64 protein-coding genes are annotated in these 56,616 nt (G+C 31.1%); 46 read left to right on the top strand and 18 right to left on the bottom strand.

Going from position 1 to position 56,616, the window contains the following annotated elements; all coding sequences use genetic code 11:
- Positions 1-102 precede the first annotated feature (102 nt).
- Positions 103-1,272 (bottom strand): histidine decarboxylase, encoded by a 1,170-nt coding sequence (locus AQ1689_RS08770; protein ID WP_101955848.1) that lies wholly within the window; start codon positions 1,270-1,272, stop codon positions 103-105.
- A gap of 400 nt (positions 1,273-1,672) precedes the next feature.
- Complete coding sequence (gene gcvP / locus AQ1689_RS08765) at positions 1,673-4,528, bottom strand: aminomethyl-transferring glycine dehydrogenase (RefSeq protein WP_101955847.1); 2,856 nt, start codon at positions 4,526-4,528, stop codon at positions 1,673-1,675.
- 128 nt (positions 4,529-4,656) lie between these two features.
- On the opposite strand from gcvP, the gene AQ1689_RS08760 reads away from it, so the two are divergent.
- The 8 genes from AQ1689_RS08760 to AQ1689_RS08725 all read left to right on the top strand — a co-directional run bounded on the left by AQ1689_RS08760 (position 4,657) and on the right by AQ1689_RS08725 (position 13,183).
- Positions 4,657-5,469, top strand: a complete 813-nt coding sequence (locus tag AQ1689_RS08760; RefSeq protein ID WP_101914860.1) for a UbiA prenyltransferase family protein — start codon at positions 4,657-4,659, stop codon at positions 5,467-5,469.
- A gap of 96 nt (positions 5,470-5,565) precedes the next feature.
- A complete protein-coding gene (serA, locus tag AQ1689_RS08755; protein WP_101955846.1) occupies positions 5,566-7,455 on the top strand; it encodes a phosphoglycerate dehydrogenase in 1,890 nt (629 codons plus the stop codon).
- A gap of 104 nt (positions 7,456-7,559) precedes the next feature.
- A complete protein-coding gene (locus AQ1689_RS08750) occupies positions 7,560-8,183 on the top strand; it encodes a PAS domain-containing protein (RefSeq protein WP_101914862.1) in 624 nt (207 codons plus the stop codon).
- 90 nt (positions 8,184-8,273) lie between these two features.
- On the top strand, positions 8,274-9,554 hold the full coding sequence (kynU, locus tag AQ1689_RS08745) for a kynureninase (RefSeq protein WP_101955845.1): 1,281 nt from the start codon (positions 8,274-8,276) through the stop codon (positions 9,552-9,554).
- A 91-nt stretch (positions 9,555-9,645) separates the two neighbouring features.
- On the top strand, positions 9,646-11,049 hold the full coding sequence (locus AQ1689_RS08740) for an FAD-dependent oxidoreductase (RefSeq protein ID WP_101955844.1): 1,404 nt from the start codon (positions 9,646-9,648) through the stop codon (positions 11,047-11,049).
- A gap of 30 nt (positions 11,050-11,079) precedes the next feature.
- On the top strand, positions 11,080-11,298 hold the full coding sequence (locus AQ1689_RS08735; RefSeq protein WP_101955843.1) for a DUF6500 family protein: 219 nt from the start codon (positions 11,080-11,082) through the stop codon (positions 11,296-11,298).
- A 151-nt stretch (positions 11,299-11,449) separates the two neighbouring features.
- On the top strand, positions 11,450-11,980 hold the full coding sequence (locus AQ1689_RS08730) for a 3-hydroxyanthranilate 3,4-dioxygenase (RefSeq protein ID WP_101955842.1): 531 nt from the start codon (positions 11,450-11,452) through the stop codon (positions 11,978-11,980).
- A gap of 117 nt (positions 11,981-12,097) precedes the next feature.
- Entirely contained in the window at positions 12,098-13,183 is a 1,086-nt protein-coding gene (locus tag AQ1689_RS08725; protein WP_101914867.1) for an amidohydrolase family protein, read from the top strand.
- Positions 13,184-13,222: 39 nt separating this feature from the next.
- Here AQ1689_RS08725 and AQ1689_RS08720 read toward each other — a convergent pair whose 3' ends face one another.
- The 9 genes from AQ1689_RS08720 to trkA form a co-directional block, all read right to left on the bottom strand.
- Entirely contained in the window at positions 13,223-13,879 is a 657-nt protein-coding gene (locus tag AQ1689_RS08720; RefSeq protein ID WP_101955841.1) for an ion channel, read from the bottom strand.
- 14 nt (positions 13,880-13,893) lie between these two features.
- Positions 13,894-15,243, bottom strand: coding sequence for a TolC family protein (locus AQ1689_RS08715; protein ID WP_239781543.1), 1,350 nt, complete (start codon positions 15,241-15,243; stop codon positions 13,894-13,896).
- A 56-nt stretch (positions 15,244-15,299) separates the two neighbouring features.
- Positions 15,300-16,655 carry an HlyD family secretion protein gene (locus tag AQ1689_RS08710; protein ID WP_101955839.1) on the bottom strand — a complete coding sequence of 452 codons (1,356 nt, stop codon included), beginning with the start codon at positions 16,653-16,655 and terminating at the stop codon, positions 15,300-15,302.
- A gap of 13 nt (positions 16,656-16,668) precedes the next feature.
- Positions 16,669-18,333, bottom strand: coding sequence for a peptidase domain-containing ABC transporter (locus AQ1689_RS08705; protein WP_101914871.1), 1,665 nt, complete (start codon positions 18,331-18,333; stop codon positions 16,669-16,671).
- Complete coding sequence (locus AQ1689_RS08700) at positions 18,320-19,003, bottom strand: TetR/AcrR family transcriptional regulator (protein ID WP_101955838.1); 684 nt, start codon at positions 19,001-19,003, stop codon at positions 18,320-18,322. Before AQ1689_RS08700 ends, AQ1689_RS08705 begins: the two co-directional genes overlap by 14 nt.
- Positions 19,004-19,146: 143 nt before the next feature.
- Entirely contained in the window at positions 19,147-19,305 is a 159-nt protein-coding gene (locus AQ1689_RS08695; protein WP_180947563.1) for a hypothetical protein, read from the bottom strand.
- 5 nt (positions 19,306-19,310) lie between these two features.
- Positions 19,311-21,494 (bottom strand): T9SS type A sorting domain-containing protein, encoded by a 2,184-nt coding sequence (locus AQ1689_RS08690; protein WP_101955837.1) that lies wholly within the window; start codon positions 21,492-21,494, stop codon positions 19,311-19,313.
- A 125-nt stretch (positions 21,495-21,619) separates the two neighbouring features.
- The gene (locus AQ1689_RS08685) at positions 21,620-23,119 is read right to left on the bottom strand and encodes a TrkH family potassium uptake protein (protein ID WP_101955836.1); all 1,500 of its coding nucleotides are present in this window, start codon (positions 23,117-23,119) and stop codon (positions 21,620-21,622) included.
- Positions 23,119-24,465 carry a Trk system potassium transporter TrkA gene (gene trkA / locus AQ1689_RS08680; RefSeq protein WP_101914874.1) on the bottom strand — a complete coding sequence of 449 codons (1,347 nt, stop codon included), beginning with the start codon at positions 24,463-24,465 and terminating at the stop codon, positions 23,119-23,121. The genes AQ1689_RS08685 and trkA overlap by 1 nt, the downstream gene beginning before the upstream one ends.
- Before the next feature lie 102 nt (positions 24,466-24,567).
- Between trkA and radC the strand changes: the two genes are divergently transcribed.
- The 3 genes from radC to AQ1689_RS08665 are packed head-to-tail and all read left to right on the top strand — an operon-like array spanning position 24,568 to position 27,354.
- The gene (radC, locus tag AQ1689_RS08675) at positions 24,568-25,254 is read left to right on the top strand and encodes a RadC family protein (protein WP_101955835.1); all 687 of its coding nucleotides are present in this window, start codon (positions 24,568-24,570) and stop codon (positions 25,252-25,254) included.
- A gap of 45 nt (positions 25,255-25,299) precedes the next feature.
- Positions 25,300-26,604, top strand: coding sequence for a polysaccharide deacetylase family protein (locus tag AQ1689_RS08670; protein WP_101955834.1), 1,305 nt, complete (start codon positions 25,300-25,302; stop codon positions 26,602-26,604).
- Positions 26,605-26,640: 36 nt separating this feature from the next.
- Positions 26,641-27,354, top strand: coding sequence for a hypothetical protein (locus AQ1689_RS08665; RefSeq protein ID WP_101914876.1), 714 nt, complete (start codon positions 26,641-26,643; stop codon positions 27,352-27,354).
- 59 nt (positions 27,355-27,413) lie between these two features.
- On the opposite strand, the gene AQ1689_RS08660 is transcribed toward AQ1689_RS08665, so the two are convergent.
- The gene (locus tag AQ1689_RS08660; protein WP_101914877.1) at positions 27,414-28,685 is read right to left on the bottom strand and encodes a replication-associated recombination protein A; all 1,272 of its coding nucleotides are present in this window, start codon (positions 28,683-28,685) and stop codon (positions 27,414-27,416) included.
- 22 nt (positions 28,686-28,707) lie between these two features.
- On the opposite strand from AQ1689_RS08660, the gene AQ1689_RS08655 reads away from it, so the two are divergent.
- The gene (locus AQ1689_RS08655; RefSeq protein WP_232122580.1) at positions 28,708-29,535 is read left to right on the top strand and encodes a rhomboid family intramembrane serine protease; all 828 of its coding nucleotides are present in this window, start codon (positions 28,708-28,710) and stop codon (positions 29,533-29,535) included.
- 481 nt (positions 29,536-30,016) lie between these two features.
- On the opposite strand, the gene rlmB is transcribed toward AQ1689_RS08655, so the two are convergent.
- The 3 genes from rlmB to AQ1689_RS08640 form a co-directional block, all read right to left on the bottom strand.
- Positions 30,017-30,754: a 23S rRNA (guanosine(2251)-2'-O)-methyltransferase RlmB gene (rlmB, locus tag AQ1689_RS08650; protein ID WP_058885443.1), complete on the bottom strand. Its 738-nt coding sequence runs from the start codon at positions 30,752-30,754 to the stop codon at positions 30,017-30,019.
- Between the two features lie 80 nt (positions 30,755-30,834).
- Complete coding sequence (locus AQ1689_RS08645) at positions 30,835-32,295, bottom strand: SusD/RagB family nutrient-binding outer membrane lipoprotein (protein WP_101955833.1); 1,461 nt, start codon at positions 32,293-32,295, stop codon at positions 30,835-30,837.
- Positions 32,296-32,309: 14 nt separating this feature from the next.
- Complete coding sequence (locus AQ1689_RS08640; protein WP_101955832.1) at positions 32,310-35,504, bottom strand: SusC/RagA family TonB-linked outer membrane protein; 3,195 nt, start codon at positions 35,502-35,504, stop codon at positions 32,310-32,312.
- A 397-nt stretch (positions 35,505-35,901) separates the two neighbouring features.
- Between AQ1689_RS08640 and rpsL the strand changes: the two genes are divergently transcribed.
- From rpsL to AQ1689_RS08540, 20 genes are all read left to right on the top strand, one after another.
- Positions 35,902-36,276: a 30S ribosomal protein S12 gene (rpsL, locus tag AQ1689_RS08635; protein ID WP_028887479.1), complete on the top strand. Its 375-nt coding sequence runs from the start codon at positions 35,902-35,904 to the stop codon at positions 36,274-36,276.
- 28 nt (positions 36,277-36,304) lie between these two features.
- Positions 36,305-36,781: a 30S ribosomal protein S7 gene (gene rpsG / locus AQ1689_RS08630; protein ID WP_058885440.1), complete on the top strand. Its 477-nt coding sequence runs from the start codon at positions 36,305-36,307 to the stop codon at positions 36,779-36,781.
- 3 nt (positions 36,782-36,784) lie between these two features.
- Positions 36,785-38,902: an elongation factor G gene (fusA, locus tag AQ1689_RS08625; protein ID WP_101955831.1), complete on the top strand. Its 2,118-nt coding sequence runs from the start codon at positions 36,785-36,787 to the stop codon at positions 38,900-38,902.
- 12 nt (positions 38,903-38,914) lie between these two features.
- Positions 38,915-39,220: a 30S ribosomal protein S10 gene (rpsJ, locus tag AQ1689_RS08620; RefSeq protein ID WP_058885438.1), complete on the top strand. Its 306-nt coding sequence runs from the start codon at positions 38,915-38,917 to the stop codon at positions 39,218-39,220.
- A gap of 285 nt (positions 39,221-39,505) precedes the next feature.
- Positions 39,506-40,123: a 50S ribosomal protein L3 gene (gene rplC, locus AQ1689_RS08615; RefSeq protein WP_058885437.1), complete on the top strand. Its 618-nt coding sequence runs from the start codon at positions 39,506-39,508 to the stop codon at positions 40,121-40,123.
- Positions 40,123-40,752, top strand: a complete 630-nt coding sequence (rplD, locus tag AQ1689_RS08610; protein ID WP_101914882.1) for a 50S ribosomal protein L4 — start codon at positions 40,123-40,125, stop codon at positions 40,750-40,752. Before rplC ends, rplD begins: the two co-directional genes overlap by 1 nt.
- Positions 40,753-40,759: 7 nt before the next feature.
- A complete protein-coding gene (rplW, locus tag AQ1689_RS08605; RefSeq protein ID WP_101914883.1) occupies positions 40,760-41,050 on the top strand; it encodes a 50S ribosomal protein L23 in 291 nt (96 codons plus the stop codon).
- A gap of 11 nt (positions 41,051-41,061) precedes the next feature.
- Positions 41,062-41,886, top strand: coding sequence for a 50S ribosomal protein L2 (gene rplB / locus AQ1689_RS08600; protein WP_101914884.1), 825 nt, complete (start codon positions 41,062-41,064; stop codon positions 41,884-41,886).
- A gap of 3 nt (positions 41,887-41,889) precedes the next feature.
- Positions 41,890-42,168, top strand: a complete 279-nt coding sequence (rpsS, locus tag AQ1689_RS08595) for a 30S ribosomal protein S19 (protein ID WP_101914885.1) — start codon at positions 41,890-41,892, stop codon at positions 42,166-42,168.
- A 9-nt stretch (positions 42,169-42,177) separates the two neighbouring features.
- The gene (gene rplV, locus AQ1689_RS08590; RefSeq protein ID WP_101914886.1) at positions 42,178-42,582 is read left to right on the top strand and encodes a 50S ribosomal protein L22; all 405 of its coding nucleotides are present in this window, start codon (positions 42,178-42,180) and stop codon (positions 42,580-42,582) included.
- 11 nt (positions 42,583-42,593) lie between these two features.
- Positions 42,594-43,319, top strand: a complete 726-nt coding sequence (gene rpsC / locus AQ1689_RS08585; RefSeq protein WP_101914887.1) for a 30S ribosomal protein S3 — start codon at positions 42,594-42,596, stop codon at positions 43,317-43,319.
- A 22-nt stretch (positions 43,320-43,341) separates the two neighbouring features.
- Positions 43,342-43,773, top strand: a complete 432-nt coding sequence (rplP, locus tag AQ1689_RS08580) for a 50S ribosomal protein L16 (RefSeq protein ID WP_101914888.1) — start codon at positions 43,342-43,344, stop codon at positions 43,771-43,773.
- Between the two features lie 11 nt (positions 43,774-43,784).
- Positions 43,785-43,976 carry a 50S ribosomal protein L29 gene (rpmC, locus tag AQ1689_RS08575; protein WP_101902393.1) on the top strand — a complete coding sequence of 64 codons (192 nt, stop codon included), beginning with the start codon at positions 43,785-43,787 and terminating at the stop codon, positions 43,974-43,976.
- Between the two features lie 18 nt (positions 43,977-43,994).
- A complete protein-coding gene (gene rpsQ / locus AQ1689_RS08570; protein WP_058885428.1) occupies positions 43,995-44,252 on the top strand; it encodes a 30S ribosomal protein S17 in 258 nt (85 codons plus the stop codon).
- Between the two features lies 1 nt (position 44,253).
- Complete coding sequence (rplN, locus tag AQ1689_RS08565; RefSeq protein WP_058885427.1) at positions 44,254-44,622, top strand: 50S ribosomal protein L14; 369 nt, start codon at positions 44,254-44,256, stop codon at positions 44,620-44,622.
- Between the two features lie 12 nt (positions 44,623-44,634).
- Positions 44,635-44,943 (top strand): 50S ribosomal protein L24, encoded by a 309-nt coding sequence (rplX, locus tag AQ1689_RS08560; RefSeq protein ID WP_058885426.1) that lies wholly within the window; start codon positions 44,635-44,637, stop codon positions 44,941-44,943.
- A gap of 2 nt (positions 44,944-44,945) precedes the next feature.
- Entirely contained in the window at positions 44,946-45,497 is a 552-nt protein-coding gene (gene rplE / locus AQ1689_RS08555; protein WP_101914889.1) for a 50S ribosomal protein L5, read from the top strand.
- 3 nt (positions 45,498-45,500) lie between these two features.
- Positions 45,501-45,770 (top strand): 30S ribosomal protein S14, encoded by a 270-nt coding sequence (gene rpsN, locus AQ1689_RS08550; RefSeq protein ID WP_101914890.1) that lies wholly within the window; start codon positions 45,501-45,503, stop codon positions 45,768-45,770.
- A gap of 107 nt (positions 45,771-45,877) precedes the next feature.
- The gene (locus tag AQ1689_RS08545; RefSeq protein ID WP_101955830.1) at positions 45,878-46,096 is read left to right on the top strand and encodes a hypothetical protein; all 219 of its coding nucleotides are present in this window, start codon (positions 45,878-45,880) and stop codon (positions 46,094-46,096) included.
- Between the two features lie 4 nt (positions 46,097-46,100).
- Positions 46,101-46,616, top strand: a complete 516-nt coding sequence (locus AQ1689_RS08540) for a hypothetical protein (RefSeq protein ID WP_101955829.1) — start codon at positions 46,101-46,103, stop codon at positions 46,614-46,616.
- Between the two features lie 325 nt (positions 46,617-46,941).
- Here the strand turns inward: AQ1689_RS08540 and uraH are convergent, their stop codons facing one another.
- Together uraH and AQ1689_RS08530 are read right to left on the bottom strand one after the other, a co-directional pair.
- Positions 46,942-47,355: a hydroxyisourate hydrolase gene (gene uraH, locus AQ1689_RS08535; RefSeq protein WP_101914893.1), complete on the bottom strand. Its 414-nt coding sequence runs from the start codon at positions 47,353-47,355 to the stop codon at positions 46,942-46,944.
- 39 nt (positions 47,356-47,394) lie between these two features.
- The gene (locus AQ1689_RS08530) at positions 47,395-47,850 is read right to left on the bottom strand and encodes a GlcG/HbpS family heme-binding protein (protein WP_232113186.1); all 456 of its coding nucleotides are present in this window, start codon (positions 47,848-47,850) and stop codon (positions 47,395-47,397) included.
- Between the two features lie 350 nt (positions 47,851-48,200).
- On the opposite strand from AQ1689_RS08530, the gene AQ1689_RS08525 reads away from it, so the two are divergent.
- The 4 genes from AQ1689_RS08525 (at position 48,201) to AQ1689_RS08510 (ending at position 50,027) form a co-directional block, all read left to right on the top strand.
- On the top strand, positions 48,201-48,989 hold the full coding sequence (locus AQ1689_RS08525; RefSeq protein WP_101914894.1) for a hypothetical protein: 789 nt from the start codon (positions 48,201-48,203) through the stop codon (positions 48,987-48,989).
- An 88-nt stretch (positions 48,990-49,077) separates the two neighbouring features.
- A complete protein-coding gene (locus AQ1689_RS08520; protein ID WP_180947562.1) occupies positions 49,078-49,251 on the top strand; it encodes a hypothetical protein in 174 nt (57 codons plus the stop codon).
- On the top strand, positions 49,226-49,741 hold the full coding sequence (locus AQ1689_RS08515) for a hypothetical protein (RefSeq protein ID WP_101955828.1): 516 nt from the start codon (positions 49,226-49,228) through the stop codon (positions 49,739-49,741). Before AQ1689_RS08520 ends, AQ1689_RS08515 begins: the two co-directional genes overlap by 26 nt.
- Before the next feature lie 7 nt (positions 49,742-49,748).
- Positions 49,749-50,027 carry a hypothetical protein gene (locus AQ1689_RS08510; protein WP_101955827.1) on the top strand — a complete coding sequence of 93 codons (279 nt, stop codon included), beginning with the start codon at positions 49,749-49,751 and terminating at the stop codon, positions 50,025-50,027.
- Here AQ1689_RS08510 and AQ1689_RS08505 read toward each other — a convergent pair.
- Entirely contained in the window at positions 50,013-50,435 is a 423-nt protein-coding gene (locus tag AQ1689_RS08505) for a hypothetical protein (protein WP_101955826.1), read from the bottom strand. The genes AQ1689_RS08510 and AQ1689_RS08505 overlap by 15 nt on opposite strands.
- A 196-nt stretch (positions 50,436-50,631) precedes the next feature.
- On the opposite strand from AQ1689_RS08505, the gene AQ1689_RS08500 reads away from it, so the two are divergent.
- From AQ1689_RS08500 to AQ1689_RS08455, 10 genes are all read left to right on the top strand, one after another.
- Entirely contained in the window at positions 50,632-50,904 is a 273-nt protein-coding gene (locus AQ1689_RS08500) for a hypothetical protein (protein WP_145993747.1), read from the top strand.
- A 408-nt stretch (positions 50,905-51,312) separates the two neighbouring features.
- Positions 51,313-51,600, top strand: coding sequence for a hypothetical protein (locus AQ1689_RS08495; protein ID WP_101955824.1), 288 nt, complete (start codon positions 51,313-51,315; stop codon positions 51,598-51,600).
- A 534-nt stretch (positions 51,601-52,134) separates the two neighbouring features.
- Positions 52,135-53,058, top strand: a complete 924-nt coding sequence (locus tag AQ1689_RS08490) for a hypothetical protein (protein ID WP_101955823.1) — start codon at positions 52,135-52,137, stop codon at positions 53,056-53,058.
- A 130-nt stretch (positions 53,059-53,188) separates the two neighbouring features.
- Positions 53,189-54,034 carry a hypothetical protein gene (locus tag AQ1689_RS08485; protein WP_101955822.1) on the top strand — a complete coding sequence of 282 codons (846 nt, stop codon included), beginning with the start codon at positions 53,189-53,191 and terminating at the stop codon, positions 54,032-54,034.
- A gap of 11 nt (positions 54,035-54,045) precedes the next feature.
- Entirely contained in the window at positions 54,046-54,354 is a 309-nt protein-coding gene (locus tag AQ1689_RS08480; protein WP_101955821.1) for a hypothetical protein, read from the top strand.
- Positions 54,355-54,356: 2 nt separating this feature from the next.
- Positions 54,357-54,692: a hypothetical protein gene (locus AQ1689_RS08475; RefSeq protein WP_101955820.1), complete on the top strand. Its 336-nt coding sequence runs from the start codon at positions 54,357-54,359 to the stop codon at positions 54,690-54,692.
- 41 nt (positions 54,693-54,733) lie between these two features.
- Positions 54,734-55,156, top strand: coding sequence for a hypothetical protein (locus AQ1689_RS08470; RefSeq protein ID WP_145993746.1), 423 nt, complete (start codon positions 54,734-54,736; stop codon positions 55,154-55,156).
- Between the two features lie 13 nt (positions 55,157-55,169).
- On the top strand, positions 55,170-55,883 hold the full coding sequence (locus tag AQ1689_RS08465; RefSeq protein WP_101955818.1) for a hypothetical protein: 714 nt from the start codon (positions 55,170-55,172) through the stop codon (positions 55,881-55,883).
- Between the two features lie 148 nt (positions 55,884-56,031).
- Positions 56,032-56,175 carry a hypothetical protein gene (locus tag AQ1689_RS08460; RefSeq protein WP_180947561.1) on the top strand — a complete coding sequence of 48 codons (144 nt, stop codon included), beginning with the start codon at positions 56,032-56,034 and terminating at the stop codon, positions 56,173-56,175.
- An 86-nt stretch (positions 56,176-56,261) separates the two neighbouring features.
- Positions 56,262-56,528, top strand: coding sequence for a hypothetical protein (locus tag AQ1689_RS08455; RefSeq protein ID WP_101955817.1), 267 nt, complete (start codon positions 56,262-56,264; stop codon positions 56,526-56,528).
- The last annotated feature ends 88 nt before the right edge of the window (positions 56,529-56,616 follow it).

Genomic DNA, 56,616 nt, shown 5'->3' with positions numbered 1-56,616 from the left:
GAAATCATCTGAAAAGAATAGTTTCTAAATGCTTAAAAAATAAGTTTTATAACAAAAAACACGAAGTTAACGCTTCGTGTTTTTTATGTTTATAAGTTGGTTTTATGTTAATGAATAATCAAAAGTAATTTCGGGTTCAGTTGTTGGTTCATCGCAATTTTTTAAATCATCAATAAAGGCATCAATTTGGGTTTTCGTTACATTTGGCATGCAAATTATATGTGAAATATCACCTTCGGTTGCTAATTGCCATTTATCTTTAATTTTTTTAGATGTTTTAGGCAGAACTACGGTAATTGCATTCGGATTTCTCCAGGCTTTAATACCAATATTTTTTAGTGAAGTTTCACAATATTGCGCAACTTCTAAACTCTTTTGATAGCGTTCTTGTAAACCCTCAACACCCAATTGTTTTAAGGCGTACCATAAAAAAAGTGGTGAATGTCCGTTGCGAGAACCTGTTATGGTGGTATCTAACGAGCCGATATATGAAATTCCTTTGGCAATTCGATCTCTATTGGAGCGTTTTGCCATTAATACGCCTGTTGGAATTGGAGATCCTATAAATTTATGTCCGCTAATAGAAATACTATCTGCACCATCCATAAAATCGAAGGGTAGGCGAGGTTGCATAAAAGCTCCAAAGGAACCAGATAAGGCTGCATCACAATGGATGTAATGGTCTTGAATTGCTAGGCTCGCTAAAATATTTTTTATGTTAGAAATATCATCTTTTGCTTCTTTCATAGTAGTACCAAAAGTAGCCAAAACAATAACGGGTTTATGGCGGTTCATACGCACGGTGTTCTTAAAATCTTTATAATCCATTTCACCGTTTTCTTGTGCTTTTATAACAATACTAGGGATGTTTAATAAATGAATATTTTTGCGAATACTATAATGTGTAGATTCGGAATAATAAACAATTGCTTTGGGATATAATTCACGTGCAAGATATAAGCCATACAAGTTACTTTCAGAACCTCCGTTGGTAACATATCCCCAAAAATCTTTCGGATTTGCCCTAAATAATTTGGCGAAAAAAGCAATTACTTCGCGTTCCATTTCGTGAGTTTGTACTTGGTATGTTCCTTTTTCAAAGGGGTCTCCTAAATTGTTAATAGGAAACTGAAAGAACTCATTTAGAGCGGAGTAATCAAAATCTTTTGAAACGGGATACCCTAAAAAACCATCACGAGCGGTGGTTAATTGTTCTTTTAGTGTATTTAATTTTTGTTGATTTTCTTCGGATAAATTTTTAAAACCTGCCATAGTAATGATATTTAGCCATCAAAAGTAGCAGAATCAATAATAATAGTCAGTATTTAGGTTGAAATTTAGATTATTTTTCTGTTTATTTTATTAATGTAGATAAAAAATCTAAAATTATGTTTTTGGAATACTTTTAATAGAAAAAACACAGTTTTATAAAGATATTATTTTCTGATAAAAAAGATGAATTCATGTGCTTTTTTTAAGGTCGTTCTGGTTTTTAGCCCCGATTGAAGCAATTGTTTGAGCTCTTTTTTATTTTTCTTTTAAAAATAAAAAAAGCGAGTGCGCAAAGCGGGAATAGCTTCAAATAAAATTAATATAGAAAAATAATTTCAAAAAAAAACCTCACCATTTCTGATGAGGTTTTCGAATTTATAAAAAATTTATAAAGAAGATTTTAAGCTTCTTCATCAATATAATCTTCAATTGGGTTACAAGAACAAATTAAGTTTCTATCGCCAAAAGCATCATCTACTCTACGAACAGAAGGCCAAAATTTATTATCGGCAACATAACTTAAAGGAAATGCCGCTTGCTGACGCGTATATGGTAAATCCCATTGGTCATCAGTTAGCATCGCTTGTGTATGCGGTGCATTTTTTAACGGGTTATTTGCGTCTTCTTTGGTTACTTCTGAAATTTCTTTACGAATAGCAATCATAGCATCACAAAAACGGTCTAATTCAGCTACATTTTCAGATTCTGTTGGTTCAATCATCATTGTTCCTCCTACTGGGAAAGAAACTGTTGGTGCGTGAAAACCGTAATCCATTAAACGTTTTGCAATATCAACTACTTCAATTCCGTTTTGTTTAAAGTCTCTACAGTCAATAATCATTTCGTGTGCCGCTCTATTCATTTCTCCTGAATATAAGGTTTCGTAATGACCGTGTAAACGTTCTTTAATATAATTGGCGTTTAAAATAGCGTTTTTTGTAGAATCTGTTAATCCTTTAGCACCTAACATGGTGATGTATCCGTAAGAAATTAAACACACTAAAGCAGAACCCCAAGGAGCTGAAGAAATTGCTGTAATTGCATTTTCGCCACCTGTTGGAATTAATGGATTGCTTGGTAAAAATGGTACTAATTGAGGCGCAACACATATTGGTCCAACCCCTGGTCCACCACCTCCATGAGGAATAGCAAATGTTTTATGTAAGTTTAAGTGACAAACATCAGCACCAATCGTTGCAGGGTTTGTTAATCCTACTTGTGCGTTCATATTTGCACCATCCATATAAACTTGCCCACCGTTATCATGAATAATTTGGGTGATTTCTTTAATCGCTTTTTCGTACACTCCATGCGTTGATGGATAGGTAACCATTAAAGCGGCTAAATTATCTTTATGTTTTTCGGCTTTTGCACGTAAATCTTCAACATCGATATTTCCTTTTTCATCGGTTTTGGTAACCACCACTTTCATACCAGCCATAACTGCTGATGCTGGGTTTGTACCGTGTGCCGATGCAGGAATTAAACAGATATTTCTATGAGCATCATCATTTGATTCATGATACGCACGAATAACCATTAATCCTGCAAATTCTCCTTGTGCACCAGAATTTGGCTGTAAAGAAGTTCCTGCAAAACCTGTAATAACATTTAATTGTTCTTCTAGGTTTTTTAATACTGTTTGGTATCCTTCAGCCTGTTCTAATGGTACAAATGGGTGAATATTTCCCCATTGTGCATTACTTAAAGGTAACATTTCAGAAGCAGCATTTAATTTCATGGTACAAGACCCTAAAGAAATCATGGAATGATTTAACGCTAAATCTTTACGTTCTAACTTTTTGATATAACGCATCATTTCAGTTTCTGACTGATAGGTATTAAATACGTCATTATCTAAGAAAGAAGTGTTTCTTAAAACGTTAGGAGCAATTGCGACTGTTGTTGTTAATTGTGTAACAGTAATGTTTTGTACGTTAAATGCTTGTTCAAAACAATCAACAATGGCATTAATTTCTTTTAAACTAACGGTTTCATTTACTGAAATAGAAACGTGGTTGTTATCAATATAATTAAAGTTGATTCCGTTTGCTTGTGCAACAGTGCGTAATTTTTCAGCTTCAACTTCAATTAAAATAGTATCAAAATAGGCGCTATTTTTTTGTTTGAAACCTAGTGTTTCTAAAGCAGTTGCTAAAGTATTTGCTGCAGCATGAGTTCTGTCAGCAATATATTGTAAACCATCTTTACCATGGTAAACGGCATACATTCCTGCCATAACAGCTAATAAAACCTGTGCAGTACAAATATTAGAAGTCGCTTTTTCACGCTTAATATGTTGCTCACGAGTTTGTAACGCCATACGCAATGCACGACCACCGTTAACATCTTTAGTAACACCAATTACACGACCAGGAAGACTACGTTTGTAAGCTTCTTTGGTAGCAAAATAACCAGCATGAGGACCTCCGTAACCTAATGGAATTCCAAAACGTTGTGTAGTTCCTACTACTACGGCAGCACCAAATTCAGCAGGTGCTTTTAATTTTACTAATGATAAAATATCGGCAGCAACAGCTACTTTTATATTTTTTTCGTTACAGTTGGCAACAAATTCAGTATAATCGCAAACCTGCCCATGTTTTCCTGGGTATTGAACAATAGCTCCGAAAAAATCTTCAGAAAAATCAAATTCTTCATGATTTCCTACAACTAATTCAATTCCGATAGGCGTTGAACGTGTTTGTAAAACCGATAATGTTTGAGGTAAAATATCTTCAGAAACAAAAAACTTGGTTACACCTGCTTTTTTCTGAGCACGTTCACGTACATCAAATAATAACGCCATTGCCTCAGCAGCAGCAGTTGATTCGTCTAATAAAGATGCATTTGCAAGTTCCATACCTGTTAAATCGCAAACCATGGTTTGGAAATTTAACAAAGCTTCTAAACGTCCTTGTGCAATTTCTGCTTGATATGGCGTATAAGCGGTGTACCAGCTTGGGTTTTCTAAAATATTACGCTGAATAACGCTAGGCACAATTGCCTGGTGATATCCTAATCCGATGTAACTTTTAAAAACCTTGTTTTTTGCACCTAATTCAGTAATATGATTCAAATATTCATACTCACTCATTGCAGGAGCTAAATCTAATTCGTTTTTAAGGCGAATATCATCAGGAATTGTTTCAAAAATTAATTGGTCTATGCTATCAGATTTAATCGTTTCTAGCATTTTTTCTTGTCCTTTTGAATTAGGACCAATATGTCTTAGTTGAAATGAATTTGTGTTCATTCTGTGTTGTTTTTTTAGTCCATCAAAAATAACAAAAAAGTGTAATTTTTATAGTATGTTTTTGGCTTTAAACTGATATTTTATTAACTAAATGTAATGGTTCTAAACATAAAAACTATTTTTGTGTAATGAATTTGCTAAAAAAACTATTTAATTTTTATATAAATGCTAGTATTCACGTAGCCTTAGCGGTCTGTTCTTTTGTTTGTGTTACGGTGCTATATTTTGGATTGGAATACAATAAATCGTTGTTGTTTTTTATTTTTTACGCTACAATTACGGGTTATAACTTTGTAAAATATGCAGGAGTTGCTAAATTGTATCATAAAAGTTTGACAAGGCATTTAAAAATTATTCAAATTTTTTCGTTGTTTTGCTTTTTAATGATGTGTTTTTATCTTACTAAATTAAATTTACAAACAGTGCTCTTTTTTAGTCCCTTCGGATTGTTAACACTTTTATATACCGTTCCTTTTTTTAGTGGCTTTAAAAAAAACTTACGAAGTATCGGCTATTTAAAAATCATAATTGTTGCGTTGGTTTGGGCGGGAATAACGGTTTTTCTACCTTTTTTTGATACTCGGGCTAGTTTTTCGGGTTCTCTTTATTTATTAGGATTACAGCGTTTTTTGTTTGTGGTGGTTTTAATTTTGCCTTTTGATATAAGAGATGTAAAGTATGACGCTATTTCTTTGCAAACCATTCCTAAAAAAATAGGCGTTCAGCAAACCAAAAAGGTAGGCTATGTTTTGTTAATACTTTGTTTGTTTTTAGAATTTATAATAACGTCAAATACTAATTTTAAACAGGTTTTTTTGGTGATTTTTACGCTTCTTTTGGTTTTATTGATGCGTTGTTCAGAAAAACAATCAACTTATTATAGCTCATTTTTTGTAGAATCAATTCCTGTTATTTGGTGGCTTTTATTGCTAATAACTTGATATTCTATGGATAAAAAAATAAAATCTTTTTAAAATAGTGCATTACTTGTTTAATATCCTTTGTATTTTTGGATACGAACCCTTAAATAAAATGCTATGACACCAAAAAGAAGTTTTGTTTTCGATTTTGATAGTACCCTTACAAAGGTAGAAGCTTTAGATGTTTTAGCAGAAATCAGTCTGCTAGGAAATCCGAAGAAAGAGGCTATTATTAATCAAATTATAACAATAACCAATCAAGGAATTGACGGCGAAATATCGTTTACCGAATCTTTAAAAAAACGGATTGACTTATTAAACGCTACAAAAGCTGATTTACCTTTATTGATAAAAGAATTAGAGCAAAAAGTATCTCGTTCAATTGCTGATAATAAAGATTTTTTTAAAGAGTTTTCTGATGATATCTATGTAATATCCGCAGGTTTTAAAGAGTTTATAATTCCGATTGTTGCCGAGTATAATATTCCTGCTGAAAGAGTTTTTGCCAATACTTTTGAGTTTGATAAAAACGATGCAATAATAGGTTTTGATACTCAAAATTTGTTATCGCAACACAACGGAAAAATTGACTGCTTAAAAAACTTAAATTTAGCTGGTGAAATTCAAGTAATCGGTGACGGTTATAGCGATGCGGTAACCAAAAAAGCAGGAGTTGCCGATACTTTTTTTGCTTATACTGAAAATGTACAAAGAGCAAAAACCATCGCAAATGCCGACCATATTACGCCTAATTTAGACGAATTTTTATACCTAAACGATTTGCCAAGAAATATATCATATCCAAAGAATAGAATTAAAATTTTATTATTAGAAAATGTTCATAATGATGCTTTTACCAACTTAACAGCCGATGGTTTTAGCGTAGAAACGGTGTCAAAAAGTTTATCCGAAGAAGAATTAATTGATAAATTAAAAGATGTTCATGTTTTAGGGATTCGCTCAAAAACACAGGTTACTAAAAAGGTAATCGAATCGGCAGATAAATTAATGGTGGTTTCGGCATTTTGTATCGGAACAAAACAAATAAATTTAGAAGCCTGTAAAGAAAACGGTGTGGTCGTTTTTAACGCTCCTTATAGTAATACTCGTTCGGTGGTCGAATTGGCAATTGGCGAAATTATTATGTTAATGCGTAGTGTTTTTCAGCGAAGCACCGAACTTCATAATGGTCAGTGGAATAAAACAGCCCAAGGTTCGAGAGAAATCCGAGGTAAAAAACTAGGGATTGTCGGCTACGGAAATATTGGTAAACAATTGTCTGTTTTAGCTGAAGCACTAGGGATGGATGTGTATTATTATGATATTGAAGATAAATTAGCGCTAGGAAATGCGAGCAGAATAAGTACTTTAAAAGAGCTATTAAATATTGCTGATGTAATTACCTTACATGTAGATGACAATGTGGCAAACAAAAATTATATCGGCGAAAAAGAAATTGCTCAAATGAAAGATGGCGTTCATTTTGTAAATTTATCGAGAGGTTTTGTGGTTGATATTAAAGCCTTGGTAGCGGGATTAAAATCGGGTAAAATAGCAGGAGCGGCTGTTGATGTATATCCTGAAGAACCTCGAAAAAATGGTGATTTCTACACCGAATTAAAAGGGTTACCAAACGTAATTTTAACGCCTCATGTTGGCGGAAGCACCGAGGAAGCTCAAAAAGATATTGCCGATTTTGTGCCAAGTAAAATAATGGCATACATGAATTCAGGAAATACGGTTGATGCGGTAAATTTCCCCAATATCCGCTTGCCACGTCAAAATAATGCACATCGATTTTTGCATATTCATAAAAATGTACCGGGCGTAATGGCAAAAATAAATAAAGTTTTGGCTAAATACGATTTGAATATTACAGGGCAGTATTTATCGACAGATGAAAAAGTAGGCTATGTAATTACGGATGTAAATAAAATATATGATAAAAAAGTTATCGAAAAATTGCAAGAAATAGACGGAACTATAAAATTTAGAATATTATATTAATATTTAATCTAGATAAGTACTTCATTTAGAGTTGTTTTTTATGATATTTATCATGTAATTTATGTTTGTCCATTTTTATATTTGTCATCAAAAATAATTTTAAAATGAAAGAAGTATCAAGAAAATCACAAATATCTTCGCCAACACCTATTGATAAAAAAGTACTATTAGAGCAAGATACAATTCTGATTAGTATTACCGATAAAAAAGGTGTTATTGAATATTGTAATGAAGATTTTGTTGCTTCATCAGGGTATGAAGAACGTGAATTAGTAGGGGCAAGGCATAATATTATTCGACATCCAGAGATGCCTAGGATTATTTTTAAAATGATGTGGGAGCGTTTAGAACAAGGTAAAAACATGATTGCCGTAGTTAAAAACTTAGCGAAATCAGGTAAATATTATTGGGTAGTTACTGATTTTACGGTTAAAAAAGATGAAAAAGAACAGGTATTAAGTTACAAAGCAATTCGAAGATTAGCTCCTCAAAAAGCAATTGATGAGGTAATTTCTTTATATAAAAAACTTAAAGATATTGAAGATGTAAAGGGAATGGAAGCTTCTCGGAAATTTTTAAATGGTTTTTTAGATACCAAAGAATTAGAGTATGATAGTTATATAGAGGGCTTAGTTTCGTCTGGTATGAATATGTCAAAACCTAAAAAAGACAAAAAAGTAGGGGCATTTTTTAATTGGTTCTTTTTTGCCGAAGAAAGACCGTTTTAAAATGTACGTTAAATCAAAAATAAATATAGGGTATTTAATAAATGAAAAAGGATTGTTTTATATTTGAAAACAATCCTTTTTTTCTATTAGATGAATTATCAAAATACCTTAGACTACGCACAACAACAAGATAAAGAAGATACCTTAGCTTATTTACGCAACCAATTTCATATTCCCAAAGATAAAAATGGAAAAGATTGGTTATATTTTACAGGAAATTCCCTCGGATTACAGCCAAAACAAACTCAAAAATATATTCAAAATGAACTAGACGATTGGGCAAAATATGGCGTAGAAGGTCATTTTGAAGGCGAAACTCCTTGGTTGCCGTATCATGAGTTTTTAACCGAAAACATGGCGAAAATAGTGGGAGCAAAACCGCTAGAAGTTGTTGTTATGAATACCTTAACAACCAATTTGCATTTGTTGATGGTTTCTTTTTATCAGCCTACGAAAAAGAAATATAAAATTGTAATAGAATCTGACGCTTTTCCTTCGGATAGATATGCGGTACAATCGCAATTAAATTTTCATGGTTTTGATGCCGAAGATGGTTTAATTGAATGGAAACCAAGAAAAGGCGAAGAATTATTAAATATTGAAGATTTAGAAACAATTATTGCTGAACAAGGCGATGAAATAGCATTATTATTAATTGGCGGTGTCAATTATTACACAGGACAATATTTAGATTTAAAGCGAATTGCTGAAATCGGACATTCAAAAGATTGTTTTGTCGGAATTGATTTAGCACACGGCGCAGGAAATATTTCTCCAGAATTGCATAATTCAGGCGTAGATTTTGCCGCTTGGTGTACTTATAAATACTTAAATTCAGGACCTGGAAGTTTAGGTGGATTATTTGTTCACGAAAAACACGCCGAAAATAAAGAGTTACCTCGTTTTGCTGGTTGGTGGAATCATAATAAAGATACTCGTTTTAATATGCGTCAACCTTTTGATGTAATGGCTGGTGCTGAGGGTTGGCAATTATCGAATCCTCCAATATTATCAATGGCAGCAATTAAAGCTTCTTTAGATATGTTTGCTGAGGTAGGAATGGAGGCTTTACGAGAAAAATCAGAAAAATTAACAGGATATTTTGAGTTTTTAATTAATAATTTAATTGAAGAGTTAAATTCTGAGGATATTAAAATTATTACGCCTTCAAATCCAAAAGAAAGAGGCTGTCAATTATCTATTCAAGTAAAAAATGCCGATAAAAGTCTGCATAAAAAACTAACAGAAAATAATATTATTACCGATTGGCGTGAGCCAGATGTTATCCGTTGCGCACCAACGCCAATGTATAATTCTTTTGAAGATGTTTATAAAATGGTAGGTATTTTAAAAGGATTGTTGTCAAAATAATTAAAAAATATTGAAGAAATAACACTGGATATGGATGCGGTTCTGAAATAAATTCAGAATGACGAAGCGGAAAATAAAAAGAAGCATAAAAATGAATAAAAAAGACAATATATTAATAATAGGTGCAGGTTTATGCGGAAGTTTATTAGCTTTACGATTGGCACAAAGAGGCTATAAAGTAAATGTTTATGAAAGCAGACCTGATTTAAGAACTATTGATATTTCAGCAGGTCGTTCTATAAATTTAGCCTTATCTGACAGAGGTTTTAAAGCCTTGCGTTTAGCAGGTGTTGCCGAAAAAGCTCGTGAAATTTGTATTCCAATGTACGGAAGATTGATTCATGATATTGAAGGAAACACATTTTCATCAAATTATTCGGGTAGAGATAATGAGTGTATCAATTCAATTTCAAGAGGAGATTTAAACGCTATTTTATTAACAGAAGCCGAAAAACACGAAAATGTAAGCATTCATTTTAATAAAAAATGTACATCTGTAGATATAGAAAATACCATAGCAAACTTTAAAGATTATCATACAAAAGAAGAGTTTTCTGTAGATGCTGAGGTTATTTTCGGTACTGATGGCTCGGGTTCTGTTTTACGTAAAAGTTATTATTTAGAACGAAAATTCTTGTTTAGTTATTCTCAGAATTATTTATCTCACGGATATAAAGAACTTGAAATTCCTGCGGATAAAATAGGGAATCATCAAATAAGTAATGCTCATTTACATATTTGGCCTCGTGGTGCGTATATGTTAATTGCGCTTCCGAATATGGATGGTAGTTTCACCGTTACGCTGTTTTTAAGTTATGATGAAGGAGAATATAATTTTGATAATTTAACATCCGAAGAAAAAATAACTGCCTTTTTTGAAACACAATTTCCAGATGCCTTAAAATTAATTCCGAATATTAAAGAGGAATTTTTAAATAATCCGACAGGAGCATTAGGAACGGTAAAATGTTCGCCTTGGCATTACAAAAATAAAACTATTTTATTAGGAGATGCAGCGCACGCAATCGTACCCTTTTACGGGCAAGGAATGAATGCTTCTTTTGAAGATATTACCATTTTTGATGCTGTTTTAGAAGAAAATTTAGGCGATTGGGAAACGGTGTTTAAAACCTACGAAAAAGCAAGAAAAGAAAATACCGATGCTATTGCTGATTTAGCAATCGATAATTTTCACGAGATGAAAAATCATGTAGCTAATCCGTTATTTAAAGAAAAGAGAAAATTAGAAATGGCTTTAGAAAAAGCGTTTCCAAATGAGTATTTTTCTAAATATTCGATGGTTACTTTTAAAGAAGATATTCCGTATGCTGATGCAATGAAAAAAGGACGTGCGCAAGATAAAGCATTGTTGAATATGGTAGCGGATTCTGATTTTAAACATACAACGGATTTAAAATATTTAAAAGAAATTCTTCAAAAAGTAGTAAAAGAAACCAATGAAATTTTAAAGGAAGATGAAATAGCAGGATTGTAATTTTTTATCAAAAGAAATAAATTACATAATATGAATAAAGAAATAGAACAAAAAATCATTGCCGTTTGTGAGGAGAAAATTGCTAAAAAAGGTGCAAATGTAGGTTTGTCTTTTTATGCGTTTTTTCAAAATAAAAATGATAATCCGAAGTTGTTAATGGATGTGGCTACTTGGTGGATTCAAACACATCAATTAAATCATTTTGAAAAAGCTATCAAAATTAAAGCAATGGTTGAAAACAATAATTAGTTATTTTTCTGATTGTTGGTGTATTCAAAATTATAAATAAAAACGAAATTTGCGTTAGGGATTGAAGCGGCATCCTTTTTATAAAATTTTTCTTTTATAAAAAGATATAGCGGAAAGCCCGACCTTTAGGGAACGCCCAAAATATATAAATATGAATTTAGTACAGCCTTTAAATTTTAAAAAGTGGATTGATGAAAATCGTCATTTATTAAAGCCACCCGTTGGGAATAAACAGGTGTGGGATAATGGCGATTATATCGTAATGGTGGTCGGTGGTCCTAACAATAGAAAGGATTATCATTATAACGAAACGCCAGAATTTTTTTATCAGGTAGAAGGAGATATGATTCTGAAAATTATCGACCAAAATGGTAAAATGATCGATGTTGAAATTAATGAAGGCGATATTTATTTATTGCCTGCTAAAGTGCCGCATTCGCCTCAACGTACCGAAAACACTGTTGGTTTAGTGATTGAATATCCAAGGTCAGAAGGAATGTTAGATGCCCTAGAATGGTATTGCGAAAATTGTGAAAATCAGTTATACCGAGAGGAATTTGCCTTGAAAAATATTGAAACTGATATGCCTATTATTTTTGATAATTATTATTCTGATACCAAAAAATGTACCTGTAATAGTTGTAAAACGGTAATGGGAGCGCCTAATAAAATTAAGAAATAATTACTTTCTAATAAAATATATCCTATTAAATTCTCGATACAATTTTAATTTCTTTTAGTCTTTAAAATCATTCGAATTGACAAAAAAAATCATCACAAAAAATTATTTATATAAAAGATGGAAAAACGTAAACTACGCATAAACGGACATTCTCATTTATTGCCTTATCCTGAACAAATTCCTGATTTTATGAAGGAAAAAGAAATTTTTTGGGTGGATGATGAGCGTAAACACATGTTACAAAAAGGTTGGAAACGCCCGGTAACAGATTCTAGTTTTTTCTTAGATGAGAAATTACGTTGGATGGAAAAAAATAAGTTAGATCATGCGGTGGTTTTAAATTTATCACAATTATATGGTAACGGATTGCGTTTGGAAGAAATGAAAAAAGCTTTGCGTTTTCAAAACGATTTTAACGCAAAAGTACAACACGATCATCCTGATAAATTTACCTGCGGTTTTGTAGTACATCCTGGTTTTATTCAGGGTGCTTTGTGGGAAATGGAGCGTTGTGTGGAAGAATTAGGCTTAAAAGTTTTGTGTTTGCCAACGCATTTTATGGATTCGATAGGGCAGTGGCGTTGCGTTTTTGATAAAGAAAATGATGCAATTTTTGAATTAGCAGATAAATATAAATTAGCCATTGAAATTCATCCGTATGATGGCGATAAAATGATAAAATTAGAAAATACCAATTGGCGTTTTCATTTAATTTGGATGTTGGCGCAATGTGGTGATGCCTATCATTTTTATACGTTAAACGGGATGCAGGAGCGTTTTAAAAATATCAGAACTTGTTTTGCACACGGCGGACAATTGGCACAAATGAATTTAGGAAGACGTATTCAAGGTTTTGACGGTCGTCCTGATTTATTTGAAGGGAAAACGCATCCTAGAAAGGCGGTTGGGCATCCAAATATTTTCTTTGATACTTTGGTACATGATACCGATTCGTTAAAGTTAATGATTGACAGACAGGGTTCTAATCAAATTATTATGGGCTTAGATGACCCGTATCCGTTAGGAGAAATGGAAAGTGATGCGCAGTCTTCTTATCCTGGGAAATTATTAGATTTGGCTATTGATAGAGATATTATCAATCAAAAACAATATAACGAAATTTGGGAAGATAATACCTTGCGTTGGTTATTTGGTGATGATCAAAAAGCAAAACAAGATTTAATTACAAAGATTTTAGGCTAATTTTTGGAGCGTTTTTAGAAGGATATTTAGCAAAATATTTTAGGATGTTTTTTCTTGGTTGATATACTTACCGATAACAATCCCCATTAAAACGACTAAATATATTTGTCCTATTAAACCGATAAATACCACGGCTTTTTGAGCCAAAACAGTTTCGGGTAAAATTTCGCCATAGCCAATGGTTAGCAGTGTTATATAGCTAAAATACATTAAGTTTTGAATGGTTGAAATACCATTTTCGGGGAAGCTAAAAGAACCTGGATAAAAAATTTCAACAAGTAAACAGATAAAAAAACCGATAAAACCAAGCGATATAAAACCACTAATTAGACCTAAAATTGTTTTTTGATCGATGTTTTTAGTATTCCAGACTTGAATAATTAATTCTCTAGTTACAACAATATGAAAGATAAAATAAGAGCTAATTCTTAAGATATCAACAAAGTGTCTTCCCGCTTTGTCAAATATATCTAAACTAAAAGACAGGGTGGCTAGTAAGAGTAAAAGAAGTACTAGCCAAAAGGTTTTTTTCTTTTTATGAAGTAAAAATAAGCCTGTACTTAAATTGAAAAGATGTAGTACAGGCGATATTTTAGTATCATAAATTTGGATAGGAAAAACAAGGGCTCCAAATAAAAGTGTTAATTGTGAAAATAAAAATATTTTAAATCGGAACTTGTATAATTCGTTTAACATTTAATAAGTATCTTTTAGATATTTGTTAATTTCCCTAATAATTTAAGTAGCTTACTTTTTGTTTTAGCGTATTCATATTCATTTTTGATGGCTTTTAAATTCGTTTCAATCAGTTTAACTTCTCTGTAATTAATTAAAAATAAAGAGCTTTCACCTAACGAAAATTTTCGCTCTTCGCTTTTAACGATTGTTTTATAATTATTCACTAAGTTTTTTAAGATATTGTGTTGTTTTTGATACGATACAATTTCTTGTTTGGTCGCTTTAATCTTATTTTGCAAAATTATTTTTGTTGCTGAAATTTCAAAATCTAAATCTTGTAATTTTATTTTTGCAATTTTTAAATCACCTCTAGCTTTTCTTAAAAATAACTGCACACTAACTTGCAACGAATTTTTGTAATTTGAAACGTTAAAAGTACTAAAATCATCAAAATTATGTACTTCTGATGATAATAAATTATACTGAAAATCTATTTTTGGCAATAAATTATTTATTTTTAATCGTTTATTTATCTGTAAATTATTCTTTTTTAAGGCTAATAATTTTAACTTCGGATGTTGTTCTATATTATTTTCATCTAAATTAATTTCGACTGTTTTTAATAATTTATCAATCTTAGAAAATGTTGCAATATCAGGAATCATGTTGTTTTTTAATTCCATCGGAATATTATTATTAATCCACAAATAATTCGAAAAAGCTAACTTTGATTTTAAATGTTTAATACGTGCTTTTTCTAAATCTAATTTTCTGTTTTCTAAGTTGATACTTGTTTCTAAAGTATCTACAGCAGCTTTATCGCCTGCTTTAAAATTTTTAATAACATTTTTGTGTCTTGTAATTGCATTGGCATAATAATTTTTAAATACACTATATTGTTGATAATATTGTGTCCAATTTAAGTATGCAGAAATAGCATCAAACAAAACAGTATTAACTAATAATTGTTGTTCTAATTTACTTTGTTTGGTATATATTTTGGCTTTTTTTAACGTAGCCATTCTTTTATTGATAAATAAATTTTTAGCTAACGGAACAGATACTCCTACATTATATAAACCATTTTTAGGAGTTTTATATTGAGGGTTTAAATACTTACCTGAATTGTTTTGATAACTAGCTTTTAGCTCAATACCATACCAAGTAGGAATTTTAAAAGAGGAAACCAATGTTTTATAATACTCGGTATTTTTAAAGTTTTTATTACTGTAATCAACTTCAATTTTAGGGTCAAAACTACCTCTAGCTTTTAATAATTTTGCTTGATTTGTATTAACAATAAGTTTTGCTTGCTTTATAATAGGATGGTGTTTTTTTATATATCCTAAACTTTCTTCTAAAGAAAGTGTGTTGTTAGGCATATTTTGAGAAAAGGAAACAACACTTATAAATAGATATAAAAAGGATATATTTTTCATTATTTCTTTTTCTTAGAATCGGTTTTTTTTGTGTTTGGTTGATAAAAATTAGGCGGAAAACTGTTAATTTGTCGCCATAATTCATACCAAATAGGTACATTTTCTAGCAGCGCAATTGTTTTTGCTCCCGAGCCAACTCTAATGGCTTTTGGCCATGGATGTTCATTATTGTCAGGAACAATTAAGGCTCTGTATTTGCCGTTACTGCTAATAAAGTTTTCGATCGCAATAATTTTTGCTTCATAAGTTCCTGACGACATATTAGGCCAGCCACTAAAAACAATTGCAGGCCAACCATCAAACTGAACACGCACTTTTTCGTTGGTGTGTATTAAGGGTAAATCGATGGGTTTTATATACATTTCTACTGCCAAATCGTACTGTGAAGGCATCATGTTTATCAGTGGTTCACCTTGTTTAAAAGTTTCTCCAATCCCTGATTTTATCGCCTTGTTAATATACCCATCAAGCGGAGCGGTAATGTATAATAAAGAGCTTCTTTTATTATAATTAGCTAAATTTGTTTGTAATTTAGAAACTTGAACTTCTGTTTCGTATGCGCCAGATTCAGCAGTATATAAACTACTTTTTGCTTTTGATAATTTATCAGTATAACTAGCTATAACGCCCGAAATAGCTAATTTAGCATTGATACTATTATTTTTGGAAGCTAATAATTTATTTTTTTGAGAAATAACTTTAGCTGAAAATTCTTGAAGTTTTGCACTTTTTTCTTCCACATCTTTAGTAGCTTTTAAACCTTCTTGTTGTAAAGTGTAAGTTCTATCATATTGAATTTTGGCGATATTTTGTTTTAAAACAACGGTTTCTAAATCAATACTATCGGTTTTAACTTTTAAGTAAGCTTGTTGTAATTTGTTTTTTGCTTGTTCCGATTTTAATTTTTGTTCGTTTTTTATCGCTGAAATTTGTCTTTTTAAAGCACTTATTTTATTTTGATATGATTTTCCAGAAAGACTTTTAGAATTTAATTGATTTCCTGTTCTTTCGGCAAGTTTTGCATCGAAATAATTGCTTTTTACTTCGGATATTCTTAAAATAGTATCGCCTTTTTTTACAAAATCACCTTCTTGTACAAACCACTGTTCAATTCTTCCAGGAATTTGAGATTGCAAGGTTTGCGGACGTTGATTCGGCTTTAAAGTTGTTACATTACCTGTGCTAGAAACATTTTGAGTCCAAGGTAAAAATAGCGTTATGATTAACATCAATAAAAAGAAAAGTAAAAATTTTCTGAATAATTTATGATGTTCTTTTTTAAATATTTTTTTTCCTGATTTAAAATTACTCAAATCAATTTGATTAGAAATACTATTATTTGAAATATGTAACATTACTTCTGTTGCTTTATTTGTTAATAATTTTACCTTTATGAAGCGTAATTTTTTTAGTACATTTTTCTTCCCATTTATCGTTACTGCTTACAATAATTAAGCTCCATTTTTGGGAAGGGCTTGTAATAAAATCGATAATTTTTTTGGCTTCTTTCTTTTCAAATTGGTCTAAAGGATCTTCTAAAATTAAAAGTTTTGGCTTTTTGATAATCGCTCTTGCTAGAATAATTTTTTTAGAAATGGTATAACCAATATGTTTTCCTTCGGGTTTTAGTTGGGTTTCTAAGCCGTTTTCTTGATATTTTAAAAAATCGGTTAAGCCAACAATTTCAAAAACAGTATAAATTTCATCATCTGAAATTGCGGTATTTCCAAAAGTTACATTTTCTCGAATGCTTCCTTCAAACGGATTTTCTTCGGATAATGACATTCCTAAATACGCTCTATAATTATTAATTTGTAGGCTTTTTATAGATAAATCATTCACAAAAATATTTCCAGCGGTAGGGGTTGTAATTCCTGCGATAAGCTGTATTAAGCTTGATTTTCCTGCGCCACTTTCTCCTTGAATTAATATTCTGTCATTGGGTTCGATATGGAACGAAATATCTTTTAAAATAAGTCTTTCTCCTTTAAAAATGGTGTAGGAAATATTTTGTATTTCAATTTTGAAAGCTTTGGTATCGCTGACAGTACTTCCTTGTTGATTCTCGATGGGTTTATCAATAATTTGCCCTAATTTTTCGATAGAAGTAAGCACATCATAAAAGGATTCTAAGCCTAAAATTAATTTTTCCACAGAGCTTATTATCAGTAAAATAATTATTTCTGCGGCAACAAATTGTCCGATATTCATTTGTTGATTTAATACTAAAAAACCACCCATCAATAACAAACCAGCGGTAACAATTACTTTAAAACTAATCATTTGAATATATTGAATGATTAATATTTTAAAATGACTGTCTCTTGATTTTAAATAATCACTCACTAAATCATCGCTTTTATCTAAGGAAAGTGTTGTTTTTCCTGCTACTTTAAAACTGATAATTGTTCTGGCTATTTCTTGTAGCCAATGCGCTACTTTATACTTGTTTTTAGATTCTTTTAAACTGGTTTCTAAGCCAATTTTTGCCGTGTATTTAAATACAATATAAATTAATAAGAGTAGTAAAAGACCAAATAAAATAAAAAAAGTATGGTAAAAAGATAATAATAATAGTGCAAAAATTATCTGTAAAAACGCCGAAGGAACATCAATTAAAATTTTTGAAATTCCTTTTTGAATAGTAAGTGTATCAAAAAAACGATTGGCTAATTCCGGTGGATAATAATTTCGTAATTCGCTCATTTTTATTTTAGGAAAACGATAGCTAAGCTCTAAAGAGGCTCTTGTAAAAATACGTTGTTGTATGGTTTCAATAATTCTAATTTGCATGAGTTTTAATACGCCACTAAAAGCCACACCGCCTGTAACTAATATTACAAGAACTACCCACGATGCCGAAATTTGTGCACCTTGTAATAAATTGATAATTGCCTGTATTCCTAAAGGAAGTGATAATGCTACAATTCCTTCAAATATGGCATAATAAGATATTTGTAAAATATCTTTTTTTTCTAATTTTAAAAGTCCTAAAAACCGTTTCCAAGGTGTTAATGGGTTATTTTCTGCCATTTGAAAGCGTATTAAGAGTTAAATCGATAAAAAATGAAGTTGGAGAAGTAGTCTTATCGCAATTTGTTAGCGACTTAAAATTTTGCTTTATAAATTGCTGATGTAAAGCACCTTCAATAACCGTACTTGCTAGTGTAAGCGGGTGTTTATAGTTGTTATTATAATTGGTTATTATATCGGCTAAACGCTTTACAACTTCTTTATATAATTTAAAAAAACCTTCTTTATTTTCGGTATCTACTTCTTTTGTAGAATATGACTTTGAGTTTTCATTAATTACAATTAAGTTTAATAAAACCTCATTAATATGTGAGAAATTACTGTCTTGTTCGGTTGTTTTGGTGAGTATTTGAATCGCTTTTATTAATTTTTCTTCGGAATTATGAATGCTATACGTTTCTATAACTAATTGATATTGCACCCAGCCCCAATACCAGGAAGTTAAATAGATAAGTAGTTTGTGTTTGCTTTCAAAATATCGATAAATAGAACTTTCATTAGAGCCGATTAATTTACCTAGCTTTTTAAAATTGAAACTTTCAAAACCGATTTCTTCGATTAATTTGATACTATTTTCAATAATTTTTTTTCCTAATGAAGAAGTTTCAGGATCTTTAATATAGATGCCTATAGGAATTTCAATTTTAATATTTGATAGAAAATTTTTCATAAATAAATAGTATATCTGCAAATGTAATAGTAATACTAATACTATTAATTAAGAGTGTTTTTGTGTTAAAATAATTTTAATTGTTTGCTAGAACTAAAAAACCCTCGAAATTTCGAGGGTTTTTTGAGGTAAAATAGGTTGTTTTAAAATTTATTGCCAGGAGGAGCTAAGCTAGCTGCCTGCGCTTTTTGAGGATTTAATATTAAATAAGTCCCTAAAGCGGTTAAGCTAGCATACTTACCATAGTTTTTTATTTTTTTTAACGCCTCTTTTCTAGAAATGTTTTCGGGTGTTTTTTTCATGATTTTTAGTTTAAGATAATTTTTTTAGTAATTTTACCTAAATTAGAATTTAACTTAATAATATAAATTCCTTTTGATGTTTTAGGTAGTTGAATTACGTTTATAGCTGCTGTTTTAAATTGCTTGCTGATAATTTTTTCTCCTAAAATAGAATAGATTTTTATAGAAGCATTTTTTGAAGTATTTTCTGAAAAATTTGTTGATGCTAAACCTTTAATTGTTAGTGTTTTATCTGCTGACGCATAAATAGCTACATTTTGTGTGTTTTTATTTAAGTTTTCTTGAATAGCGTTAATTTTTGGGTTTTTATCGCTTGTGTGAAGATAAAATTGTGATGTATTACTGTTTAGAACAACCGTATAATTTTCTTCTGATAAATTCGTAAAAACCCCATTGATTTTATCTTCTAAATAAACATTCATATTAGTTGGTAAATTCATTGAGTTTGCCGAAAACATAATTTCATTACCCGTATTTGCTTTTAAATGTATTGGAATAACGGTATTTTCCATGGTATTGATAGGTAAAGATTGAATGGCATAATTTTCACCTTTATTTTGAGAAACTAACTGTGTCGTTATTGAAAAATCACTTGAAAATCCTTTAAATTGCGCTCCGTCGTAACCATTATCAAAACCTGTTGTAGTACCTTTTATATAGTATAATTTGGTCTTGCTTTTTTTATTCGTCGTATTATCGGTAGCGCTTAGATGTATTTCTGTTCGGCTGCTTCTTTTAAAAGTATCGGTTGTTTGATGTTGCTGATTAGTACTGTTAAAAGAGATGTTTCCGGCAGCGTTAGCTTCCATAAAAAAACCTTGTGCAGGTGCTAAAATAAACGCATCGGCAGCAACTTTTGTTTCATAATTAGTACCGTTCCAAATCCAAATAGTTTGAGCGGTTAGAATACTGTTGTTTTGAGTTAAAAAAGTGTTGCTATTTAAGTACGAAGTGTAGGGATTTCCAACTAAATTATAGCCATTTTCGTTTTTTGTAACAGGGGTGTTTACGGTTAAATGATTAATTTCACCTCTAAATTTTAAATTTCCAGCGGTAGCTAGTTTTACAGAAAAACCAGCTCCTTTTTCGATGTTTTCTTCGGATGATTTTGTCTGATAATTCCAGGTAGTTCCATCGTTTTTATAAGGCGCAATTCCTATTCGACCGCCAGCAGTTGCTTGAGCAAAAATGTGATTTGTTATTAAATTATCGGTGGTTTCTCCTGTAACAGGTGAGCTAACCAAATGCCAATTAGCAGTTAAAGCTCTTTGGTAAATAACTGTTCCTGTAACATTTGAATTTGCAATTAAAGAAGCGCCATTTTCGATTGTAATTCCTTTTACTGTTGTCGCATTTGTTATTGTCGGGTACTTATTAAGCCCGTTAGGAATTAAAACATCACTCGTATTTGTAGGAATATTTCCTGAATTCCAGTTGGTGGCTGTTGTCCAATTATTGTCGGTATTTCCGTTCCAAGTAGCATTGATAATAGAGAATGTATCCGAAGAAAAAGGAAGTAATAATTCTCCATTTCCATTAACGACATTTGTCCAATTATTTTCAACATCAGCAATTAAAGAATAATAATCAGCAAAAGAATTTTGTCCTGTTTTATCTCCTTTATAAACAGCACCATCAGGGGTTGCAGAAGCATCAAAAGTAATAATAGAAACGCCTTTTTTTAAACCTGTTCCTTTTAGGGTAATACCATCGGCATTATAAGTTCCAAGCTGAGTGGTATCGTTTCCTATTTGAAGTGCAGTAATAAAAGTTATTGGAGTATTAACATCAGTTCCAATATAAATAAAAAGAGCGTCTTTTGTGGTGGTGGTTAAGTTAAAACCTCCAATCCTTGTAATACTACCTATTGATGCTCCAAAATTAGGGTTAGTAGCATTGTCAATATCTGTAAAAGTGACAACGCTTCCCGCCGGAATTACATTGCTACCTGTAAGCCAGGTTAAACTTCCTTCTCCAGTGGTAAAGCCTCCAAGCCCATCGGTTTCTTTATCAGAAATATAAAGCGTAGAGTTTGCAGGAATAGGGGCTAGTATAGCAATAGAAAAATCTTTATCGCCATCGGCATTAAAACCTGTAAAAATAATATCACCTGTTGTTTGTGCGTTTATTTTTATTGCTGATAAAAAAAGAATTCCTATCAGTAATTTAAAAAAGTACTTATGTTTCATAGTATCATAAATTGATTAATGAAACGAAGGTAATTTATTGTTTATTTACGAGTGTTTTGTAGTTGTTTTTTAAATGTTATTATAACGATATGTTTTTGTAGTAATTTGTATTTGAGGTGCTTGTGTTAATTTTTACGCCAAAAGAAAGGGGTGAATAAAATTAATACCGTAAAAAGTTCTAAACGCCCGATAAGCATTAAAAAAGAACAAAATAATTTTGCTCCGGTAGATAAATGATTAAAATTATCAACAGGGCTTACACTACCTAAACCAGGACCAATATTTCCTAAAGAGGAAGCACAGGCGGCTAAGGCTGAATAAAAGTCTAATCCGAAGAAAGCAAGTATGATAGTTCCCATAATAAAAATGAACATATACAATACAAAGAACGATAAGATGTTAAATACAATGGTTTGTTTAACGGCTTTTCCGTCATAACGAACAGGGATTATTGCATTAGGGTGTAAACTTTTCTTAAACTCTAAAAAACTACTTTTTAATAAGATAATATGTCGTACAATTTTAACCCCACCAGAGGTAGAACCTGCCGATCCTCCTAAGAAAAATAATGAAAAGAAAATTGCCGTTACAAAATAATTCCACATCGTAAAATCAGCCGTAACAAAACCTGTAGTTGTTATTACTGATAGTACTGAAAATAACGAATGTCGTATGGCACTTTCAACATTACCATATACCATCGGATGCTCAATAGAGGTTTGTAATGAAGGGTCTTGATTAAAAATAATCATGACAGCAATAACACTAGAAATCCCTAAAACACCAAAGAAATAATACTTAAATTCTTCACTTTGAATAACTTTTCGCACCTTTCCTTTTAAAGCAAAGTAGGTAAGTACAAAATTGATACCTGCTAAAAACATAAAAAAGATGATAATATATTGTATAAATGGCGAGCCATTCCAATGAGCAACACTAGCATTTTTAGTTGAAAAACCACCAGTACTAATGGTTGCCATTGCATGATTTAAGGCATCAAACCAGCCCATACCCGCAACTTTTAAAAGTAAAAATTCTACAAATGTAAGCAATACGTAAATTAACCATAAACGTTTTGCGGTATCGGTAATACGAGGGTGTAATTTATCGGCTGATGGCCCTGGAGCTTCTGCCATAAATAACTGCATACCGCCAATTCCTAGTAAAGGTAATATGGCAATGGTAAGCACAATAATTCCCATTCCGCCAATCCAATGCGTAGCGCTACGCCAAAACAGGATTCCTTTAGGCATCGATTCTATATATGTTAAAATAGATGAACCTGTCGTTGAATAGCCTGAAATAGTTTCAAACAATGCGTTGGTAACACTAGGAATACTGCCCGATAATAAATAAGGAAGCATTCCGGTAATTGTTAAAATAAGCCAGCCTAAAGTAACAATAAGGTAGCCTTCTTTTTTCTTGATTTTTTTAGTAACAGGTTTGTTAAAAAAAAAGAGAACTAAACCGGTAGCTATTGTAATTAGTCCGGCGTTTAAAATTCCCCACTTAGAAGGCTCGTCATAATAAAAACTAAACGGTAATGAAAGCCACATGAATAAGCCATTAAGAACGGCTGTTATCCCTAAAAATCGATAAATTAATTTTAGATTGAAATTTTCCATTAGTTGAATAATTCTTCTACAATTGATATTGCTTCGGGCAAACAAAAAACGATGGCTTTATCGCCACTTTGTAATTGAAAATCACCAAAAGACATATGAGGTTTTCCATCTCTAATAACACCACCAAAAACGGCTTCTCTAGGAAAACGTAGTTCTTTAATTGGTTTTAGAGTTACTTTGGCATTTTTTTGAACTTCAAATTCAAAAACTTCGGCATCAATATTATGTAAGTTTGCTAAGGCTAAAATTTCACCTTTACGTATGTGGCGGAAAATATTACTTGCCGCAATTAATTTTTTATTAATAAGGGTATCAATACCAATGGTTTGTGAAATATTGATATAATCCATATTTTCAACCAAGGCAACGGTTTTTTTAACTCCTTTCGATTTTGCGACCAAACAAGACATAATGTTGGTTTCAGAATCGCCAGTTACCGCAATAAAAGCATCCATTTCTCGAATGTTTTCATCTTCTAAAAGCTCTAAATCTCTACCGTCTCCATGAATAACTAAGGTGTCTATCAATTCTTCGGCAAGGTGCAAGGCTTTTTCTCGTTTACGCTCTATAAGTTTTACTTTAAAGTTAGCGCTACAAAGACTTTTAGATGTTTTTCTTCCGATATTACTACCGCCAAGAATCATCACATTTTTAATGGCTATTTGCTCTTTACCAATAATAGGATGTAATTTATCAATGCTATAACTTGGTACCGAAAAATAAACTTGATCGTTCATTTTATAGGTAGTATCACCACGAGGAATAATGGTTTGTGCGGTGCCTTCTCGTTTTATAGCGATGGTAATAAAATCAACTAAACTAAATTTTTCTTTAGCTTCTTTAACGGTTAAATTTAATATAGGCGATTTATAGCCAAGGGTTGTTCCCATAATATTAAATACGCCGTTTTCAAAAGTAACGGTATCGTTAAAAGAAGATTGATTTAACAGTACTTTTATTTCTTCAGCAGCTAAAGCTTCAGGAGAAATCATGAAATCTACGCCAAAATCTTTAAAGTCAATACTGTCGTTATTTAAAAATTCAGGATTGTTAATTCTGGCAATTGTTTTTTTTACGCCCAATGCTTTTCCAATAACCGATATGGTAAAATTGGTATTCTGACTTTCGGTAACCGCTAGTAATAAATCAGCATCAGCAATGCCAATTTCTTTTAATAACTGAATAGAAGTAGCGTCGCCTTTTTTGGTGATAACATCTAAATGGTTGTTGATGTAATCAAGCTTTTCGCCATCAGAATCAATAACGTAAGTATCTTGAGATTCGTAAGAAAGGAGTTTGGCTAAATGAAAACCAACGTCTCCAGCCCCAGCTATAATAATCTTCATGAGTTTGATAATAAAAAGTAGGCAACAAAGATACTGTGCTTGTTTGGCTTGTGCAAAAAAATGGATTATATTTATAACTAATTTAGAGATGATAGCTGCCATATGAAAAAAAAATCAATCAAATTGTGGGCATTAGATGACAGACCTCGTGAAAAATTAATGTTAAAAGGAAAAGCCGCTTTGTCAAGCGCTGAATTAATCGCCATTATAATAGGTTCAGGTAACAGAGAACAAAGTGCCGTTGGGTTGTCTCAAAAAATAGTAGCCTCGGTCAATAATGATTTAAACGCCTTGGCTAAATTATCATTGGAAGAATTAATGAGCTTTAAAGGCATAGGAGAAGCAAAGGCTATTTCAATAGTTACGGCTTTAGAAATAGGCAAACGTAGGCAATTTATAGAAAGCAATCGGATTTCTAAAATAACCAGTTCATTAGATGCCGCTACCATATTGCAACCATTAATTGGCGATTTAGGACATGAAGAGTTTTGGGTTTTATACTTAAATAATTCAAATAAAGTAGTCGCAAAACATCAACTAAGTAAAGGAGGTTTTACTGCAACTTTAGTCGATGTAAGATTACTATATCAAAAGGCATTAAAAGTTTCTGCGGTTGGTATTATTGTGGCACATAATCATCCGTCAGGAAAACTAAAACCTAGCAATTCAGACATTCAATTAACTGCTAAAATTAAACAAGCGGGTGTTACTTTAGATATAAAACTACTAGATCATTTAATAATTACCGAAAAAACGTATTTTAGCTTTGCAGATCAAGAAATGCTATAGTGCTTTTGTATTGTTATTTGTGTTTTTAAGCCCTTCAAAACAGTTATGATACTTATATATACTCCTAAAATAACCCCTCGAATTCGGTATGTTTTTAAGCATGTTTTTACACATATTTTACATATACCAATTCAGTTTACAAGCAAAGTAGAAGAATTTGTGGCGTATAACAATCCTAAAATCACCTATACAAAAGTAGCTTTAGGAAAAGAGTTTTTTATAAAAAGTACCGCCTTGTTAACGCAGCAAGGAATACAAGATATAGATATAAATATAAAAAAATGGGATGCAGTTCCTTGTTTTTTTGCTACCGATGAGCAATCTGAAATTCCTTTTGATATTTTTGCAGCTACTTTTTATTTAATTTCTAGGTATGAAGAATATTTACCACATATAAAAGATAGCCATGCTCGTTTTTCAGCCACTCAAAGTATTGCTTTTAAATACGGTTTTTTAGAAAAGCCACTTGTTGATATCTGGGCATATAAATTCTTAGATGCTTTAAAGGTTAAATACCCCAAGTATGCGTATCCAACAAGGAAGTACCAGTATATTTCTACGATTGATGTTGATAATTCCTTTATTTACAAACACAAAGGTTTTATTAGAACACTTGGTGGTTTTTTAAAAGATACTTGGCACTTTAAAGTTATTAATATTTGGGATAGAATGGCTGTCTTGTTTAATTTTAAAAAGGATCCTTTTAATACATTTAAAATACTGTTAGAATTAAAAAAAACACATGAAATTAGAACTATTTTTTTCTTTTTAATAGGCGATTATACAACGTTTGATACCAATGTTTCTGCCTCAAAAACTCCTTTTAAACTATTGATAAAAGACATCGTAGATTATGCAAGGGTAGGCTTACATCCATCATATCATACCATGACAAATAACGCCTTGTTAAAAAAAGAAAAAGAACGCTTAGAAAACATTATAAATATGCCAATAAAGCGTTCTCGTCAGCATTATTTACGCTTGTCATTGCCTGAAACCTATCAAAATTTAATTGATTTAGAAGTAACAGAAGATTATTCGATGGGCTATGTAAGTCACGCAGGTTTTAGGGCAAGCACTTGTACGCCATTTTATTTTTATGATTTAGCCTTTGAAATTCAAACACCCTTAAAGGTATTTTCTTTTGCTTTAATTGATGTAACTTTAAAAGATTATATGAAGTTAACACCCAAGCAATCGTTAGGTAAAATAAGAGATTTAAAAAATGAAGTAACTGCCGTAAATGGTGTTTTCATGACTACTTTTCATAACGAAAGTTTAAGTAATTATGAGCAATGGAAGAGGTGGAAGCGTGTTTATGGCGCCATGTTAAAAATAGCCAAAAATTAAAAAAAATCAATTAATTAAAAAAATTAAGTGTTAAATATGAATAAAATAATCATACTATTATTGCTGATAAGCACATCAATACAGGCTCAAAAAAAGGTAAATAATTACAAATATATTATGGTACCTAATAAGTTTGATTTTCTTAAAACAGTCGATCAATATCAAACCAGTTCATTAACTAAATTTTTATTTAAAAAACACGGTTTTACAGTCTTTTTAGCCGATGAGGTTTTACCTGACGACCTAGCTGAAAACAGGTGTTTAGCATTAACAGCGGTGCTTACTGATGCATCTAGTTTGTTTACAACAAAAAATAGTATTACTCTTAAAGATTGTGGCAATAAAGATGTTTTTTCATCAAAAGAAGGGAGAAGTAAAATTAAAAATTACAAAAAAGCATATCATGAAGCAATTAGAAATACTTTTAAATCAATCAAGGCTTTAAAGTATAAATATACGCCAAATAGCACTCAAAATATTATTCAGAATATTGATAATCAAAGTGAATTACTAGCTAACAAAACAGTAGAAAGTACTGTTATTAACCTATATGCTCAACCAACGAAAAATGGTTTTCAGTTAGTAGATACAGCCCAAAAAACTATTTTTAAAATACTAAAGACTAGTGTTAAAAATGTTTTTGTTATGGAAGATGAAAACGGAATCATCTATAAAAATAATGATATTTGGATTGCCGAATATTATAAAAAAGGAATTAAAACAATAGAAAAATATCAAGTAAAGTTTTAAATATTACATGCTATTTTATCCATAAAAAAAGAGTGTATTTTTATAATACACTCTTTTTTTTAATACTTATATTTATCTTTCCAGCGTTGTTTTAATAATTCTCTAAACTGATTTTCTCGAGCATTATTACCTGGTTCGTACAATTTTGTGTTTTTAATTTCTTCGGGTAAAAACTCTTGATTTACAAAATTACCAGTATAATTATGAGAATAGGCATAGTCTTTTCCGTAGTTTAAATCTTTCATTAATTTTGTCGGAGCATTCCTTAAATGTAGCGGAATAGGTAAATCGCCTGTTGTTTTTACTAAATTTTGAGCTTCACCAATCGCCATATAAGAAGCGTTACTTTTTGGCGAATTTGCCAAATAAATAGCACATTGACTTAAAATAATTCTTGATTCAGGATAGCCAATTACCGAAACCGCTTGAAAGGTATTATTTGCCATAATAAATGCTGTTGGATTGGCATTTCCAATATCTTCGGAAGCTGCAATAAGCATTCTACGAGCAATAAACTTCACATCCTCGCCACCTTCAATCATTCTAGCCAGCCAATAAACTGCGGCATTTGGGTCGCTTCCTCGTATCGATTTTATAAAAGCCGACGCAATATCATAATGTTGTTCGCCTGTTTTATCATATCGAACTGTATTTTTTTGAATTTTAGATAAAACAAGTTCGTTGGTAATTTCAATTTCATTTTCAGCAGCCACTAATAATTCAAAAATATTTAAAAGTTTCCGAGCATCACCACCACAAACTTGCAATAAAGCATCAGTTTCTTTTAAGGTAATTTTTTTATCAGCAATAAATGTATCTTTTTTCATCGCTCTGTGTAAAAGCGCTATTAAATCATTTTTATCAAAAGAATTTAAAATATACACCTGACAACGAGAGAGTAGTGCAGGTATTACTTCAAAACTTGGGTTTTCGGTAGTTGCACCAATTAAAGTTACCCAACCTTTTTCAACAGCGCCAAGTAAAGAATCTTGTTGCGATTTGCTAAAGCGATGAATTTCATCAATAAATAAAATAGGATTTTTTTGACTAAACAATCCGCCGCTTTTCTTCGCTTTTTCAATAATTTCACGCACATCTTTTACACCTGCGCTAATGGCGCTCAAAGTATAAAAAGGTCGCCCAGATTCGTTGGCAATAATATTGGCAAGTGTTGTTTTTCCAATTCCCGGAGGTCCCCAAAGAATTAACGAAGGAATTATTCCTTGTTTAATATGATTGGTTAAAATTCCGTTTTCGCCAACTAAATGTTGTTGACTTATATAATCGGATAAATTCTGCGGACGTATTCTTTCTGCCAAAGGTTGATTCATTTTGTAAAAATACCAAAGATTTATGACAGATGTTCCGAAATTTTTAGTTGGATTTGTTTTTGATATTTCAATACCTATGAAAACAGCTACTGAATTAAAATATTCGAACCGTATTTTTTTAATACCATTTATTTTTGTGATTTCAATATGGTTTATATATTGGATAGAAATTACTTTTGGCTTCAATTTTAATAAATTTGGTATTTTACCAAGAGAAGTAACTGGTTTGAAAGGAATTTTAACCTCGCCTTTTATTCATGGCGATACAGGACATTTGTTTAATAATTCGGTGCCTTTATTTGTTCTTTGTGCGAGTTTGTTTTATTTCTACAGAAGTGTTGCCTTAAAAATATTGATTTTTGGCGGATTATTTACAGGGTTTTTAACCTGGGTAATTGCTCGTGAATCCTATCATATTGGCGCAAGTGGCATTGTTTATTTACTTTTTAGTTTTGTTTTTTTCAGCGGAATTATTAAAAAACAATATCGACTTGTAGCGGTTTCGTTAATTATGATTTTTTTATACGGAAGCATGATTTGGTATGTGTTACCAATAAAAGACGGTGTTTCGTGGGAAGGACATTTATCAGGGTTTATTACAGGAATTTTATTGGCTATTTTTTACCGAAAAAAAGGTGTAATAAAAGAGAAATTTGTGTTTTCTAAAACAGCTTTTGATGAACTATTTGATGAGCAAGGAAATTATGTTCCGCCAGTTATCGAAGAAGAAGAAGAAGAAGAAGAAGAGCAGGGAAGTGGTCAAGAAAATAAAGAAATTCAAGATAAAAACAAAGTAGCTAAAATTGATGTACCGAACGTTTTAAAAATAAATTATATTATTTCAAAGTAGTTTTTTTAGAAGCAATTTCCCGCTTTCCGCACTCGCTTTTTTTTGAAGAAAAATCAAAAAAAGAGCTCAAACAAATGCTTCAATCGGGGCTAGGCTTGGTTGCTTTATTTTAAAATTAGATTATCTTTTTTTATAAGAGCTTATTTAAAAATTAAATAAACTGTCAGTTCGAGTGATTTTTTCCTTCAAAAAAATAGTATCGAGAACTTTTTTAACATCAAAATGAATAAAAATTCATCAACATAAAAGAATTCAAATTCTCGATACAATTTTAATTCCTTTCAGTCTTTAAAATCACTCGAATTGACAAAAAAAAACAAAAAAAAGGCAAATCAAGATGCGATGCTGAACTAAATTCAGCATGATGTTTATATCTTTTTTTAAAAAAAACACTTTATTAGAAATTTGTTTATCATTAAAAACAAAACATAAAAAAAATCCTGCAAAAAGCAGGATTTTAATTTTTATAATTTTGTAATATTTATTGTCTTTGACGGATAGTTTCATAAAGAAAAACCCCACAAGCAACAGAAACATTTAAAGACTCAATTTCACCAAGTAATGGTAATTTGGCTTTATAATCTGCCATTTTTAATACAGAATTACTAACTCCTTTATGTTCAGAACCCATTATAATTGCAACTGGCTGATTAAAATCAACATCAAAAACAGAATCTTCGGTTTTTTCGGTAGCCGCTACTAATTTTATATTTTCTGCTTGTAATTGAAACATAGCATCTTTAATATGGTCAACTTTACAAATAGGAATTTTGAAAGCTGCACCTGCCGATGTTTTAATCGTTTCAGCATTTATAGGAGCACTACCACTTTTTTGGATAATAATTCCGTTTACTCCAGTACACTCAGCAGTTCTAATAATTGCACCAAAATTTCTAACATCAGATACTTGATCTAATAATAAAAATAAAGGCATTTTATCAGACTCTAAAGTAGTTTCTATTAAGGTTTCTAAATCATGAAAATCAACAGGTGAAATTCTAGCAACAGCCCCTTGATGATTACTGTGTTTCGATAATCTATCTAATTTTTCAGTAGGAACAACACTGATTGATACTTTGTTTTTTCTTAATAATTTATCTAATTCAAAAAATAATTCTCCACGAAGTCCTTTTTGTAAATATACTTTGTTAATTGAAGCTTCGCTTTCAATTGCTTCAATAATTGCTCTAATACCAAAAATAGTAGTGTTTTCTTCCATGCTGCAAAGATAGTTGAAAATTACTGTATAAAAAAACCACCTCGTTAAAGGTGGTTTTTAGTATTTATTGAAGATAAAAATTAATATTTATCCCAAAAAAGTTTTGTTTCAGCTTTATCTCCTCCAATAGCAGTAGCTGCCGCTTTAACATTTGTTTTGTTTAATTGATATTCTTTGTCAGAATAAGGCATTCTAAAAGGAACTATTGTTTTTAGTTCGTTTTTAGTCGGTGTAATAAATTTATTTAAATCTAACCTTCTGGTAAAATTCCAGGTAGCAAAAGCTCTATCAAATAAACTAACCCATGCTTGCTCTGCGATAATTTCTTTCCATTTAGAAGCATCGTAAGGATTTGCATTTAAATAAGTTGTTGCGTCTGCGGCAGAAACATCGTACTCATCCATAGAAGCTTTAATTGCTTTTTTGTATAATTCTTCTGCTGTTCCTCCAACATTATAACCTCTTGCTGCTGCTTCCGTTAAAATTAACTGAACTTCAGTGAAACTTAAAAGTTTAGCAGGAGCACTTGCATTTGTTAAAACATTTGTATAATGAGAATGATCTGAAAAAGTGTTTTTATCTCCAATAACACCACCTTTATAAATATCCTTTTTAACAGGAGGGGTTACAGTAGAGTCTATTACATTTACCGTTGAAAACCAAACAGCTCTTCTTGGATCATTTTTTTCATTCATAAAATCAATAATTCCTTTAGATGGCATAAAGTCATCTCTACCAGAATTTACAAAAGCTTCAAAGACAGGGTTTGAAAAAGTTCCTCCATCAAAAATCATCGTATAAGATTCTGAATCATTTGAAATAATACCTGCTGAAAAAGCTGATTCAACTATTTTTTTAGATAATCCTGAATCGAAATCGGCTAAATTAATTCCTAATCTTAATTTAATAGAATTTGCAAATTTTTTCCATTTATTCATGTTACCATTATAAATAAAATCAGATTTACCATACCCTGAAGCAGAGACAGTTATCATGCTTACCGCTTTATCAATTCTACTAATTAAATCTTTATAAATTGTAAAAGCATCATCATACTTTGGAGATAAAATAACATTATCTAAAGCTTCTGTGTAAGGTAAATCACCATAGGTGTCAACTAAAGTTTCCCAAACAAAAATTTCTTGTATCTCTAAAGTGGCCAATTTATTCTTTTGGACTGCAGCGCTATTGGTTTCATTAGCTAAAGATTCTTTAGCTAATTTAATATTATTAATACCTCTTGTCATAAACCCATCGTAGTTTCTACGGGGTTGATTTCTTGTTAATAAATCATAATTACTCTCGTCAGTGTACTGCGCTTCTGTTATGTGCTGTACAAAAAATCTATAATTATTGTAATTAACACTTGGCGTGTATATTTGTGTTGCTGTTCCTGATAACGAAGTAGCTAATAAATTACTTGACGGTAATAAAGTAGGATGTTTAGGGTCTATATTTAAAGATTCGAGATCTTTAGTACAGGAAGCAAGAGTTAATAACGAAATTGTTCCTATAGTTAATATATTTTTTAAATTTTTCATTTTTTATATCTTTTTTAGAATTTAAATGTTAGGTTAAGACCAATATCTCTAGTCGTTGGTGTACTACCAATAGAGTGACCATAAGACCTAGTTCCTCCTCCTACCATTGCTTCAGGATCTGCGTATGGTAAATCTTTAGAAATAATCCATAAATTTCTACCTACTAAAGAAATTTTAGCATCGTTTATAAATGAATTTTTTAAAGCTGATTTTGGTAACGAATAACTTATCGCTGCTTCTCTCAATTTAACAAAACCTCCGTCGTAAACAAAAGCTTCTGATGGTTTAACTTTCCATCCATCAACAGCTCCATAGGCTTGAGGGTTTCTTGCGATAATGGTGTTTTTAGTACCGTCTTCAAAAACTCCTGGTAAAACAACTCCGGTTTGTCTTACATTATTACCTGCAGTTTCTTTATATAATCCAGTTCCTAAACCATAATACATATCAGTAGAGAATACTTTACCACCTTTTCTTACATCGATTAAGAAGCTAAATCCAAAATTTTTGTATGTAAATGAGTTTCTCATTCCTCCAATCCAATCAGGAGTAACATTTCCTAAATTCTTACTACCGTCTTTAATATACCTAGCATAAGTAACACCTTTACTTTGGTAAGTTTCCATCAGTTTATTTCCATTTTTATCTTCTTTATAACCTGGACCAATTAAAGTACCCCAAGGCTTTCCTTTAAAAGCATTTAATGAAACACCTCCGGGATAACTTGCTAATTGATAGTTTTCACTATCTCCAGATAAAGAAACTACTTTATTCTTGTTTTTAGACCAGTTTAAGTCAATATTCCAGGTGAAATTATCATTTTTTACAGCAACTAAACCTAATTGAGCTTCAAAACCACTATTATTTATTTGTCCTGCGTTCACAACTTTTTTAGAATATCCTGTTGCTGTAGAAACAGGTAAACTAATAATTTGATCAAATGTTTTTGTGTTGTAGTAAGCAAAGTCAAATGTTATTCTTTTATTTAAGAACATCATTTCTGTACCAAATTCATATTCTTTTGAACGTTGTGGCTTTAAATTACTATTTTTCTTAGTGTAATTAGTGTCATATAAACCAACTCCGTTTAATAAACCTGCCGAAGCATAAGAATTTTGTAACTCATATGGGTCTGCAGTCGAACCAACTTCAGCGTAATTTGCTCTTACTTTCCAAAAGCTTAACCATTCAGGCTTATAAAATTCAGATACAATTAAGGCTCCTGTAACAGATGGATAATTATAGGTGTTATTTGCGGCTGGCAATGTTGAAGATTTATCAAGCCTCCATGTTGCGTCTAAGTAAAATTTCTTGTAAAAATCAAAAGAAGCTGTAAGGTAAGCACTATTCGTTTCTGTGTTATATTGATTTTCTGTTGCAGCTAAAGGTGATTTAACCGTGTTTGCTAACGAATAAATACCAGGAACAACTAAACCTCCTTCAGTAGAAGCATAAATGCTATTGTAATCGTTTTTTCTTAAATTAGCTCCTAAAACTCCACTAACTTTGATATCTTCAACTAATTCATAATTATAGTTAAGCATTAAATCTAAGTTAGTTTCTGATCTTGCAATATCTTGTCTTGAGTATCCTGAAGGAACAGTGTTTTCTGAAGCTCCAAAATCCATAGCAATAGATCCAGCTGCAATTCTTTTTTCAATATTTAACATACTTTTATCATAGGCAACCTTACCTGTAACGCCTAAGTTGTCGTTAATATCATAAGTTATTCTACCATAACTAAATGATCTATATCTATTATCTGAACCAGCATTTTCATATAGTTGAAAATAAGGATTATTCCAGTATGCAGGCTTGCTATTTGTAGGTGATTTTCTATTCCAAGAAATATTACCATATCTATTATCTACAGAAGCAATAGCTTTGTTTCTAAAGTAAGAATCTTTTTGTTCAAGTACATCTACATCTACATTCCACCATTGTCTAAACATAGACATTAAGTTATCACTATATCCTGTGGTATTTCTTCCTTGAGTATCTTGTAGTGTAAGAGAGCTATAAAAAGAGGTGTGTAATTTTGGTGTTAAATCATAATTAACTTTCAAAGAAAAATTATTTTTTTCTAATTCAGAATTTGGTAAAATCCAATCAGAATCAAAGTTTTCATAAGTAAAAGTCATGTTTTTACTTTGATCTCCTTTTTGTATAGAGATACTATTGGTCTTTGTAAAAGAAGTCTTAAATAAAGATGAAGGACCATTTTTAGCAGCTACATAAGCTCTCTTTTTTCCAAAATTTGGAGATGTTGTATCAAAAGCATCCCAATGATATTTTAATGATCCATCATATTTTGGACCACCTGAACCATCTGAATCATAATTAGTGTAATCATTTCCATGGTCAAAACCTTGACCATAACCACCTCCGTAAGTATTTTGATATTCAGGAAATGTAGCTTTATCAATAGTTCCTACAGTAATACCTGAGCTAAATTTTATTCCCCAAGAATTATCATCACCACTCTTACCGTTTTTAGTAGTAATTACAATAACACCATTAATACCTCTTTCTCCATATAGTGCAGAAGCAGCAGCACCTTTTAATATATTCATAGAAGCAATATCATCTTGGTTGATGTCAGACAACGCATTACCGTAATCATTACCGCCAGTAAATGTAGAGCTATTGTTAATTGGTGAACCATCAATTACAATAAGCGGGCTACCTCCGCCTAATGATTTTACACCTCTAATAACCATATTCGAAGAACCTCCAAAATTATTAGTAGTGGTAACATTTAAACCAGCAACTTTACCTGATAATTGTGAAGCAATATTACCTGTTTTTGTTGTTCCACCATTGATTGCATCACTTTTAATTTCTTGAGAAGCATACCCTAAACTTTTCTTTTCTCTTTTAATTCCTAGGGCAGTAACCACAACTTCATCAAGTACATTGTCATTTTCCATAACAATATTAATTTGATTAGAAGTTCCAACAGTTTTTTGAATGGTTTTCATACCAACAAAATTGAAAACTAAAATATCTCCATTTTTAGACTTAATAGTATATTTACCATTAAAATCAGTTTCTGTACCTTGAGTGGTACCTTTTTTAAGTACTGTTACCCCAGGTAATGGTCCAGACTCATCTGATACGATACCTGAAATAGTTCTGTCTTGTGCGAAAGAAAATTGCACAATTAACGCTAATAGTAGCGTTAAAATTCCATTAAACTTTGTTTTCATTATGTAAATATTTGAATTAATGGTGTAAATATGCTAAAATTTAGTTAAAAAAATACCTGTTTTTTTATTTTTATTTGTTGTATGTTACGCGTAATGTATTATTTAAGAGTAGCTTACCTTTGTGGTAGTCTTTTTTCGAGAGAAAAGTCACTTAGTACTTCGCTTTAAGTGTTTTTTTAGTTTTTATTTCCGAGTTGTTATTCTTAGTAATACTGTTAAAATTAATGAAGTATAAGAGCAATTTTGTTTTTATTAATTTTTAAATGTTTTGAGAAAATTATATAGAGTGAATAAAAACAACTCCCTGATATTTGAATCTTTAGAAAAAAAACCGTAAGTTTGCACACTCTTATGAAATAGAGTAATTTAAGTACAAATTAAAAACAAGTAAAATAGTATGCCAACTATTCAACAATTAGTTCGTAAAGGAAGAACCAAAATAACTAAGAAGAGTAAATCGGCTGCATTACAAGCTTGTCCTCAGAGACGTGGAGTTTGTACGCGTGTGTATACCACTACACCTAAGAAACCTAACTCAGCAATGCGTAAGGTAGCAAGGGTAAGATTAACAAATGGTAACGAAATCAACGCGTATATTCCAGGTGAAGGGCACAACTTGCAAGAGCACTCGATAGTATTAGTTAGAGGTGGAAGGGTAAAAGATTTGCCAGGTGTTAAGTATCACGTAGTACGTGGTGCGTTAGATACTGCAGGAGTTGAGGGTAGAACCCAACGTAGGTCTAAATACGGTGCAAAACGCCCAAAGAAGTAAAATTAATTAACTTTTTTAATGTAAAGACATGAGAAAAAGAAAAGCGAAAAAAAGAGTTCTTTTACCAGATCCAAGGTTTAATGACCAATTGGTAACACGTTTTGTGAATAACTTAATGTGGGATGGTAAAAAGTCTGTGGCTTTTAAAGTGTTTTATGATGCAATAGACATCGTAAATGAAAAGAAGACTGACGAGGAAAAGTCAGCTTTAGAGATTTGGAAAGATGGTTTATCTAATGTGATGCCACATGTAGAGGTTCGTTCTCGTCGTGTAGGTGGAGCAACATTCCAAATTCCTATGCAAATTCGCCCAGATCGTAAAGTATCTATGGCAATTAAATGGATGATCACTTATACGCGTAAGCGTAATGAGAAAACAATGGCACAGCGTTTAGCTGCTGAAATCTTAGCTGCGGCTAAAGAGGAAGGAGCCGCTGTTAAAAAGCGTACCGATACGCATAAAATGGCTGAAGCTAACAAAGCATTCTCACACTTTAGATTCTAAGAAATGGCTAGAGATTTAAAATTTACTAGAAATATTGGTATTGCTGCACATATTGATGCAGGTAAAACCACTACTACAGAGCGTGTATTGTATTATACAGGTGTGAGTCATAAAATAGGTGAGGTGCATGATGGTGCCGCAACTATGGATTGGATGGAGCAAGAGCAAGAAAGAGGTATTACAATTACTTCTGCTGCTACCACTTGTGAGTGGAAGTTCCCTTTAAATAATGGTGAGTCTACTGATGAAACTAAAGGGTATCACTTTAATATTATTGATACTCCTGGTCACGTTGATTTTACTGTAGAGGTAAATCGTTCATTAAGAGTTCTTGATGGTTTAGTGTTTTTATTTAGTGCTGTTGATGGTGTTGAGCCTCAATCAGAAACTAACTGGAGACTTGCCGATAACTATAAAGTACCTCGTATTGGATTTGTTAACAAAATGGACCGTCAAGGATCTAACTTTATGGCTGTTTGTCAGCAAGTAAAGGATATGTTAAAGTCAAATGCAGTGCCAATTGTTATGAATATTGGTGATGAGGATGAGTTTAAAGGTATTGTAGATTTAGTGAAGAATCGTGCTATTGTATGGCATGATGCAACACAAGGAGCTACATTTGATATCGTTGATATTCCAGAAGATTTAAAAGAAGAAGCTGCTGAATTAAGAGGGAAACTAATTGAAGAAGTTGCTAGTTACGATGAGAATCTTTTAGAGAAATTCATGGAAGATGAAGACTCAATTACTGAAGAGGAAGTGCATGCTGCACTTCGTGCTGCTGTAATGGATATGGCTATCATTCCTATGATTTGTGGATCAGCATTTAAAAATAAAGGTGTTCAGTTCTTATTAGATGCTGTTTGTCGTTATTTACCTTCTCCAATGGATAAGGAAGCTGTTATCGGGACAAATCCTGATACAAACGAAGAAGAAAGAAGAAAGCCAGATGTAAAGGAGCCTTTTGCTGCTTTAGCATTTAAAATTGCTACTGATCCTTTCGTAGGTCGTTTAGCATTTTTTAGAGCTTATTCTGGGCGTTTAGACGCTGGTTCTTATGTTTTAAATAATCGTTCAGGTAAAAAAGAACGTATTTCTCGTATCTATCAAATGCATGCTAACAAGCAAAACGCTATTCCTTACATTGAAGCAGGGGATATCGGTGCAGCTGTAGGATTTAAATCGATTAAAACAGGAGATACTTTATCTGATGAAAAGCATCCTATTGTTTTAGAATCTATGGATTTTCCAGACCCCGTAATTGGGATCGCGGTTGAGCCTAAAACTAAAGCAGATGTTGATAAATTAGGAATGTCTTTAGCTAAGTTAGCAGAAGAAGATCCTACATTTACAGTTAGAACTGATGAAGCTTCAGGACAGACTATTATTTCTGGAATGGGTGAGTTACACTTAGATATTATTGTTGATCGTTTAAAACGTGAATTCAAGGTAGAAGTTAACGAAGGTCAGCCACAAGTAGAATACAAAGAGGCTATTACAGCTTCCGCAGAACACAGAGAAGTTTATAAGAAACAATCAGGTGGTCGTGGTAAGTTTGCTGATATTGCATTTACTATGGAGCCAGCAGATGAAGGTGTTCAAGGATTACAATTTGAATCAGTTATTAAAGGTGGAAACGTTCCTAAAGAATTTGTTCCTTCTGTAGAGAAAGGATTCAAAGAAGCAATGAAGAATGGTCCTTTAGCAGGATACGAAATGGATTCAATGAAAGTAACTTTAAGAGATGGATCTTTTCACCCTGTGGATTCTGATGCATTATCTTTTGAGTTAGCTGCAAAAATGGGTTATAAAGCTGCTGCTAAAGCTGCTAAAGCCAGAATTATGGAGCCATTAATGAAGGTCGAAGTGTTAACTCCAGAGGAGAACATGGGAGATATCGTAGGAGATTTAAATAGAAGAAGAGGTCAGGTTAATGACATGAGCGACCGTAATGGAGCTAAAGTTGTAAAAGCATTAGTGCCATTATCTGAAATGTTCGGTTATGTTACTGCTTTAAGAACTATGTCTTCTGGTAGAGCTACTTCTACTATGGAATTTTCTCACTATACAGAAACTCCTTCAAATGTTTCTGAGGATGTAATTGCAAAAGCTAAAGGTTAATAAGATATTAAGATGAGCCAAAAAATTAGAATTAAATTAAAATCTTACGATTATAACTTAGTAGATAAGTCTGCTGAAAAAATCGTAAAGACAGTAAAGGCTACTGGAGCTGTAGTAAACGGTCCTATTCCTTTACCAACAAATAAAAAGATTTTTACTGTATTACGTTCTCCACACGTAAATAAAAAATCTAGAGAGCAATTTCAATTATCTGCTTACAAAAGATTATTAGACATCTATAGTTCTTCTTCAAAAACTATTGATGCTTTAATGAAACTTGAGTTACCAAGTGGTGTTGAAGTTGAAATAAAAGTATAGTATATTACTAACTTTCGGTTTAATTTTTTTAAACCGAAAGTTTTTTATACTTTTGCATACCGGAATTTAGGTTCCGTGGTGTAAATATTCTAATTTATTTAGAGTATCACATGTCCTGAGGGTTTCGCAAAGGAAAAACGGTAAAAACAAATTCAGAGCGAAGGTGTTTTTTCAGCTCTTTTTTTTTACGTGAAATTTAAAGGAAAAATGAAACATTTGTTTCAAATAATTATTATTAATAGACGCGCTGGATAAATTAAATCTATCGTCTTAAAATTAACAAATATGTCTGGGTTAATAGGTAGAAAAGTAGGTATGACCAGCTTATTCGACGAAAACGGGAAGAACATTCCTTGTACAGTAATCGAAGCAGGGCCATGCGTGGTTACCCAAGTCAGAACCGAAGAGGTTGACGGCTATAGTGCGTTACAACTTGGTTTCGATGACAAAAAAGCAAAAAGCTCTAATAAAGCTTTAGATGGACACTTTACAAAAGCTGGTACATCTGCTAAGAAAAAAGTCATTGAATTTCAAGGTTTTGACGGAGAGTATAAATTAGGTGATTCAATTAGCGTTGATTACTTTACTGAAGGAGAATTCGTAGATGTTTCTGGAGTTTCTAAAGGTAAAGGTTTTCAAGGTGTTGTTAAGCGTCATGGTTTTGCCGGTGTTGGTCAAGCAACTCACGGTCAGCATAACCGTTTAAGAGCTCCTGGTTCGATTGGTGCTGCATCATATCCTGCAAGAGTATTCAAAGGAATGCGTATGGCAGGTCGTATGGGTGGAGACAAAGTAAAAGTTCAAAATTTAAAAGTATTAAAAGTGGTTGCTGATAAGAATCTTATCGTAGTTAAGGGAGCAATTCCTGGTCACAAAAATACTTTTGTAACTATCGAAAAATAATGAAAGTAGCAGTTTTAGATATTACAGGAAAAGATACTGGTAGAAAAGTTGAACTTTCTAACGAGGTATTCGGTATTGAGCCAAATGATCATGCAATTTATTTAGATGTAAAGCAGTACTTGGCTAATCAAAGACAAGGTACTCATAAAGCTAAAGAAAGAGCTGAGATTACTGGAAGTACAAGAAAGATTAAAAAACAAAAAGGAACAGGTACTGCACGTGCTGGTTCAATCAAATCTGGAGTTTTCAGAGGTGGTGGACGTATGTTCGGTCCTAGACCAAGAGATTATTCTTTCAAGTTAAATAAAAACTTAAAGCGTTTAGCACGTAAGTCAGCTTTAAGTATTCAAGCAAAAGATAGTAATTTAGTTGTAGTTGAAGATTTCAATTTTGAATCTCCAAAAACTAAAGAATTTATCAATGTTTTAAAAGCTTTAGATTTAGAGGCTGAAAAGTCTTTATTTGTGTTAGGGGAAGACAGTAACAATGTTTACTTATCATCTCGTAACTTAAAAAGAACTAAAGTTGTAAATGCAACAGGAGTTAATACTTATAGTGTTTTAGATGCTAGAAAAGTAATTATTTCTGAAAGCTCTTTAGAAGAAATTCAATCTAATTTAAGTAAATAGGAAAGATATGAGTATTTTAATAAAACCTATTATTACGGAAAAAGCAACAAAGGATAGCGAAGTTAATAATCGTTATGCATTTGTGGTAAACAGTAAGGCTAATAAATTGGAAATCAGAAGTGCTGTTGAAGCAACTTATGGTGTAGCAATTAAGTCTGTCAAAACTATGAATTATCCTATTAAAAGAAATACTAAACATACCAAAAAAGGTTTAGTAACAGGGATAACAAGTGGATACAAGAAAGCAATCATTCAGTTATCTGAAGGACATGCTATTGATTTTTATAACAATCTTTAAGAAAAGACAAAATGTCAGTTAGAAAATTAAAACCAGTAACACCAGGTCAGCGTTTTAGAGTTGTAAATGGGTTCGACACCATTACGACTGATAAGCCGGAGAAATCTTTATTAGCTCCGAAAAAACGATCTGGAGGTCGAAACAACCAGGGTAGAATGACAACACGTAATATTGGTGGTGGTCATAAACAAAAATACCGTATTATCGATTTCAAAAAAGATAAGCATGGTATCCCTGCAACAGTAAAAACTATAGAGTACGATCCAAATCGTACTGCATTTATTGCTTTACTTAGTTATGCTGATGGAGAAAAGCGTTATGTAATTGCACAAAACGGTTTAAAAGTAGGTCAAGTAATCGTTTCAGGTAAAAATTTAGCTCCAGAAGTGGGGAATGGTTTATACTTAAGCGAAATTCCTTTAGGAACTACAATTTCTTGTATTGAGTTACACCCAGGTCAAGGAGCTGTTATGGCTCGTTCTGCTGGATCATTTGCTCAATTAATGGCAAGAGATGGTAAATACGCAACAGTTAAGTTACCTTCAGGTGAAACAAGATTAATCTTGTTAACTTGTATGGCGACTATCGGGGTTGTATCTAATTCAGATCACCAATTACTAGTTTCTGGTAAAGCAGGTAGATCTAGATGGTTAGGTAGAAGACCAAGAGTTAACGCTGTACGTATGAATCCTGTTGATCACCCAATGGGTGGTGGTGAAGGACGTTCTTCAGGAGGACATCCAAGATCTAGAAACGGTATTCCAGCTAAAGGGTTTAAGACTAGATCTAAAACTAAAGCTAGTAATAAGTATATTATAGAACGTAGAAAGAAATAAACCATGGCAAGATCATTAAAAAAAGGACCTTTCGTTCACTATAAATTAGAGAAAAAAGTTTTAGCTAACGTTGAAACTGAGAGTACTTCAGTTATCAAAACTTGGTCAAGAGCAAGTATGATTACTCCAGATTTCGTAGGGCAAACAATTGCTGTTCATAATGGACGTCAGTTTGTACCAGTTTACGTTACTGAAAACATGGTAGGTCATAAATTAGGCGAATTTTCACCAACACGTTCTTTTAGAGGGCACGCTGGTGCAAAAAATAAAGGAAAAAAATAGTAGGAAATTATGGGAAGTCGTAAACATAACATGGCAACACAGTTAAAAGAAGCAAGAAAGTCAAAAGCTTTCGCTAAAATAACTAATTGTCCTACATCACCAAGAAAGATGCGATTAGTCGCAGATCTAGTAAGAGGAGTAGAGGTTGAAAAAGCTTTACAAATTTTAAAATTTAGTTCAAAAGAAGCAGCTACTAATTTAGAGAAATTGTTATTGTCTGCAATTGCAAACTGGCAAGCTAAAAATGAAGATGCTAGTATCGAAGATGCTGGACTATTTGTGAAAACTATTTGTGTAGATAGCGCAGGTATGTTAAAAAGATTAAGACCAGCTCCACAAGGTCGTGCTCATAGAATTCGTAAGCGTTCTAACCACGTTACTTTAGAGTTAGGTAGTAAAATTAAAAGCAATTAATCAAAGTAGACATGGGACAAAAAACAAATCCAATAGGAAATCGTTTAGGAATTATCAGAGGATGGGAATCTAACTGGTATGGTGGAAATGACTACGGAGATAAATTAGCTGAAGACTATAAAATAAGAGAGTATATTAACGCTCGTTTATTTAAAGCAAGTGTATCAAGAGTAATTATTGAGCGCACACTTAAACTTGTAACCGTTACTATCACTACTGCTAGACCTGGTATTATTATCGGAAAAGGTGGACAAGAGGTAGACAAGTTAAAAGAAGAGCTTAAGAAAATTACAGGAAAAGAAGTTCAAATTAACATTTTTGAAATTAAGCGTCCAGAATTAGATGCTAAATTAGTAGCAGCTAGTGTTGCTCGTCAAATTGAAAATAGAATTTCTTACAAGCGTGCAACGAAAATGGCTATTACAGCTGCTATGAGAATGAATTCAGAAGGGATTAAAATCCAAATTTCTGGTCGTTTAAATGGAGCAGAAATGGCACGTTCTGAGCATTATAAAGAAGGAAGAATTCCTCTTTCTACTTTCAGAGCAGACATTGATTATGCACTTGTTGAGGCACATACACAATACGGAAGATTAGGTATTAAGGTATGGATCATGAAAGGTGAGGTATATGGAAAACGTGAATTATCTCCATTAGCAGGATTATCTAAGCAAAAAGGTGGTGCTAATAAAGGTGGCGGTAATGCTAAACGTCCACAACCTCGCAGAAGAAAATAATTTTTAAAATTAGAAATTAAAAATGTTACAGCCAAAAAGAGTAAAATACCGTAAGGTACAGAAGGCGAAAGGAAATATGAAGGGTAACTCTGGTAGAGGTGCTCAACTTTCTAACGGAATGTTTGGTATCAAATCATTAGATCAGAACTTACTTACATCTCGCCAAATAGAGGCAGCTCGTATTGCGGCAACTCGTCACATGAAGAGAGAAGGTCAGCTTTGGATTAAAATATTTCCAGACAAGCCTATTACGAAAAAACCTTTAGAGGTTCGTATGGGTAAGGGAAAAGGAGCTCCCGATCATTTTGTTTCAGTAATTAAACCAGGTAGAATTTTGTTTGAAATTGGTGGAGTACCAATGGATGTTGCAAAAGAAGCTTTACGTTTAGCTGCACAGAAACTTCCTGTTAAAACAAGATTTGTTATTGCAAGAGATTTTGATTTTAACGCTTAATTCTATATACAATGAAACAATCAGCAATTAAAGAATTAACTACTATCGACCTACAAGGAAGATTAGTGACGTTAAAGAAAAATTATACGGATCTTAAGATGGCTCACGCCATAACTCCATTGGAAAACCCAATGCAGATTAAAAGCTTAAGAAAAACTGTAGCAAGAATTGCTACAGAGTTAACTAAAAGAGAATTACAATAATTCTAGTCAGTTTTAAAGATGGAGAAAAGAAATCTTAGAAAAGAGAGAATAGGTGTAGTATCTAGTAGCAAAATGGAGAAATCTATTGTTGTTAATGAGGTAAAAAGAACCAAGCACCCAATGTACGGTAAGTTCGTATTAAAGACGAAAAAGTACGTTGCACATGACGAGAATAACGATTGCAACGAAGGAGATACTGTTAGGATAATGGAAACACGTCCTATGAGTAAATCTAAACGTTGGAGATTAGTAGAAATCCTAGATAGAGCTAAATAATATGTTACAGACAGAATCAAGATTAAGAGTCGCAGATAACACTGGAGCAAAAGAAGTTTTAGTGATTAGAGTATTAGGAGGAACAAGAAAGCGTTATGCTAGTGTTGGAGATAAGATTGTTGTTACAATTAAATCTACAACTCCAAACGGAAGTGTAAAGAAAGGTCAAGTATCTCGTGCTGTTGTTGTTCGTACTAAAAAAGAAATTAGACGTAAGGACGGATCATATATCAGATTTGATGATAATGCTTGTGTACTTTTAAATCCTACAGAGGAGATGAGAGGAACACGTGTATTTGGTCCTGTTGCCCGTGAATTACGTGATAAGCAATTTATGAAGATAGTATCATTAGCACCTGAAGTGCTTTAAATCGACAGTAAGATGAAAAAGTTCAAAATAAAATCAGGAGATACTGTTAAAGTATTAGCAGGAGATCACAAAGGATCGGAAGGTAAAGTTTTACAAATCCTTAGAGATAAAGATAGAGTATTAGTAGAAGGTGTGAACATGGTGTCTAAACACACTAAACCATCTGCAGCTAATCCTCAAGGAGGAATTGTAAAAAAGGAAGCTTCTTTACACATATCTAACTTAGCATTAATCGAAAACGGTGAAGCTGTAAAAGTTGGTTATAAAGTAGAAGAAGGTAAGAAAATTAGATTTTCAAAAAAATCAGATAAAGCAATATAACAATGAGTTACGTACCAAGATTAAAAGAGGAGTACAAGAGCAGAGTTATAAAAGCTCTTACTGAAGAATTCGGTTATAGTAATGTAATGCAAGTACCTAAATTACAAAAGATTGTTGTAAATAAAGGTGTTGGTGCAGCTATAGCAGATAAGAAATTAATAGAATACGCTATTGACGAGTTAAGTACTATTACAGGTCAAAAAGCAGTTTCAACTATATCTAAGAAAGATGTTGCTAACTTTAAATTACGTAAAGGTATGCCAATTGGTGTAAAAGTTACGTTAAGAGGAGTTAAGATGTACGAATTTTTAGACAGATTAGTTACTGCTTCTTTACCACGTGTAAGAGACTTTAACGGAATTAAGGCTAACGGTTTTGATGGTAGAGGTAATTACAACTTAGGAATTACTGAACAAATCATCTACCCTGAAATTAATATTGATCAAGTAAAAAAGATTAGTGGAATGGATATTACTTTTGTAACATCTGCAAACACTGATAAAGAAGCTAAATCTTTATTAACTGAATTAGGTTTACCATTTAAAAAGAACTAGAAGATGGCTAAAGAATCAATGAAAGCGCGTGAGCGTAAAAGAGCTAGAGTGGTAGCAAAGTATGCAGATAAGAGAAAGGCTTTAAAAGCAGCTGGAGACTATGAAGGCTTACAAAAGTTACCAAAAAATGCATCACCAGTTAGAATGCACAATCGTTGTAAATTAACAGGTCGTCCAAAAGGATATATGCGTCAGTTCGGTGTTTCACGTGTTACTTTCCGTGAAATGGCTAACAATGGATTAATTCCAGGTGTTAAAAAAGCAAGTTGGTAGAAATATCAGTTTATTTTATAAAAAGGTTATACTCTTGTAGTATAACCTTTTTTTTTGTTAGATTAGTACCAGTGTTAAATTGCTAATTAATAAATTGTTATATAATTATGAAAAGAACCCATTACTTCGTTTTATTATTTACTTCGTTCCTTTTTTTTAATTGTTCAGAAGAACAAGCTGTTTTAGATGTTACTGAATCAGTGAAAAAGAGTAAATCATTATCAACTTATAAAGGACTACCTGTTGTAAATAGGTTGAATGTACCTATTATTGATATTAAAAATAAAGATGGTTTATTAGCTAAAAGAGAAGAATTAAAAAAATAAAATTATGAGAACACTTACTAAACAAACAAAAATATTATTTTTAATTGTATGCTCTTTTTTTCTTAGTAGTGGAACTAATTTAGATGATATCGATTTTGGACCCAAAAATGGTATTGCATTAGTTTTTTTTAACTATACGGATATAGAATATACAGGTTATAAATTTTATATAGGCGCAGTAAAAAATAATAAATTTATAGCAACAGGTTCTGTAGATGTTAAAAGTATTATATGGTCTATAAAAACCGCTTCTTCAGAAAATATGACAAAAAACGATGAAACAGGGGAAAAAATAGCAAGAAGTTATGGTGGTTTTGTTGAAGCCCCTTCATTTGAAGATGGAAGGTGGCAACCAGATTATGATAAAATTAAAGCGATTTCGAATGAGTATACCTATAAATTGCGTCTTTCAGATGGAAGAGAACAAGTGTTTATGGAACAATTGGAAAATTTTGATAAATTTACTGTTGGGTTAACAACTTTTGATATAAAAAAAGATACTATAATTTATAGAAGATAAATAAAACTTTAAACGATGTAAAACAGGTTACTTTTGGTAGCCTATTTTTTTGTTAAATATATCAATATAAAAAAGCGAAATCATCTAATTTAATTAGATGATTTCGCTTTTTTAATACTAAAAAAAGGTTTTAAATGTTCTACATCATCATGCTATGATAAACATTTTGAACATCCCCAATACTGTTTAAAGCCCTTTAATTATAGGGTTTTTTTACTTTTAATATTTAATTTGTTCATTATTTGTTCATAAATAGTTTTTTTTCATATCTAAAGGTACATTAAAGAAGCACGGAGCTTTCGATTTTGTATGGTATTTTTTTCGATTAATTCCCTCGATAAGTTGAATATCCAAAAGCCGAAAGTGTTATTGGAACGTGATAGTGGTTGTTGTCTTTCAATTCAAAAACTACTTCTATAAATGGATAAAAACTTTCTTGACCTAACAATTTAAAATAAGGTGCTGTGTAATAAGTTAGCTTATATATTCCTTGGTGATTGATTCCCTTTTCTATCTTTAAAAAATCATTAATTCTTCCATTTTTATCAGTTTTTTTTTCATCGATAGATTTCCATTTTCCTGAATTATCTTGTTTTGAGAGACTAATTTTCACATCTATTGCAGGTTGACCTTGTGTTATATCTAAAATATGACTTGATAATTGATAATTTGATTCTTGAGAAAAAGTAAAAGTTGTAACTAATACTAATAGTACTGATAATAAGAATGTATTTTTCATAAGATTATTTTTAATTATTTATTGTTTGGCAAGATTATATTATTGTTTTTTGATTGTAAATCCAAGATTTTCTACAGCCTTTTGACCAATGTTATGGTCATTTTGACCACCACCAGCTCCTGAAACGCCAATGCTTCCAACTAATTCACCATCTTTCCAAATAGGTACGCCTCCACCTAAAAGTAAAAGTTCTGGTAAAGTGTTTAAATTTTGAGCGGTGGAATCGGCATAAGCTTTCTGCATCAACTCAAGACTCGGTGTTTTAGTAGAAAGAGATGTATATGCTTTTCTTCGTGATGCTTCGGTATTGTGTGGACCCACATTATCTCCTTTGAGCAACAAAATCGTTACTCCAGAACTGTTGAGTACTGCAACGGATACCTTTTTATCTAATTTTTGAGCTTCAAGTCGTGCTTGCTCTGCTATTTTCAATGCTCCTATTTGATTTAAGTCGTATGACTTATACACATTCTGAGCCGATACAGAATATACCATAAATATAAATACTGCACTAATTATAATTTTCATTTTTTTATTCATTTATATGTGTTTTGAGTTTTATTTTTAATATCATACAACGTCGTTTCTTGTATGATGCTTTTGCATCCCGCAGGGTGTATATGCATTATATCAATTGTTAGCATAAGTACTTACTATTTTTTATCTTCATAAAAAGATTATAATTACAACCAAATTTACTAAAAAAAAACAGTATTTCTATTTTAAATAAAAATCCAAATGTTAATTAAATGTTAACGAAATTAGGGGTATCCCTAATTCGAATTAGGGGTATTGGGTATTGACTGTTAATTAAAAAGGTTGTTAATTTGTGGAAAAAAATAATTATGAGAAAAATAATTACATGCTTAATCGTTTTAGCATTTCCTTTCAAAATTCAATCACAAGACTTCATTAAAACTTATGAAGGTCTTTTAAATGGAAAACAAAGTTATTTGAAATTATTTTCAAACTCTGGGCAGGTATCAGGTAATTATTTTAATATTAGTGATTGTGAAAATGAAGTTGTAACAGGTGTTATTACAAATAACTTATTTGTTTTTACTTTAGGTACTAAAAAATATACAGGAACTATACTACCAAGTGGTAAGATTCAAGGATTAGGAATAAATAAAACAATTAACGGATTTTATTTTCTGCAATCTTCATTTAACTTTCAAGATGAATTTAATAAATGTATTGTTAATAAAGTTAATAAAGAAAATGTATCATTAGTTATTTCAGATGTTAAAGTTTTAAAATATCCGAAATTAAGAAAAAGTGGTGAAGCATGGGATAGTCTTTTTGGAAATTATAAACCTGATCTTTTTATGAAAATTTTAGATATAAATCAAAATGCTTTATTTTATCAAGAGAATAAATTAAACGACCATAATGGAGAGTCTTTTAGCTTAATGGGTACAACAGGTCTTTATAAAGGGATTGTTAAAATTCCAAAAGAAAATTATAAGGATGGATTATATTTTTGTTTATATGATTTTGATAATAATTCTGAAGATGATTTAATTTCAACTATAGGTATAGCCTGGTTTAAAAAAGATTACGATTTAAGTTTAATTAAACAAGTTTTTGAAAAAAACGGATTTAAGATTCAAATTGAATATTATTACGAATAAACTAGGTTAGCCTAACGTAGCTTACAATTATTTAAATTTTTACTTTTATTTTAGCTTTTTTTTAATATTAATTTAAAACAAGGCAATTATGAAAAAATTACAAGTAGTAGTATTAGTAATATTCAGTACATTTATTTTAACCAGCTGTACAGATGATACTGACGAAAAAATAATAGAGTTAAATGAAAAAGAAATATCAGCAGGAGCAGCAAGTGAATTTATTGACAAAGATAAAGTTGAAACTCCAACAACGAAGGGGTAATAAATCACTTAAATATTTAATATTTGAAACATTAGGTAATATTCTAATTTATATTAGTGGAATATTACCTTTTATTCATGTTCTTTTTTCAGATCAAAAACTAGAATCTAAATTTTTTGGATATTCAAGTATCCATCGGTTTTTATATAGTGCAGGAACTCATGCAAGTTTACTTTTTTTAGTTTTAGGACTTTTAATTTTAATTCCAATTTTATCAAAAGATAATATTGATTATTATAAGATTAATTTAAAATACTCCTTATTATCACCTTTTATATCAGCAGTTTTTTTTATGTCTTGGGTTTTTATTCCTGGAGTAAATTTTAATATACTAGCATACTTTTTTATAGGAATATGTATTTCTGCTATCTCAGTTTTTTTAATTTTAAAATTAATGGATTATATAAAATTAATTAAAATATCTTTCATATATAAAGAAAGGTTACTTGAGGAAGGGTTAAATTATATTAATTCAGAAATAAAAAAATAGTCTCCCCATGAATAATAAAGAGAAAATAAAAGATTATCAAAAGAAGATTTTTCAATTAGAAAAATTATCAAAAGAATTTAATAAAGGAAATATATTAGCAATTAATTACGAAAAACATTTAGTTAGTGAAATTGAATTTGTTAAATCGAATACTATAAGAGATATAGAATACAATATAAAGAAAGATCTAAGTGAAATAAAGATGTTAAAAGAAATAAAATATAAATTAAAACATAGTATAAGGTTAAATAATTTTGAGGAAAATTATATATTACTTAATATCTGATTTTAAAATATTAATAGCTATTTCTGTAGCTCTTTTCTCTATAAATACCTTTAAAACTTTATTAGTTAGTAATCTATCTTTATTTTTTATAATATATAAAGATAATTCATCATCAGAAATATTTTCAAATTTAATTTCTGTTAACTCTGGTAACTCCAGATCTTTTATCATTTTTTCTTTACCTAAAAGAAACCAAGTAGGGTTTACTTCTGGTATATTACTTAAAACTTCAGTTATAATATCTTGAGAAATTGCAGGGTATTTTTTTGTTCTTGAGTCCAAATTAAATAATCTGTTTAATTTCTGTTGAGAAACTCCATTTAATTTTTTTGAAAAATCACTAACGTTTCCTTCATTAAAATATTCTATAACTTCTTTTAATCTTTTATTAATATCAGGTAGATTCATATTACTGAAATACTTGTTTATTTTAGTTTACATATCAATATTTACTGAAATGCTTGTTTATTACTGAAATGTTTGTATATTTGTTACTCAATAAAACAAATATAACAATTAACTTGTTATAATATGTGGCTAATAGTAATACAATTAAATTAAAATAACACTTTAATTGTTACTTCTAGTCCATTTACACAAAAAAGTGCAAAAATTATTAAGTAACGATATGGAAGCTATAAAACCTTTAAATGTATCTGGTAAAATATTCTGTCAAATGGTAGGGCTTACCTATAATGGACAAATACTACAAGGGTTAAGAGACTTAAATTTAGTTACTTTTTTCAAAATTGGTAAAAAATATATGTACCCTTTTGAAGAAACAAAACTAATTTCTGATATGTTGAGAGATGGCAAAATATCAATAAAAACTAACGGAGGTTACTATATAACCTTAACCGATAGTAAGACAGGATAAAAACAAAGCAAAAATTAACCATTAGGTTATAAGATTCAAACAATACCAGTAGGATAGGCTAACACCTGTTTTAGAATAAATAGTACGATTACCAATAAAGCTTATAAATGTCGGAAATTATATAGCTTTAAAATAAAACCAGTAGGATAGGCTAACACCTATTTTAAAGTAGCTCACAACCTATTTCATTTATACACCGACATGTATTAAATTAAATTTAAAGTTGTGGGTTATTTTTTTAAAAGATCATTAACATTTTGGCAGATTTAGAAAGTCTTATAATTAATAAATTTTTAATCATGATTAATTGAGCTTTCAGATTTTTAAAAAGGAATTAGGTCTCCTTTTTATTTTTTTGAAAGCAAACCAAAAGTAAGACTTTCTTTTCTGTTATTAAACATTTTAACAATGAACAAAACGCAAAAAAAAGCAATTAAAGCGCAAAACAGAATTGAAGTATTTTTTTCAGAAAAGCTACAAGTTTTTTATGTAAAAGGAAAAAGAAACCATAAGCCAACACAAAAATTTAAGGCATTAATTACTTGTGAGCATGCTTTTTTTAATGAGTTTTTAACCTTTTTAGAACAGTTTAAATCTTCTAAAGAGTTAAAAACGTATAAGTTTTTAGAGCTTAAAGACAAATTAAATGATTTTATAATCAATAACGCTGCCAATTTGAAAAATACAATAGCTTAAAAAAAGTAATTAGATCCTCAAAATTCTAATCACTTTTTTTAAGTTAAAAATACCAAAAAAGTATTGATAATCAAATATATAAATAAAAATTTAAAAATGCAAAATTACTTTTAATGAATAATATGCTATTAAAAACTTTATGGATAGAGTACATAGAAATAAATTAATAGAAGCTCAATATAACGAATCAGTAGAACAGTTTAATAAAAGTAATTTATTACTTGAGAAGCTAAAAAAAGTGATTAGACTCTAAACTTTCTAATCACTTTTTATAAACTAAAAATATCAAAAAAGGGGATAATCAAATATATTAATAAAAATTAAGATAAAGCGCAAAAACGAAAAATTACTTTATGCTATTAAAAACTTTATGGATAGAGCGCATAGAAATAAATTAATAGAAACTGATATAATGAAGCAGTAGAATAGTTTAATAAAAGTAATTTATTAATTGAGAAGTCAAAAAAAGTGATTAGAGCCTAAACCTTCTAATCACTTTTACAAAACATTTAAAAAATAAAGATAAATTTCCCAATGAACAAATATATAAATAAAACTGCAAATAAACCACAAAATCGTAAAATAATACTTAGCACTATTGGTCTTTATAACCAATCTGTTAAAGATACTTTGCGTAAACGAAAAATTACTTTTATTGAACAGCACGCCATCAAAAACTTTATGGATGGAGCTTATAGAAATAAATTAACAGATGCTCAATATAATGAAGCCGTAGAACAGTTTAATAAAAGCGGTTTATTACTTCTTAAAAAAGGAGCAGAAGAAGAGAAATTTCAAGAAGCAAATTTACCACAGTATTCATATATCAATTATCCATATTTAGACCGTGAAGCGTTTAAAAACACAATGGATAATTACAGGCAATACGTATATAAATACAATGTAAAAACGGAATTAGAAAACGAAGAGATAAGAAAATACAACAGTACTATTGTAGAACACCCTTTTCAGCTTACAGAAGCAAAAAAAGCACGTAAAGCCGCCTTTGAAAAAGCAAATAAAAAAGAATTTCCAAGAAAATACAATGAACTTGTTATTGAAGAGAATAAAAAAGGTGCAATAGTTTCAAAAAGAAAAATTCAAACTATAAAACCATTTAGTGAAATGATTTTTCAAGTTTTAGTTGGGTTTTATACGTCTCAATTAAAAGTTCGTAATGCTTATTTATTGCAGATGAAAAAACCAACAAGCACTTTAAAAAAATCTTTACCAAAATTAAAGATAGATCATAGGAAATTAGCGACTCATGAAATAGCAGATATACCAAGATTAGGTATTTGCAAAAGGTCGGCGCAAATCCATGTAAAAAGACTTAGAGAAGCAGGTATTTTAATTAATTACAAAATGATTAATCAAAATAAGCCTATTTCTGTAAATTTTAATTACGAAATAATCGAAATTTTAGACGGAAAAAACCCCAAAACAGCAATTACCTGAAAATAAATCGTTTATCCCTCCAAGTTTACATAACCTACCTGATAATAGTGATACTACTAGAACTAAAAACTTAAAAGAAAAAGAAATAAAAGGCTGTGCAAATAGCACAACCTTGAATGAATCCGGTTCGATGCTGGCAAATCAGTACGAAAGTAATACCGCGTCTCCTGCGGAGGGCTACAAGAACACCAGTCGGATAAGTAACAAAACTGAAATCCGAATAGAGGGCGGAAAGAAAATAAACTTGCCCGATTTTTTAAATAAACCAGTGGCAAAAAAGAAAACCGATTTATTAAGCATTAATTTTTTAAATAGGCTAGAAAATGAAAAAGATTTTTCCGCAAAATTAGCCAATGGCGAATTTGACAATTACAGAGGTATGCGCTATGATTATTTACAAAAAATAGAGCAATATGGGCTTTTATCTACTGATGAATTTAAGCAAGTTGTAATCGAAGATTTTATAAAATCGTCTGCGAAAATTTGGAAAAAACACAGTGTTTACGTGGGAGAATGGAAGAAAACAATCAATCTTCTAAAAACGCAATTATTTAAAAATCTTACACACAAAAGTACTGTTATAAAAAAATTAAAAGAATTGCGTTGGAAATTAGAATTTGCAAGAACATGGTTTTTGAAAAAAGAAGATGTAAACGCATTATTTCCATTTTCTTATTTCGATAAAACTCGTACAAACTCTAATGAATTAGGCTTTTATGGGCTTCATTCTATTTGGAAAAGTCATTTAAAGTACCAGGAGAAAAAAGCGAAAAATGATAAAGAATTAGCGCAAAATTCAAGCGCAAGAAAACGCAAATTATCAACACAAAAGAAACTTACTAGGGCAATTAGTAAATATGATTTAGGTCAATTCACTTATAAACAGCTTTTTAGTTATGTACAGGATAATTTGCCACATGATTACTTGATTTTATTACCAGCTTTAATTAAAACCGAAAACACAAACTTAGCCTAAAACCTAAAAAAATGAGTAAAGAAAATAGAACAACAAAATGTAGTTGCGGAGCTAATAATAAAATTACGTGTCCAAATTGTAGCGAATTAAAAATGGTTATTTTATTAAAAAATGGATTTAGTCATTTAAAATTAGTGTCAGGCACTAGAAAAATAAATCCTGTATGGTATAACCACCTTTCTAAGAATAAAAAATCACATAGTATTTTATACAATGCCATGTATAGGCGTTTCCAAGCATCAGAATATGCAAATACAGCCAATAGAATTAATTTTTATAGCAATACAACTGGCGAATTAATAATCAGTATAAAAGTTTAATTATGAAAATACAATTATTCTTAAAATTTCATCAATTAATTGCCTTGCACAAATTGACAAGCAAGCTTTATGATTTGGATTTTTTAACTCTTGAGTCTCAAGAAAAAGTTGCCGTATCAATCGGTTTAATTTTAGCAGATAAATTTGATAAAAAAATTAAAACCATACAAAAGAAGCTTTTTTTTGACACTACAAAAGATATAAAATTCACATTTGATTTTTTTGAAGCTTGGGCTTTAAAGCATATATGTATTCAATTAATCGGTACTTCAGATAGTAATTTTAATAAAGTAAATATTCAAGTTGTAATTAATAAACTAGATCAAGAAAGATGTTAAAAACTACGAACAAAAAAGAATTATACAAGTCTCTTATTTCGATGAACTCTTTATCAAGGTCGATACAAAGTTATAATATATTTTATGGGATAAAGCAAGCTGCATTTTTCTTTATCCTCTTTGCTGAATTAATTACGAATGATTATCTGCGTATAATTCCTGCTTTATGTTTTGGATATTTTGTATCAAAAGCAATTCTTGATATTGCTGTAAATATTCCAAAAAACAAAGATTGGGTGATTATATCAATTTCAATATTTGACTTTTTTATGCTTTGTGTTATTACAAATGTACTAAAGCAGCCAAGCTGGACAGCGGTGATTAATCTACTAATATTTTGTGGCTTTGTTACGTATATCGGTTATTGGTTAAATCAAGTATTTGTATTAAAAGTAGCGGAAAAAGAAGCAGAAGAAAAAGGAGAATTGGAGCAGAACCGAGCAGATAAGAGCAGCCTTAAATAATGCTAAAGCAGAATTGGAGCAGAACCGAGCAGATGCCGAGCAGGTAGAAGCAGACTTAAATAATGCTAAAGCAGAATTGGAGCAGAACCGAGCAGATGCCGAGAAGGTAGAAGCAGACTTAAATAATGCTAGAGCAGAATTGGAGCATAACCGAGCAGATGCCGAGCAGGTAGAAGCAGCCTTAAATAATGCTAAAGCAGAATTGGAGCAGAACCGAGCAGATGCCGAGCAGGTAGAAGCAGCCTTAAATAATGCTAAAGCAGAATTGGAGCAGAACCGAGCAGATACCGAGCAGGTAGAAGCAGCCTTAAATAATGCTAGAGCAGAATTGGAGTATAACCGAGCAGATGCCGAGCAGGTAGAAGCAGACTTAAACAATGCTAAAGCAGAATTGGAGCAGAACCGAGCAGATGCCGAGCAGGTAGAAGCAGACTTAAATAATGCTAGAGCAGAATTGGAGCATAACCGAGCAGATGCCGAGCAGGTAGAAGCAGACTTAAATAATGCTAAAGCAGAATTGGAGCATAACCGAGCAGATGCCGAGCAGGTAGAAGCAGACTTAAATAATGCTAGAGCAGAATTGGAGCATAACCGAGCAGTTAATAATCAAATAGATTTAGTAGATACAATTGATCGTATATGCCCGCATTGTAATGCTGATTTTCCTAGTAAGAAATCAAGAGATGCTCACAAAGGAAGATGTAAAATGAACCCTAAAAATATTTAAAAATGACAAAAAAAAAAATATCTCCTCTTAATAAAAAGGAAAGAAAAAGAAAAATACTACCATTAAATGAAGATTATAAATTAAAAAAAAATTAAGAAAAGATAATTTTTATAATTTTTTTAGAGATTATGTTAAATCTTATGACGAAATGAAAAATGAAATTGGAGAAATTGTAAAAGAATATAGAGGTATTCCAATTAAACAAGCTCGAAACATTCGTGTTTTTAGATATCCAGAAATTCAAAAGTTTATAGAGAATAATGATTTTCAGAAGTTATTTTATTTTGATTAAAAAAACCTAAATACCACCTTTAATTTTATAAGTTAATCGTTTATTATGACTAAGAGAAATAATTTAATCCAAAAATCAATAAAATTATGAGTAATGACAACATTCAAAATAACATCGTTTATTTTTTAACAGATACTAAAATAACCGAAAATAACGAAACAAGAATCCTTTATAAAATAGTCGATGGATCGGAACGATTAAAAACTGCTCACGAATTTCATAAAGCAACGGTAAAAGAAGCTTCAGAGCATGAAATGGAAGTAGAAATGAACAAAGGTTATTGCGATTGGTATGCTAAAAATCGTGCTGTAATTCTTACGTATTACCGAAATAAAAAACAAACTAAAAATTAGAAAGTATGATATTAAATAATTTTTCAGAAGCTTTTAAAAAAACAAAAGCTGGTCAAGGTTCTTTAAAAATGCGTTTAGCTCACTAGTC

Source organism: Tenacibaculum finnmarkense (assembly GCF_900239185.1).
Lineage (GTDB): Bacteria > Bacteroidota > Bacteroidia > Flavobacteriales > Flavobacteriaceae > Polaribacter > Polaribacter finnmarkensis.
The sequence above is the reverse complement of the archived record's forward strand: the minus strand, read 5'-3'. Positions and strand labels throughout refer to the sequence as shown.

Bases quoted from the DNA above. Each gene is read 5' to 3' on its own strand.
- AQ1689_RS08725 (WP_101914867.1), top strand. From the start codon at position 12,098: ATGGAAAAACGTAAACTACGCATAAACGGACATTCTCATTTATTGCCT.
- rplB (WP_101914884.1), top strand. From the start codon at position 41,062: ATGTCAGTTAGAAAATTAAAACCAGTAACACCAGGTCAGCGTTTTAGA.
- radC (WP_101955835.1), top strand. From the start codon at position 24,568: ATGAAAAAAAAATCAATCAAATTGTGGGCATTAGATGACAGACCTCGT.
- rplN (WP_058885427.1), top strand. From the start codon at position 44,254: ATGTTACAGACAGAATCAAGATTAAGAGTCGCAGATAACACTGGAGCA.
- rpsL (WP_028887479.1), top strand. From the start codon at position 35,902: ATGCCAACTATTCAACAATTAGTTCGTAAAGGAAGAACCAAAATAACT.
- rpsQ (WP_058885428.1), top strand. From the start codon at position 43,995: ATGGAGAAAAGAAATCTTAGAAAAGAGAGAATAGGTGTAGTATCTAGT.
- gcvP (WP_101955847.1), bottom strand. From the start codon at position 4,528: ATGAACACAAATTCATTTCAACTAAGACATATTGGTCCTAATTCAAAA.
- AQ1689_RS08645 (WP_101955833.1), bottom strand. From the start codon at position 32,295: ATGAAAAATTTAAAAAATATATTAACTATAGGAACAATTTCGTTATTA.
- AQ1689_RS08495 (WP_101955824.1), top strand. From the start codon at position 51,313: ATGAACAAAACGCAAAAAAAAGCAATTAAAGCGCAAAACAGAATTGAA.
- rplW (WP_101914883.1), top strand. From the start codon at position 40,760: ATGAGTATTTTAATAAAACCTATTATTACGGAAAAAGCAACAAAGGAT.
- AQ1689_RS08665 (WP_101914876.1), top strand. From the start codon at position 26,641: ATGAATAAAATAATCATACTATTATTGCTGATAAGCACATCAATACAG.
- AQ1689_RS08690 (WP_101955837.1), bottom strand. From the start codon at position 21,494: ATGAAACATAAGTACTTTTTTAAATTACTGATAGGAATTCTTTTTTTA.
- AQ1689_RS08660 (WP_101914877.1), bottom strand. From the start codon at position 28,685: ATGAATCAACCTTTGGCAGAAAGAATACGTCCGCAGAATTTATCCGAT.
- AQ1689_RS08470 (WP_145993746.1), top strand. From the start codon at position 54,734: ATGAACTCTTTATCAAGGTCGATACAAAGTTATAATATATTTTATGGG.
- AQ1689_RS08730 (WP_101955842.1), top strand. From the start codon at position 11,450: ATGAATTTAGTACAGCCTTTAAATTTTAAAAAGTGGATTGATGAAAAT.
- rlmB (WP_058885443.1), bottom strand. From the start codon at position 30,754: ATGGAAGAAAACACTACTATTTTTGGTATTAGAGCAATTATTGAAGCA.
- AQ1689_RS08705 (WP_101914871.1), bottom strand. From the start codon at position 18,333: ATGGCAGAAAATAACCCATTAACACCTTGGAAACGGTTTTTAGGACTT.
- rpsJ (WP_058885438.1), top strand. From the start codon at position 38,915: ATGAGCCAAAAAATTAGAATTAAATTAAAATCTTACGATTATAACTTA.
- uraH (WP_101914893.1), bottom strand. From the start codon at position 47,355: ATGAAAAATACATTCTTATTATCAGTACTATTAGTATTAGTTACAACT.
- fusA (WP_101955831.1), top strand. From the start codon at position 36,785: ATGGCTAGAGATTTAAAATTTACTAGAAATATTGGTATTGCTGCACAT.
- AQ1689_RS08530 (WP_232113186.1), bottom strand. From the start codon at position 47,850: ATGGTATATTCTGTATCGGCTCAGAATGTGTATAAGTCATACGACTTA.
- AQ1689_RS08490 (WP_101955823.1), top strand. From the start codon at position 52,135: ATGAACAAATATATAAATAAAACTGCAAATAAACCACAAAATCGTAAA.
- AQ1689_RS08715 (WP_239781543.1), bottom strand. From the start codon at position 15,243: ATGCCTAACAACACACTTTCTTTAGAAGAAAGTTTAGGATATATAAAA.
- AQ1689_RS08655 (WP_232122580.1), top strand. From the start codon at position 28,708: ATGACAGATGTTCCGAAATTTTTAGTTGGATTTGTTTTTGATATTTCA.
- rpsG (WP_058885440.1), top strand. From the start codon at position 36,305: ATGAGAAAAAGAAAAGCGAAAAAAAGAGTTCTTTTACCAGATCCAAGG.
- AQ1689_RS08545 (WP_101955830.1), top strand. From the start codon at position 45,878: ATGAAAAGAACCCATTACTTCGTTTTATTATTTACTTCGTTCCTTTTT.
- rpsS (WP_101914885.1), top strand. From the start codon at position 41,890: ATGGCAAGATCATTAAAAAAAGGACCTTTCGTTCACTATAAATTAGAG.
- rplC (WP_058885437.1), top strand. From the start codon at position 39,506: ATGTCTGGGTTAATAGGTAGAAAAGTAGGTATGACCAGCTTATTCGAC.
- rplD (WP_101914882.1), top strand. From the start codon at position 40,123: ATGAAAGTAGCAGTTTTAGATATTACAGGAAAAGATACTGGTAGAAAA.
- AQ1689_RS08485 (WP_101955822.1), top strand. From the start codon at position 53,189: ATGCTGGCAAATCAGTACGAAAGTAATACCGCGTCTCCTGCGGAGGGC.
- serA (WP_101955846.1), top strand. From the start codon at position 5,566: ATGACACCAAAAAGAAGTTTTGTTTTCGATTTTGATAGTACCCTTACA.
- AQ1689_RS08740 (WP_101955844.1), top strand. From the start codon at position 9,646: ATGAATAAAAAAGACAATATATTAATAATAGGTGCAGGTTTATGCGGA.
- AQ1689_RS08685 (WP_101955836.1), bottom strand. From the start codon at position 23,119: ATGGAAAATTTCAATCTAAAATTAATTTATCGATTTTTAGGGATAACA.
- rpsN (WP_101914890.1), top strand. From the start codon at position 45,501: ATGGCTAAAGAATCAATGAAAGCGCGTGAGCGTAAAAGAGCTAGAGTG.
- AQ1689_RS08735 (WP_101955843.1), top strand. From the start codon at position 11,080: ATGAATAAAGAAATAGAACAAAAAATCATTGCCGTTTGTGAGGAGAAA.
- AQ1689_RS08710 (WP_101955839.1), bottom strand. From the start codon at position 16,655: ATGTTACATATTTCAAATAATAGTATTTCTAATCAAATTGATTTGAGT.
- rpsC (WP_101914887.1), top strand. From the start codon at position 42,594: ATGGGACAAAAAACAAATCCAATAGGAAATCGTTTAGGAATTATCAGA.
- AQ1689_RS08520 (WP_180947562.1), top strand. From the start codon at position 49,078: ATGAAAAAATTACAAGTAGTAGTATTAGTAATATTCAGTACATTTATT.
- rplV (WP_101914886.1), top strand. From the start codon at position 42,178: ATGGGAAGTCGTAAACATAACATGGCAACACAGTTAAAAGAAGCAAGA.
- rplP (WP_101914888.1), top strand. From the start codon at position 43,342: ATGTTACAGCCAAAAAGAGTAAAATACCGTAAGGTACAGAAGGCGAAA.
- AQ1689_RS08505 (WP_101955826.1), bottom strand. From the start codon at position 50,435: ATGAATCTACCTGATATTAATAAAAGATTAAAAGAAGTTATAGAATAT.
- AQ1689_RS08455 (WP_101955817.1), top strand. From the start codon at position 56,262: ATGAGTAATGACAACATTCAAAATAACATCGTTTATTTTTTAACAGAT.
- rplE (WP_101914889.1), top strand. From the start codon at position 44,946: ATGAGTTACGTACCAAGATTAAAAGAGGAGTACAAGAGCAGAGTTATA.
- AQ1689_RS08695 (WP_180947563.1), bottom strand. From the start codon at position 19,305: ATGAAAAAAACACCCGAAAACATTTCTAGAAAAGAGGCGTTAAAAAAA.
- kynU (WP_101955845.1), top strand. From the start codon at position 8,274: ATGAATTATCAAAATACCTTAGACTACGCACAACAACAAGATAAAGAA.
- AQ1689_RS08475 (WP_101955820.1), top strand. From the start codon at position 54,357: ATGAAAATACAATTATTCTTAAAATTTCATCAATTAATTGCCTTGCAC.
- AQ1689_RS08760 (WP_101914860.1), top strand. From the start codon at position 4,657: ATGAATTTGCTAAAAAAACTATTTAATTTTTATATAAATGCTAGTATT.
- AQ1689_RS08720 (WP_101955841.1), bottom strand. From the start codon at position 13,879: ATGTTAAACGAATTATACAAGTTCCGATTTAAAATATTTTTATTTTCA.
- AQ1689_RS08480 (WP_101955821.1), top strand. From the start codon at position 54,046: ATGAGTAAAGAAAATAGAACAACAAAATGTAGTTGCGGAGCTAATAAT.
- AQ1689_RS08700 (WP_101955838.1), bottom strand. From the start codon at position 19,003: ATGAAAAATTTTCTATCAAATATTAAAATTGAAATTCCTATAGGCATC.
- AQ1689_RS08640 (WP_101955832.1), bottom strand. From the start codon at position 35,504: ATGAAAACAAAGTTTAATGGAATTTTAACGCTACTATTAGCGTTAATT.
- rpmC (WP_101902393.1), top strand. From the start codon at position 43,785: ATGAAACAATCAGCAATTAAAGAATTAACTACTATCGACCTACAAGGA.
- trkA (WP_101914874.1), bottom strand. From the start codon at position 24,465: ATGAAGATTATTATAGCTGGGGCTGGAGACGTTGGTTTTCATTTAGCC.
- AQ1689_RS08510 (WP_101955827.1), top strand. From the start codon at position 49,749: ATGAATAATAAAGAGAAAATAAAAGATTATCAAAAGAAGATTTTTCAA.
- AQ1689_RS08670 (WP_101955834.1), top strand. From the start codon at position 25,300: ATGATACTTATATATACTCCTAAAATAACCCCTCGAATTCGGTATGTT.
- AQ1689_RS08460 (WP_180947561.1), top strand. From the start codon at position 56,032: ATGAAAAATGAAATTGGAGAAATTGTAAAAGAATATAGAGGTATTCCA.
- AQ1689_RS08750 (WP_101914862.1), top strand. From the start codon at position 7,560: ATGAAAGAAGTATCAAGAAAATCACAAATATCTTCGCCAACACCTATT.
- AQ1689_RS08525 (WP_101914894.1), top strand. From the start codon at position 48,201: ATGAGAAAAATAATTACATGCTTAATCGTTTTAGCATTTCCTTTCAAA.
- AQ1689_RS08770 (WP_101955848.1), bottom strand. From the start codon at position 1,272: ATGGCAGGTTTTAAAAATTTATCCGAAGAAAATCAACAAAAATTAAAT.
- AQ1689_RS08540 (WP_101955829.1), top strand. From the start codon at position 46,101: ATGAGAACACTTACTAAACAAACAAAAATATTATTTTTAATTGTATGC.
- rplX (WP_058885426.1), top strand. From the start codon at position 44,635: ATGAAAAAGTTCAAAATAAAATCAGGAGATACTGTTAAAGTATTAGCA.